The following is a 57,671-nucleotide window of genomic DNA, read 5'->3' on the forward strand; positions in this document are numbered from 1 at the left end:
GCGGCCAAAGCCGTCGCAGCGCGGCTCGGGCTGCGGACCGTGCGGGAGTTGTGGCAGATGCGCCGGTCTCTAGCAACTCCTGAGCTACCGGAATTGGCCGTGCCGGACGGCATCGTGCTGCGCACCTACGCCGGTCCCGCCGACGACGCGGAATTGCTGCGAGTGAACGGCGCCGCCTTCGCCTGGCACCCGGAACAGGGCGCGTGGACCCGGCGCGACATCGAGATCCGCCGTGACGAGTCGTGGTTCGACCCGGCGGGCCTGTTCCTGGCATTCGACACCGCGGCCCCTGATCGTCTGCTGGGATTCCACTGGACCAAGGTGCATCACGCGGAGCAACCGCCGCTCGGCGAGGTCTACGTGGTCGGCATCGATCCGGCGGCGCAAGGGCGCGGACTCGGCCGGCTGCTCACCTTGACCGGTCTGCATCACCTGCGGGAGCGCGGGCTGGCCGAAGTTCTGCTCTACACCGAGGCCGACAATGTCGCCGCGGTGCGCACTTATACCCGTCTCGGATTCGCTCCGGCACATGTCGACGTCGCCTACGCGGCGGCGGAGGTTGAATAACAGGCGGCAGAATGGATGCGCGCCAGTAAAACTGCGGCAAACGTCACATCTACCAGGCGCAATCGCGCCGGGCTGTTCACTCTCCGTTCACTCAGGTCGGTCCAACTGTCAACCACATGACCTTAGGTTGAGTGAGGGCAGCACACTGCTGCCTGGTGCGCAAGTTCCCCGCGAACAGCACCACAACACCCGTCCGGGCCGGTGAGGGACCGGACGAGTAGGACGCCATTCCGGAGGAATAGTGAATCTCAAGCGCAGCAGCGCCCTCGTTGGTGTGCTGGCCGTCGGCGCCATGGCGCTGGCCGCCTGTGGCAGCGACGACAACACCTCGGCCGATTCGGGCAACGTGGCCAAGGTCGACGTCGCCTGCGGCGGCAAGAAGGCCCTCAAGGCCAGCGGCTCTTCGGCGCAGAAGAACGCGATGGAGCGCTTCATCGCCGCGTACGAGAAGAACTGCGACGGCGCCACGCTCAACTACACCTCGAGCGGCTCGGGCGCCGGTGTGAGCGAGTTCCTCGGTGGCCAGACCGATTTCGGTGGTTCCGACTCCCCGCTGAGCGCGAAGAAGGACGAGCCGAAGAAGGCCGCCGACCGCTGCGCCTCGCCCGCGTGGAACCTGCCGACCGTGTTCGGCCCGGTCGCGATCACCTACAACATCGACGGCGTGACCGATCTCGCGCTGGACGGCCCGACCGCCGCCAAGATCTTCAACGGCACCGTCACCACCTGGGACGCGCCCGAGATCAAGGCGCTGAACCCGAACGCCAAGCTGCCGTCCGAGCCGATCGCCGTGATCTTCCGCAGCGACGAGTCGGGCACCACCGACAACTTCCAGCTCTACCTGGACTCCGCCTCCGACGGCGCCTGGGGCAAGGGCGCGGGCAAGGCCTTCAACGGCGGCGTCGGCGCGGGCTCGAAGGGCAACGAGGGCACCTCGGCCGCGGTGAAGAGCACCAAGAACTCGATCACCTACAACGAGTGGTCGTTCGCGAAGGCGCAGAACCTGTCGATCGCGCGCATCATCACCTCGGCGAGCAAGGACCCGGTGACGCTGAGCGTCGCCTCGGCGGGCAAGGCGATCGAGTCCGCGAAGGTCTCCGGCCAGGGCAACGACCTGGTCATCGACACCTCCTCGTTCTACAAGCCGTCGGTGGCGGGCGCGTACCCGATCGTGATGCCGACCTACGAGATCGTGTGCTCGAAGTACTCCGACGCCGACACGTCGAAGGCGGTCAAGGCCTTCCTCACCTCGGCGGTCACCAACGGCCAGCAGGGCTTGGACGAGGCCGGGTACATCCCGATCCCGGAACAGTTCAAGACCAAGCTGACCACCGCCATCAACGCCATCTCCTGATAGCAGTCCCACATGACCGTGCACGACGAGGTTGCCGCCGCTGGTCCGTCTGATTCGACCGACCAGCGAGCAGGCGGAGATACTGCGCTCATGCCGAGCAAGCCGAGCACCGAACCGACCGCGAAGAGCGGTCGCCAGCACAGCCCGCGGGCGGAGATCATCTTCCGCTCGCTGGCGACGACGGCCGGTGCGATCATCGTCGCGTCCATCGCGTTGATCGCGCTGTTCCTGCTCATCCGGGCGGTGCCGTCGGTGCTGGCGAACGAGGCGAACTTCTTCACCAGCACCGAGTTCAACACCTCGGACGCCAACCACTTAAGGTTCGGCATCCGGGATCTGTTCATGGTGACGGTGCTCAGTTCGGTCTTCGCCTTGGTGATCGCCGTTCCGATCGGCATCGGCATCGCGCTGTTTCTGACGCACTACGCGCCGAAGACGCTGGCACGGCCGTTCTCGGTGCTCGTCGATCTGCTCGCGGCGGTGCCCTCGATCGTGTTCGGTCTGTGGGGAATCCTGGTGCTCGCTCCGCAACTGGAGCCGATCCAGAACTTCTTGAACGACAACCTGGGATGGCTGTTCCTCTTCGATGACGGCAACATCCCGCTCGCCAGCGGCGGCACGATCTTCACCGCGGGCGTCGTGCTCGCGGTGATGATCCTGCCGATCATCACGTCGGTCAGCCGTGAGGTGTTCAACCTCACCCCCCGCGCGCACATCGAGGCGGCGCAGGCGCTCGGCGCGACGAAGTGGGAAGTCGTGCGGATGACGGTGCTGCCCTACGGGCGCAGCGGCATGATCGCCGGCGCCATGCTCGGCCTCGGCCGCGCGCTCGGTGAGACCATCGCCGTGTTGATCGTGCTGAAGACGGCCGCGCAGCCAGGACACTGGTCGGTGTTCGACGGCGGCTACACCTTCGCCTCCAAAATCGCCTCGGCCGCCGCGGAGTTCAGTGCCCCGCTGCCGACCGGCGCGTACATCGCGGCAGGCTTCGTGCTGTTCGCGCTGACCTTCGTCGTGAACGCGCTCGCTCGACTGGCCGCGGGCGGAAGGGTGAACGGGTGATGACCTCCTCGACTCTGGACCGGCCGATCAAGCCGCCCACCTTCCGCGATGTGAGCCTGGCGCGAAAGGTGCGCAACAACGTCGCGACCGGCTTGGTGTGGCTGGCCTTCGCGGTCGCGCTGGTACCGCTGGCCTGGGTCCTGATCATGGTGATCAGCAAGGGCTTCAGCGCAGTGGTCCGGGCGGACTGGTGGCAGAACTCGCTGAAGGGTGTGCTGCCCAACCAGATGGCCGGCGGCGTCTACCACGCCATCTACGGCACCCTCGTGCAGTCGCTGGTCGCGACGGTGATCGCGGTGCCGCTCGGCATCATGGCCGCGGTGTACCTGGTCGAGTACGGCCGCGGCTTGCTGGCCAAGGTCACCACCTTCATGGTCGACATCCTGGCCGGCGTCCCGTCGATCGTCGCGGCGCTGTTCATCTTCGCGCTGTGGATCGCCACGCTCGGATTCCCGCAGAGCTCGCTGGCGGTGTCGCTGGCGTTGGTGCTGCTGATGTTGCCCGTGGTCGTCCGCAGCACCGAGGAAATGCTGAAACTGGTGCCGGACGAACTGCGTGAAGCCTCCTACGCGCTGGGCATCCCGAAGTGGAAGACCATCGTGCGGATCGTGGTGCCCACCGCGCTGCCCGGCATGATCAGCGGCATCCTGCTGGCCATCGCCAGGGTGATGGGCGAGACCGCTCCCGTGCTGGTGCTGGTCGGCTACAGCAAGTCGATCAACACGAACATCTTCGACGGCAACATGGCGTCGCTGCCGCTGTTGATCTACCAGGAGCTGGCCAACCCTGAAGCTGCCGGACGCGAGCGGGTCTGGGGCGCGGCACTGACCCTGATCCTCATCATCGCCCTCCTCTACCTGGCGGCTGCGGTCCTCAACCGCCTGCTCACCCGGAACCGATAGAAGCGGAACGGATTACCGACAATGGCCAAGCGGATCGACGTCAAAGATCTGAACATCTACTACGGCAAGTTCCACGCCGTGTCCGATGTCTCGCTGACCGTGCTGCCGCGCAGCGTGACCGCCTTCATCGGTCCCTCCGGCTGTGGCAAGTCCACCGTGCTGCGTTCGCTCAACCGGATGCACGAGGTAACCCCGAATGCCAGGGTCGAGGGCGCGGTGTTGCTGGACGGCGAGGACATCTACGGCACGCAGGTCGACCCGGTGGGTGTGCGCCGCACGATCGGCATGGTCTTCCAGCGGCCCAACCCGTTCCCCACGATGTCCATCAAGGACAACGTGGTCGCGGGTCTGAAGCTGCAGGGCGTGCGCAACAAGAAGGAACTCGACGAGGTCGCCGAGCGCTCGCTGCGCGGCGCCAACCTGTGGAACGAGGTGAAGGACCGCCTGGACAAGCCGGGCGGCGGCCTCTCCGGCGGTCAGCAGCAGCGTCTGTGCATCGCGCGCGCCATCGCGGTTTCGCCCGACGTGCTGCTGATGGACGAGCCCTGTTCGGCGCTCGACCCGATCTCGACCCTGGCGATCGAGGATTTGATCACCGAGTTGAAGAAGGAATTCACCATCGTCATCGTCACCCACAACATGCAGCAGGCCGCGCGCGTGAGTGACCAGACCGGTTTCTTCAACCTGGAGGCCCAGGGCAAGCCGGGCAAGCTGATCGAGATCGACGACACCGAGAAGATCTTCTCCAACCCGTCGCAGAAGGCCACGGAGGACTACATCTCCGGTCGCTTCGGCTGATCTCGAGGCGGGTTCCGCATCCGCGGACACGCCGCATACGCAAAACGAAGGCCCTGGGCGGTGACCACCCCCAGGGCCTTCGGATATTCGGGCCTCGGCTATTCGTCGAGAGGCGGGGTCTCGAACAGCGGCGTCGGCGTGGATTGCACTCGGCGCGTGTGCTCCGAATCCGATTCACGATTCGCCGCTGATATTCCTCCGAGCAGTCCGGTGCTCGCGGGTGCGGTGGACGGGGAACCGGACGCGGACGCGGGAGCAGTGCTCGGACTGCCGGAGTCGGCATTGGTGTAGCTCGCCTGCCGGACGGACGCCGGTTGGTCCTGCTTGGTTTCCGCGTGTTGCGACGAATTCGGTTTATCCGTCTTGCTGTTCTCGGTGCCTGCCGGATGGTCGGTCTTCGAATCGGTGGACTTCGCGTTCGGATCGTCCGTCTTCGCGTTCGGATCGGTGGCTGCGGGTTGTCCGGTCGTGGGATCGGTGGCCGCCGGATTCTGCTTCGGGGTCCCGGTTCCGGCGGGGTCACCCGTGGACGGTGAGTCCGTGTGCGTGCCGTCCGTTTGGTGCGTTCCGGCGATCGTGTCGACGGCGTTCGCGAACTTCTCGGCGCTGGTACCGGCGGCCTCGATCAGACCCTTTCCGGCCTCCCCGCCCGCTTTGATGATGTCGTCGAGATCGTCGTCGAGTTTGCCGATGGATTCGATCAGCGTGGGCACATTGCCGGTGATCTGGCTGACCGAGCTGATCAGACTCGTCACATCCGACGGCTTCCACGAGTTCGGGTCACTGGCCGCACCGGTGGAGGCGGACTTGTCCTCGGACCCGTTGCCGGTGCCTTTGTCTTTGCCGTCCCCGGTGTCTTTGTTCTTTCCGTCGCCGGTGTCTTGCTTGTCTTTGCCGTCGCCCGTTTCTTTCTTGTCCTTACCATCGCCCGACTCGCCGCTGTCCTGTTTGTTCTCGGCGCCGGTCTGGTCGGCGGACTGCTGTTGGGCGGCGATCGGACTCGCCTGCGGTGTGCTCGCGGGGGCCGTCTGGTCGGACTGCTTGCTGTCGTCCGCCGGTGTGCCTGCGGCCTGGTCCGTGGCCGAGGCGTCGGACTGTTTGCTGTACAACGCGAGGGCCGGGTCCGTCTCGTCGGCGGACTTGTCGCTGTCGAGCGGGTCGCCGTCGCCGAGTTGAGCGGCTCGGGTGCTGACGTCGCCGCTCGCCTGCTCGATCTTCGCCGCGACGTCCGTCTGGGTGCCGAGCAGTTCGTTCATGGCGGTGGTGATGGCGGTCTGGTAGGTGAACTGCGCATCACCGTCCTCGTCCGAGGCGCCCGGCCCGGGAGTGACCTGCCAGTCCTCGGAGACGGTGAATCCGGCCGCCACGGCCTCATCGACCTTGTCCAGCAACGTTTGGCGGAATCCGACGAGGCTGGTACCACTGTCGATCAATGTCTGGGCGAGCGTCTCGGTATCCAACGCCACCTTGTTCGCCGTGTCGCGGTCGCCTGCGATGCGGTCGTACGCGGCGTAATAGGCGTCACCGCTCCAATGCGCGCCCGCAGCCCGGATCTGCGTCACCGTTTGATCGATCAGGGAAACGAATTCGCCGTTGCGCGTGCGTATTTCGGTACCGGCTTCGCTCAGTTTCCACGGCTGCCATTCCGACCGCACCTGGCTGAGGGTTGGCGTACTGCTCGTAGACCTCACAGCTGTGCGCCCATCGCGTCGAGACCCGCGCGAAACTCCTGGTCGGACACCTCGTAATTCGCGGCGCCGCCTTTCGCGATATTCGAAACTCTTTTGCAGCGCATGGCCATTCGCCGCCATGCGTCTTCGACGTGGGAACCCGCTGTGGAACACGCTTCACCCACCGTCGAACCGGGCAGCACGCCACCGAGCGCGTCGGTGGTGGCACGCACGGTCAATGCGCCGATCTCGCCGCCGATTTTGTCCATCGACGCGGCCAGCGCGCGCAGCTCCGCTGGATCGACGTTCATAACGCCCCCCTTCATGCCGGTTCCCCTCCGGCGTAACGCTATACCAGAGCAATCTCGCCCTGTGCGGCTCAATCTATCATTCGCCGCCTGCGAAACGTCAAGCGCAGCAAGCTTTTCGTTTACGACTCCGAGTCGGGGTCCGGCGGGAGCACTCCGGTGACCAAGAAGATGACACGGCGGCCGATTTCCACCGCGTGGTCGGCGAAGCGCTCGTAGTAGCGACCGAGCAGCGTGACATCGACGGCAGCCGCGACGCCGTACTTCCAGTCGCGGTCCATGAGCAGTGTGAACAGGTGACGGTGCAGATCGTCCATCGCCTCGTCGTCTTCGTTCAGCTGCGCGGCGCGCTCCGGGTCACGGGTCTCCAGCACCTCACGCGCACTGGCTCCCATGTTCACGGCGATGCGGCCCATCTCGGCGAAGTAGCCGTTGACGGACTCCGGTAGCGCGTGGTTCGGATGACGCCTGCGCGCGACCTTCGCCACGTGCAGCGCCAGCGCGCCCATCCGATTCACATCGGCGACGATCTGGATCGTGCTCACCACTTGCCGCAAATCACCGGCGACCGGAGCTTGCAGCGCGAGCAGAGCGAAGGCCTTCTCCTCGGCGTCCTGGATCAGCTCGGCGATCCGGTCGGACTCGCTGATCACCTGCTCCGCCAGGGCGAGGTCCGCCTGGAGCAGCGACTGGGTAGCCCGCTCCATGGCCGAGCCGGCCAACCCGGCCATCTCACCCAGCAGGTGGGCGAGCTCAGCCATTTGCTCGTTGTAGATGACACGCATGGAAACTGACACTAGTTCGCCGCGCTGACCAAGTCACGAACAGGGAGTGAATGACCGGTGTGCATCATTAGCGCGGGAGTTGCCGTTGATCATTCAACGACCGCGATCCGCACGCTCTCCGACCGCGAAACGGCCGCATCACGGCGATCTGTGATTTGCGTCGCATCTGTGCTGCCGTGTGCGCCGGTGCAACGTGCAGTCGTCGGCGGCGTTGATGTGCTCCAGATCGGAGGGCGGGTCCCGTTTCACCCCGAGAACTTCGATGGCGACCGAGCGCTCGCGCAGTCGCCGTCGGAGTTCGGCCCGAACTTAGCTGTAAATGCGATACCCCCAGGCGTCGCCGTCGCCGAACGAGCTGCCGTTGGGGACCAACTGGCACCCGCTTACGCGGCTTCCGTGATTTAAGGCGTCCTGTCGGGAGTGCTCACATTCCTGTGGCGTTTCGTACTGCCACCACCCGTCCGCTTGGGCGGGACCTGCGAACAATGCCAAGGCGGCCGCCGCCGCGGTTGCTCCGAAGATTAGTTTGCGTACCACTGAAACCCCCTCCATGTCGATGGTCACGTTCTCGACACTAGCAGCCACTGAACTGGAGTCCCAGCGAATATCGTTGCGGTAGTACGTGACTCGGTACGCACTCAAGGGGCGGGCGGAGCCAGGTGGGGCAGGGGTGCACCCGGTCGTCTACTTGCAGGCCTCGTCGGCCGCATTGACATGTTCCAGGTCGGAGGGCAGGACGGCGGGCGTCGAACTCGTCGAGGTGCTCGTCGTGACGTTGGTGATCTCGTCACTCACCGGCGTCGGCGCCTTCACGGTGACGCCGTTTTTCGAGTCGCCTCCGATGACAACCTCGACGATGCCGCCCAGATCGTCGGCTGCCTCGATGGTTGCGCCGGGAATCGAGGTGGCCACGGTGGCGGCCTCGGCTTCCAGGCCCGGGGCGTAGCGGACCTTCGTCGTCGTGGAGGTGCCGTTGGCGTAGTTTCCGGTGTTATAGATCATGAAGCCCTGGTTGCCGAGCTTGGTGGCCGCCGTGCGCGCCAGACCTTCGATTCCGGAGCCGTTGGACACCAGCAACGAGACCGTGGAGGGATCCACCGCCCTGTACTTGGTCGGTGTCGGCGCGGCCTGGGCCGGAGCGGGTGTGTTCGCCTGAACGGTCGGCTTCTCGCCCGGCAGAGGCTGGTCGTCGCGGATCGCCTTGAAGATCGCCTTGATGTCGGATTCGCGGGGAATCTCGTTGCCGTAGGAGGTGGTGCCCGCGGTCGGAACGGTGATGAAGGTGACTGCGCCCGCGTCGATCTTCTGTAGTGAACGTCCCAGCGTCAGCAGGTCGCTCGGTTCGACCTTCTGTACCCAGGTGTGCTGGCTGAACGCGCTGATGAAGCCGTTCAGCTTGCCCGGATTGAACAGCACCTTGCTGGACAGCGTGCCGCGAAGCAGCGAAGCGAGGAAGCGTTGCTGTCGGTTGATACGGTCGTAGTCGCTGCGCTCCTCGCCGTAGACATGCCTGGCGCGCACGTAGTTCAGCGCGGTTTGGCCGTCGATGCGCTGCTTGCCCGGGTGCTCGAGGATGGTGCCGAGCACGTCGTCGACGAGCGGCTTGGACGCGCAGACCTCGACGCCATCGATCTGGTTGACCATGGACTCGAAACCGGCGAAGTCGATGCCGATGAAATGATTGATCGACGCGCCGGTGAGGCGCTGGATCGTGGAGACGAGGCACATCGGGCCGCCGAGGTTGTAGACGGCGTTGAGCTTGTCGCCCATGGCAGACGGGAACTTCTCGTTGGTGTATCCGTTTTTCTCGTTGTCCCACCCGTTGCACTGGGGCCTGGTCACATCGAGGTCGCGCGGGAAGGAGACTACGACGACCCGATTCCGGGCCTTCGGGATGTGGACCAGCATGGTGGTGTCGGCGCGGGCGCCCTCGGCGTCATCCAAAGTGCCCGCGCCGAGCTGGCCGTTGGCCCCTGCACGGGTGTCGGTGCCGACGAGCAAGTAATTCTCGTCGCCGAGCTGGGCATCGGAATCGACAATGTCTTGCGAGTTCTCGTCGAGGGCGGAGACCTGGGTGAAGCCGTCCGTCGTCGACCGTAGGTAACTCCAGCCGCCGCCGGTGACCAGCAGAGCGAGCACAGCGCACACTGCACCCCCCGCCCTTCCCGCGGTGCGCAGACGCTTGTTGCGGCGCTCCTTGGAGGCCTGCAGACGGGTCTGGGCGGTGCCGACGGGCTTCGGCTTGGCGTCCTTGCCGTCCTTGGTCGGCCAACTCACGCCCTTGCGCTTGGCGCGCGTGGGCTCGTCGAGCGGAGGTAGGACGTCGGTGACCTCTTCGGCCTGTTCCGGTTCCGGGGGAGCGACGGGTGGTGCGGCGGATGCCGAGCGCTCGGCAGGGCGGCGGTTCGCGGGACGGGCGGCCGGTGTCGCGCCCGTGATGTCCTGGACCACCGGTGAGCTACCGGTCTGGCGTGGCGGTGGTGAGTCCGGTGCGCGCCGGGGACCGGCTGCCGCGCCACGGCCGTTGGCGGCGGCCGGGTCGGCGGGTCGGCGCGGAGCTTCTTGACGTGGCTCGGCGCGATTGATTCGTGTGGATGGTGGTCCTGCCTGCGGCGGTACCGGCTCAGGGCGGCGGCCTCGGTTTGTCGGAGAGCCGGCAACCGGTGGCGTGGGCTCGGCGCGGCGGCCTCGGATGGGCGCGGCGGCGGGGTCCGGTGGGCCGGGCTCGGGGCGGCGGCCTCGGGTGGGCGCGGCGGTCGGGTCCGGTGGTTTGGGTTCCGCGCGGCGGCCTCGGCTCGGCGGGGCGGTCGGGTCCGGTGGCGTGGGTTCCGCGCGGCGACCGCGGCGGCCGGTGCGTTCGTTGTCGACTCGCTGGACGAGATCCTGCACCGTCAGGGGCGCGGAACTCTGGTCAGGAGCGGCGTCGGTATGGCGGGAACGACGAGACGTGCGTGCGACGTCTCCTTCGGGGTTGTCCGCCGCGGGATACCGCTCCCACGGGGCGCGACCTCCGGGCCGTGGCGAACGCCCGTGCCGATCGTCACCCACCAACGAACCTCGCTTTTCGTCTTGCTTTCCGCCTGGGTCATACCGGACCGGCGGCACCGATCCCGCAATGATAACGATTCCGCCACGGCAGGCCACCCCACGGCAAAATCGAACAGGTCACAGCGGTTCGACGCCAGCGTTCGCTGTGCGATTGCCGATCACCCTCCGCTGTGCATCACATCTGCCGCGCGAGGCACCGCGGGATCGTCCGGGTCGTCGAGCCAGCCGTGTGGCAGCGCGACTTTGCCCGGCGAGCCCTGCCTGCCGCGCGGACCCTCCGCGTCCTCCGGGAACGGAACCGTCGGGTCGAGTTGGCCGACGAGGTCTTCCAGTTGTGCGAGGCTGCCCACGGTGGCGAACGCACGTCGCAGATCGGAGCCGACCGGGAAGCCCATCAGGTACCACGCCATGTGCTTGCGCAGATCGCGCATGGCCTTCTCCTCGCCGAGATGCTCGGAAAGCAGCGCGCCGTGCCGGTACAGCACCGCGCCGACCCGGCCCAGATCGGGCGCCTCCGGCAGCGGCTCACCGCGCAGCGCCGCCTGCAACTCGGCGAACAGCCACGGCCTGCCGAGGCAGCCGCGGCCGACGACCACACCGTCGCACCCGGTTTCGTCCATCATGCGGACGGCATCGGCGGCGGAGAAGATGTCACCGTTGCCGAGCACCGGGATGGAGGTGACCGCCTCCTTGAGCCGGGCGATCGCGGTCCAGTCGGCTTGGCCCGAGTACCGCTGCGCGGCCGTGCGCGCGTGCAACGCGACCGCTCGCGCGCCTTCGGCTTCGGCGATCCGGCCCGCGTCCAGATAGGTGAGGTGGTCGTCATCGATGCCGATGCGGAACTTCACGGTGACCGGGACCTCCGCCGGTTCCGCCGCGCTCACCATGGCGCGCACGATGCTCCGGAACAGCGTCCGCTTGTACGGCAGGGCGGCGCCGCCGCCGAGGCGGGTGACCTTGGGCACGGGGCAGCCCAGGTTGAGGTCGATGTGGTCGGCCCAGCCCTCGCCGACGATGATCCGCACCGCTTCGCCGAGCGTGGCCGGGTCGACGCCGTAGAGCTGCATCGAGCGAGGATGCTCGTCGGCGTCGAAGGACATCATGTGCAGCGTCTTCTCGTTACGCTCCACCACCGCCCGCGCGGTGATCATCTCGCACACGTAGATCGAGGTCGGGCTGCCGAATTCCCGGCACAACTTGCGGAACGCCAGATTCGTGATGCCCGCCATCGGCGCGAGCACGACCGGCGGATCGACCGGATATGGCCCGATCCGCAGCTTCGTCATCGCCTCGGTAGTCATCGTCACGCCGACCAGTGTCTCATTTGCGCACGTAAGTCGGCCGGAACGGGTCGTTCGCCCGGTGCGCATGTCGCGCGGCACCGGGCCGTGCACACCGGCGCCGCCCTCGGTCTCCCGGGGCGGCGCCCGCTGTTGTTCCTCGGGTTCTACACGGAGCTGCCGACCATCGCGCGGTCGCGCTTGGCGGCCTCGCGGGCGAGCATCCGGTCGCGCTGTTCCTCGAACTTGATGACGTCCTTGCCCAGCTTGTCCAGGAACAGGCCGAGGCGCTCACGGACCGCCTCGCCGCGGGCGGTGAAGTCGGTGCGGTCGAAGATGTTCCACTTCTTCAGCACCGGCTGGACCACTTCCTCCAGGTGCTGGCGCAGATCGTAGATGCCGTGCTTGGCCATCAGCACGCCGTTGCGGCGGAAGTTGGGCATACCCGCGCCCGGCATCTGGAAGTTCTCCAGGATCAGGGTGATCGCCTCGATCGCCTGGTCGGGAGACAGGTCGAGGGCGGCGCCGCACATGTTGCGGTAGAAGATCATGTGCAGGTTCTCGTCGGCGGCGACGCGCTGCAGCATGCGATCGGCGATCGGGTCGTCACAGACCTTGCCGGTGTTGCGGTGGCTGACCCGGGTGGCCAGTTCCTGGAAGGTGACGTACGCGACGGAATGCAGGAAGCCCGCGTCGGCTTCCGCAGGGGAGGCGAAGCCGTTGGTCATGTGGACCATTCGGGCTTCCTCGAGCGCGACCGGATCGACGCCGCGGGTCACGACCAGGTAGTCCCGCATCACGATGCCGTGGCGGTTCTCCTCGGCGGTCCAGCGGCCGACCCAGGTACCCCACGCGCCGTCCTGAGAGAAGTTCTCGGCGATCTCGCGGTGGTAGGACGGCAGGTTGTCCTCGGTCAGCAGGTTCGTGATCATGGCCGCCTTCGCGACCTCATTGAGGCGGGACTGCTCCGGATCCCAGTCCACGCCACCGAGTGCCGCGAAATTGCGGCCGTCGTCCCACGGGACGTAGTCGTGCGGGTGCCATTCCTTTGCCATGGAGAGGTGCCGGTTGACGTTTTCTTCGGCAACCGGCTCCAACTCCGTCAGCAGCTCGAGTTGAGTCAGATCCCTTGCCATGTATGAACCCTTCAGTGTGTGCTTCCGGTCGTGCAGGTCAATCCCAAGGTAGACCGATACCGATGCGGCCATACCTTACGGCACCGTAGGTGTGATGCGAAACGCATCCGTTAGGCGATCGATGCTCTGGTGATCCACCTCATACGACCTCTTCGCCGTTCGGTGATCTCCATGAGTGTATGGGCTCTACCCGCTGCAATGGGTCTATCGACGCGGTGATAGGAGCGTTAGCCGTACGTGGGCGAACACACAAGGGCGGCCCAGGGGGCCGATATGGGATCGAAACGCCCTGGTTCTGCGCGTGTCGGCGAACTGCGGCGAGCCCAGCTGCGATGTTCCTGTGAATTGGCGCCGACGACGCCCTCCGTGGAGAGCGGTCGAGAGGTCGGCACCCGCCAGGAAGTGAGTAGGTGTGATGGCGGGATCCGGCATGTGTCTCCCGGGCGCCACGCGCCTTGGTTTCATGACGTCGTGTGCGATCTAGCCGGCGATTCGCGATGGATCGCGGTGAAATCGGCGTCTCCGATCGCCATCCATCGCCTCCGAAGGCCAACACCTTCATGCCGCTCTTTCCAAGTCGCACGCTTGTCGGATCTTCGCAGGCTTTCATCCCCGATCGCCGACAGGCGGTCGACTGCGCATCGCAACTACGCCGACAACTATGTCCTTCTATACGTAATGCGCCGCCCGGCGGCGTATGCCACTGCCCTCGGCTGCTCGTCACCCTCGGGTCATGCCGCATGGATTGTTCATGAGGCGACGAAGCATCCGGGCCTCCAGCTGTGCCGTCGTGACCCGACAGTTGTCCTGCGCCGCGAATTGTCCATATGTATCTACTGCGCGAGCCGAGCTGTCATCGGCTTTTCCGCCGACCGGCGTACACCCGCGATCAAGGGGATATCACAACCGGCGCATGACTGACCGGTACGCGAGACGCGATCTCTCCAGTCGACGAATGCCCTATGCGAGGTAGCTGTGCTGTTCGTCACAATCCAACCGGTACACCACTCATGCCACTCCACCGTGGTGACTCCTATGGCCGTGCCGGGGGTGACCGGCGATGTCGCTCCGGCCGAGGTTCCTGTCTCCGCACCGCTCGCACCGTCTACGGCGCCGACTGTGCAAACCGTGACCGGTGATCGGGGAGCGGCGCAGCCCTTCTCGCCGCCGAGCGCGCTCCCTGGACGCCGCCTCCTGCGAAGCGTTGCGTGCGACACAGGTAATAGAGCCTCGCCGCGCCGCTTCCACTGCCGTATGGCCGGCGCCGCGCGGCGGAGAACTCCGGGAAAACAGGTCGGGCGCCCGGAGCAATCCGGACGCCCGACCTTTGTGCCCCCAGTAGGGCTCGAACCTACGACCTGCGGATTAAAAGTCCGTAGCTCTACCAACTGAGCTATAGGGGCGCGGAGCAACAGTGTAGTGCGGGCAGGGGCGTATGCCCCAATCGGGGGAGTTCGTGTCGGCGGGCGGGCTGGATGGGTGGGGCGGCGTGGCGGACCCGGTGGGGCGGGCGGACGCGGGGGGATGGGTAACGCGGCGTGCGCGGTGGGCGATGCAGGCGGTAAACACTTGGCACCCAGCTTTGTTCATCTTAGCTGGATCTGGATATCATTCAAACATGTTGGCTGGCAATCTCTTTGGATTTGCAGGGGTGAACGGCTGTGGCCGGGGAAGGCGTGGAGGACGGGTTGGCGGGCGAAACGTGGGCGGCGGCCGGTCGTCCGGGTTGTCGGTCGGCGCGCGTGAACAACCTTGAACCGCTGGCGAATTCGCGCACCCTCCGGATGGGTAGATCAGGTTGCCGAACATTTGCCGTAACAGAAAACCGAATCGGATGGCTACCTGACTCCTCGGTTTGCCGCGTGTCGGATCGGGATTCCGGGTACGGTGACGCCTTGGTGAATTCCGAAAGAATCGTCGACTCGGTCGGCGTCACGGAATTCGGATTGTCGTTGCTGTGTCCGAAGGTGCCGCGGTCGGCCCGGCCGGCCACGGCTCGACGGAACTCGATGCCGCAGGAGGAGGCACGTTCGAAACGAAGAAATGCCCGGATGCGCACCCCCTGCGGCGCACCCGGGCAGGCAAACTATACCAGCTGGTGTGTTTCAGGTTTTTAGGGCGTTTTCGTACCGAAAGTCTGCAATCGGTCGAAAACCGGGTTCCACGTATTGATAAAACTCATGAATTCGCGCCGAGGGTCCGTTCCTTCGGGGGTGGCTGATTGGCGGCGAGTAAGGCTTCGGAGGCGTTTCGAGCATGGCACGGCAGCAAGAGCGGGCGCGCCGGACACGGGCGGCGATTATCAGGTCCGCCGCCGTTGAGTTCGGGAAGAGCGGCTATGCCGCTGCATCGCTCAACCGCATATTGGAAGGATCGCGTGCCACCAAGGGCGCCATGTACTTCCATTTCGATTCGAAGGAAGACCTGGCACGCGCGGTGCTGGAGACCGCGGTGGAACGCTATCGCGCCTCCGCCGAGCGCTGGCTGGCGCGAACCGATCTCAGCCCGCTGGACATCCTGCACGGGGTGGTCGACGAGATCGCGCTGCGACTCGAGCACGACATCATCGTGCAGGCCGAGTACCGCCTGATCATCGAACCGGACTTCTATCGGGACGTGCAAGCCGGTGGCGGCCGCATCCTGGGCCGCACCACCAGGGTGCTCACCGTCCGCGCCATCGACCACGGGCAGCTGCGCGCGGACGCCGATCCCGACCGGTTCACCCGCACGCTCGCCGCGGCGCTGGCCGGTCAGCGCTACATGGTGGATCTGCTAGGCGGGCAGGTCGATCTGCGGGCGCGGTTCGAGGAGGCGCTCGAGGTCGTGATGGAGGCGATGGCCACCCCGGAATGGCTGGAGAAGTTCCGTAGCGACGGGTGGCGTGCCCACGCGCGCTTGGAAGAGCTCGGTTTGAGCCTCTGACCAGCCGGTTTGGGATTCGAGTCCGGTCTGTCATAAGCTATCCCAGCTCCCAACGGACAGCCGTTGAAAGCCGGTCCGGAGAAATCCGGGACGAGCCCCCTTCGTCTAGCGGCCTAGGACGCCGCCCTTTCAAGGCGGTAGCGCGGGTTCGAATCCCGTAGGGGGTACGATCCATGGATCGTTGGTAGCAGAGCATGGCCCTGTGGCGCAGTTGGTTAGCGCGCCGCCCTGTCACGGCGGAGGTCGCGGGTTCGAGTCCCGTCAGGGTCGCAAGCAAGCGCCGGAGATATCCGGCGTTTCGCGTATGGCATTCACTTCGGGTGCCTGCGGCCAGGTAGCTCAGTTGGTACGAGCGTCCGCCTGAAAAGCGGAAGGTCGCCGGTTCGATCCCGGCCCTGGCCACCTTCACTTGTTGGCGAGCCCTGTTCACGGAGAGCGTGAGCCGGGCTCGTTTCGTTATGCGCTCAATTCCTGTTCTGCGGGTCTGCGTCGCCCGACTTTCTCGCTTGGTGGTTTCCTTCGTCCGCGCGAGCGGACGGCTGATCGTCGTCCGGTGTGGCGTTGCTCTCTGCTCGCTGACCGCTCGATTCGATATGGCGAATCGAGCGGTCGCGCATCGGGTTCGGGACTACGCGGTTGCTTGTAGGGCGCGGGTAGGCTGGCGCGGCCATGTGGATCCTTCTCCTCGCGCTCGCTGGGTTCGCCTTCCTCGACTCGCTCGACCTGCTGCTGATCGGCGTCACCACGGCGGTGGTCTACGACAGCAGATTGAGCCGTCGCTCGCCGCTGGTGAGCGGTTTGAGCTTGCTGGCGGGCGTCTTCGCCGTCACCACCGCCTTCGGCATCTGCACGATCCTGGGGATCGGTTTTCTGACCGATCTGTTCGACTTCGAGGTCACGCCGACGGTGCGGTATTGGGCAGAACTCCTCGCGGGGGTGGTGCTGATCGCTCTCGCGTGTATTCGAATGGCCGGTACGGCGACCCCGGAACGGGCGAGCGCGCTACGACGGCAACCGTGGGTGCTCGCCGGCCTCGGCGTGGCGATCGGCATCGCACAGGCGCCGACCGCGGTTCCCTATCTGGCCGGACTCGCGATGATCTCCGCACGGAATCCGCTACCGACGTTGTGGCCGCTGATCGTGGTCGCGTATTGCGCGTTGGCATTGCTGCCGCCGCTGGTGATACTCGGCCTCGCGATGCGGCGTACGACCGGCGCGCGGCGGATGTATCGGAAAATCGTTCGCATTATCAGCTCGTACGGACCTGCTTCGGTGCGCGTACTCTTCGCGATCTTCGGTGTGGTCGTCCTGTGCCACGCGCTCATCCATTACCGAAGCCTTTGGCCGTGAATTGCCGAGTCCGGGCAACGGATGGCGAACGGAAAAGCGATTGAGCGGTGGTGTTCGGTGGGATGCTGGAGGTATGGCTGAGCGCTGGTATTACTGCTTGAAGCACAATCGGGCCGAGCAAGGGCGGCAGTGCTGGTTCCGCGACCGGATGGGGCCGTACCCGGACAAAGCGACGGCCGAGCGCGCGCTGGAGATCGCGCACGCGCGCAACGAGCGGGAAGATGCCCGGGATCGGGCCTGGCGGGACGGGGAGTGACGCGCCCCGGGTGTTCCCCCGGGCGGTGAAGTTGATCTTGGGCCGCAGGTCGAGGGCTCGGACCGCGTCACACCGGGTGCGGCCGCTCAGGTCGCGATCAGGTGTATCGAGTACGGTTCTCCAGAACTCGACGAATGCTCGGAGGTCCTGGCGTGGGCTGCGAGCGGAAACCAGGATCAGCAGGGAGGGCGACCCTTGAGGGTTACCGTTGTTGTGCCGACCTACAACGAGCGGGAAAATCTGCCGGTTGCGGTGGAGCGGCTGACCGCGCTGCCGGTGCCCGACCTGCACGTACTCGTGGTGGACGACAGCTCGCCGGACGGCACCGGCGAGGTGGCCGACAAGCTCGCCGCCGAACTGCCGAACGTGGTCGGTGTGCTGCACCGTACCGAGAAGGACGGACTCGGCCGGGCATACGTCGCGGGCATCACTCGGGCGCTGGACGAGGGCGCGGACGTCGTGATCCAGATGGACGCCGACCTGTCGCACCCCGCCGAAGTCATCCCGGCCATGCTGGAGAAGCTCTCCGACACGGACGCCGGCGTCGTGCTGGGTTCGCGTTACGTTCCCGGCGGCTCGACCGCCGCGGAATGGAAGTGGTACCGCAAGGCGCTCTCGGCCTGGGCCAATTTCTACGTGAACCTCATCCTGCGCTTGGGCGTCAAGGACGCCACCGCGGGCTTCAAGGCGTGGAAGGCCGACACCCTGCGCGCCATCGACGTGGCCTCCATCCGCAGCAACGGGTATTCGTTCCAGGTCGAGATGAACTACCGGACCATCAAGAAGGGGATCGCGATCGCCGAGGTCCCCATCCGATTCGAGGAGCGGACGCTCGGCGCGTCCAAGATGAGCCTGAAGGTGCAGCTCGAGTCGGCGCTCATGCCGTGGAAGCTGCTGTTCGGCCGCGCGGTCTGAATTGCCCAACGGGTCCCGTTCGTCGGCGGCTCAGGCGGTCAACGGCTGACCGAGCGGCTGTGCATCGCCTCCAGCCCGGTCACGAGCACCGACCGCACGGGCGAGGGGAGACGCACAGACCAGGTCGAGGTCCGGCGTGATGGCCGCCGCAGGCTGCGTCGCACCGATTACCCCCGCCGCTCACAGCACGACGGTCCGCAGCTAGGGACAGCATCGCGGCCGAAGCGGGGCGACCACACGACCGGCGGCCGTCGACGCGACGCCGTGCCGATCAGTGCGGCCAATTCAGTAGCGTGTCTACGAACAGCTGGCGGACCCGCGCCACGTTGTCGTCCAAATCACCCGGCTCCCACGCGCTGACGTCGATGGGGTCGAGTATCGCCACGTCGACTGTTCCCGGCCGGGCGACCATCGCGTTGCGCCAGCAGATCTCGCCCGCGTTCCGGATGACGACCGGGATCACCGGCACGCCCGCCTGCATGGCGATGTGGAATGCGCCCTTCTTGAACGGCCCGACTTCGGGGGTGTAGGAACGGGTGCCTTCCGGAGCCACCGCGACCGACAAGCCACCGCGCAGGGTCTCCACCACCGGCCGCAGCGCCGCCTTGGCCTGAGCGGTATTCGCCCGGTCGATGAACGTCACGCCGACGAAGCGCATGAGCGGCCCGAAGACCGGATTCTTGGTCAGTTCCTTCTTGCCGATCGCGGTCACCCCACCGCCGAGCACTTCGGGCACGATGATGATGTCGAACTGGCTCTGATGGTTGAACAGGAAGACCGCGGGGCGCGGCGATCTCGCGTGCTCGCCGCCGGTGACCCGCACGCGCACGCCCGCGATGCGCAGCGTGTTGCGCGCCGCGTGCGCCATCAGCGCGTCGGCCATCCGCTGCCGGTCCTGGGTGGGCGCTTTCGACGCGACGCCGAACAGCGCGCCCCCGAGCAGCCCGGCGAATCCCGCGGCGGTGCGTACGTAATCGCTCGCACGCGGCGCGCGGCGCGGCCGGAACGTCAACGTGGCCCAGTGCTGCCGGTCGGCGGCGGCGCTGAGCGCGTCGTCGGCGTTCACCGCCACCGGATGTCCCACCAGCGACAGCATGGGCAGGTCGGCGATCGAGTCGGCGTAGGCGTAGCTGTGCTCGAGATCCACTCGGTGCGCGGCGGCGAACGTAGCCACAGCCTCGGCTTTGCCGTTGTGCCACAGCGTCTTCCCATCGGGATGGCCGGTGAGCACACCGCCGCTGGTGGCCATCGGCGTGTACAGCACGTGCTCGATGCCCAATTGTGCCGCCGCCGGCGCCACCTGGAATCGGGTCAGTGAGCTGACCAGCACGATGGTGTGCCCGGCTGCTCGGTGGGTGCGGATCAGTTCCCAAGCTTCGGGATACAGGTACCCGTAGACGGTGCGCTGGAACAGGCGTCTGCCCACGTCGTCCAGCTCCTGTTCGGAGCGTCCGGCCAGCGCCACCGACAACTCGCGCAGGAACCGGCTGTATTCGCCGTCGGTCATGTGATCGCGGATGCCGCCGAGCAGCACATCGGCGGGCTTGCGGCGTAGCCGGCGCGATTTCGGGGCGTCGACGACCGTACCGCCGAAATCGAAGATCGCGGCGACCGCGCCGCCTTGCGGACCGGAGCGGATGGCGGCGAGCGCGGCGTCGAGGCCGGCGCGCGCGTCGGTCACCACGCCTCCCGATTGGATGGATCCAGCGTGGCGGCCTGCGCGATGCGGGCGCCGATGGTGCGCAGGCGCTCGGCGAATTCGTTCCTTCGCCCGACCAACTCGGCGCGGCGCTCCTCCGGCTCGTCGTCGGACACCGTCTCCAGTAGGCCGTAGTTGTCGGCGAGCTTCAGCGCGCTGGTGAAGAGCTCGGTCGAGACCGACTCCGGGCTGTGCAACCGCTGCTGCAGCATCATCTGCTTGCCGACCGCCACGCATTCGGTGATGAACTCCTTGCGGTCGATCTCGTCGCCCGCATCCCGGGCGGCCAGCCGTTCGGCCACCACCAACTGCGCGTCGACGAACGAGCGCAGGACGCGGTGGGCCATGGTGAACCCGGAGGCGGTGAGCTTCGCCAGGATGTCCGAGCTGAGGGTGTCGCTGCGGGTATGGCTGTACCAGTCCGGATCGACCAGCAGCATTTCCGCGACCATCTGATCGGCGAACTCGCCGCGATCGGGGAAGAAGAACTCGAACTTCAAGAGGTCGCGCAGCCGGAATGCCTCGTCCCACCCTGTCTTCAGGGCGTCGGCGTCACCGTTGTCGACCCCGGCCAGGATGGACAGCTCGAGGATGGCGCGGTTGACGAACCAGTGCACGGCGCTGTTGCGGTAGAAGGCGGCCTCGAGATGCGCGCCGGGCTCGATCGAGTACACCGGCTCGACCCCGCCGCGATACACCGTGACCACCTTGGCCAGCGAAAGCTGTTCCAGCACGACGGCCAGGCCCTGTGCGTCGCGCAGCGCGTCGAGTTCGCCGCCCGGCAGCTCACGCTTGTCGATATAGCCGAGCACCGGGTTGAGCACCGTGCGCACCTCGCCGAGGGTGAGGGCGCGCCCGTCCACGCCAAGCAGAGCCAGGGTGACCAGCGCGCTGACGGTGATCGGGGTGACCGCGTTGATGCCGACCGCGACTTCGAACGCCAGCCGCTGCACGGCCTTTCGTTCCAGTTCGGCGATTTCCGGCGGCTCGCTGTCGACGACCCCGGCTTCCGTGCGCGGCGTCGGAATCGGCTCGGTATGGTGCAGGGGGATGGTCAGCGGCGGCGCGGTGAGCGGGTCGCCATGTGCGGCAAGACGATCGCGGGCCGACAGCGGCTCCCCGAAGCGGACGTACACGTGCCCGGCGGAGTGCTGCTGGCTGCGGATGTAGCGCGCCAGCCAGGTGAGGCCCTCCGGTTTCTTCTTGCCGCCCTCCTGCTCGGTGGCGATGGCGCCGAGCTCGTTGAGCCGCTCGTAGGTGATCGAGACCGGAACCAGCATGACGTCGTCGATGCGGTTGGAACGGACCGCCGCGGCGAGGTAGTTCAGCAAGCCGTAGCGCGGGGGCCGCAGCTTGCCGGTGCGGGTGCGGCCGCCCTCGAAGTACCACTCCAGGTTGAAGCGCTTGGCCAGCAGGTAGGCGAAGTACTCCTCGACGACGGCCTTGTAGACCTCGTCGTCGCCGAAACTGCGCCGGATGAACACCGTTCCGGTGCGCCGGGCGATCGGGCCCATCGGCCAGAAGCTGAGGTTCGCGCCGCCGATCACGTGGTTCGGCGGGAAGTCGTTGCGGGCCAGCACGTCTCCCAGGACGAACGCGTCGACGTACGAGCGGTGCGAAGGCAGGAACACCAGCGGAAAGCGGCGGTTCAGGTCGCGCAAGCCGGTCAGGCCGGACTCGTCGAAGTCCACATTCCAGGTCGAAGCGTGCACCGGGCGCATGGCCTGGGTGAACAGGTCGGAAACCAGCCTGCTCTGGGCGGCGACGAGTTCGTTGAGCGCTTTCTCCGCGCGCCGGTACACCTCGTGCGGGCTCGCCCCGATCTGATCGGCGATGAGTTCCAGCCTGCGCAGGAAGTCGGGTGAGTCGAGGATCTCCTCCGCGACCAGCTTGGGCACCTTGTACCGGTCGCCGATGATGGTGCGCTCGGCGCGTTCCAGCGCAACCACCGCCGCGCGCACGACGGCGCGGGCGAACGGTTCGGCGGTGCCCTTGTCGTAGAGCGCCGAAGCCTCCGGATTGTTGACGCGCAACTCGCTGAGCCGGGCCGGAGCGCCGGTCAGCACGACGTGCCGGTCCGGTGACTTGGACACCAGCTTGCGCTGTGCCAGCCGGTTGGGCTTGCGCGGGTTGGTCAGCAGGGCGAGATCGGCGAAGGTGACGCGGCGGACGCCGTCACGTTCCGGCGGCAGCCACAGCACGCGGATCGGCACCACCAGCGGATCGTCGCGCCTGCCGACCAGCCGTGCGGCGACGGCGCTCGCATCCAGGTCCAGCTGGGTGACCGGGGCGTCGGTACCGAACTCGGCGCTGATCCCGCCGTCGGCGAGCCACTTGCCGACGAGTTCGCGTTCCACCCCGGAGGCGGCGTCGATCAGGGCCACCACCGATCGCGGTGTGGTCCCGGGCCGGACTGTCGCGGGTGAATCGCCGCGGTGATCGATCATCGATGTTCTTCCCTCCGCAGGTGACGCTTCCCACTATTCAATCTCGGCGGGTCTGTTCCGCGCAGGCAGTCGGCGCGGCGAGTTCGTGCGCGGGCGCCGACGACGCGAACGGCGCAAGCCCGGACGAAAGAACTCGGCAGGCGCGAACCATCCAGCTCGCAGCGATTTCTCGGGTCCGCGTTGTGGCCGCGAGCACACCGGCGCAGTGAAGGAGGTAATGCTAACCTTACCTCCACAAGTTAGGCCAGGGTTACCTTTGGAGGATCGTTGTCGACCACGGAACGCCTGCGGGTTGAGTATGTAACCGATCCGGCGGCAGCGATGTCCCGGCTGGCGGGGGCGGATCGGTTCGGCGAGTACGTGGTGTACGAGCGTCCGGGGGAATGGGTGTTCGCCGCCGATCCGTTCGGCAGCGTCGAACTGGATGTGCGAGAGCTGCGCGTCACCTGGCAAGGGGAGACTTCGACCAGCCGGTGGGAAGGCAATCCTGCGGCGGTGATCGACCGCGCGCTCGGCGCGCTGCCCCTCGACGGGCGGAATGCCTACGGCTGGATCGGATTCGAGTTCTGCGCTTGGGCGCTCGACGCCACGGAGCACCTCGATCCGCGCACCACATTGGCGCACCTGATGGTTCCCCGCATCGAGGTCAGGGTGGGCGAATTCGGCGTCCGGGTATCGGGTGCGACGCCGTCGGAGATCGCGGACATTCACGAGCTGATCGCGCGGTCGCAGAACACCGAACTGCCGCAGGCGCATCCGGCCGACATCCGCATCGACCCCACCGGCTACCGGGACCGGGTGGCCGAGGCGGTCGGCGAGATCCGGGCCGGGCGTTATCAGAAGGTCATCCTGTCCAGGAAAGTCGATCTGCCGTTCGCCGTGGATGTTCCGGCGACCTATCGGCTCGGGCGCGCGCACAACACTCCGGCACGGTCGTTCCTGCTGCGGCTCGGCGGCCTGGAAGCGGCGGGCTTCAGTCCGGAACTGGTCGCGTCGGTGGACGACGATCGGGTGGTGACCACCGAGCCGCTGGCGGGCACCCGCGCGTTCGGCCGCGGCGCCGCGGCCGATCTCGCCGCCAGGGCCGAACTGGTCACCGATCCGAAAGAGATCGTGGAACACGCCATTTCGGTGCAAACCTCGTTCGCGGAGATCACGGCGGTCGCCGATCCCGGCACCCCCGCGGTGTCGGACTTCATGGCCGTGCGTGAGCGTGGCAGCGTGCAGCATCTGGCGTCCACAGTGCGCGGGCGGCTGGCCGCGCACCGGTCCAGCTGGGACGCGCTGGAGGTGCTGTTCCCGTCGGTGACCGCCTCGGGAATCCCCAAGCGGGAGGGCGTCGACTCGGTGTTCCGGCTCGATCACGACCCGCGCGGGCTGTACTCCGGCGCGGTGGTGACCGTTGCGCCGACCGGTGCGCTGGAGGCGACCCTGGTGCTGCGCGCGGTGTACCAGAACGCGGAGGGAGCCTGGTTGCGCGCGGGCGCGGGCATCGTCGGTCAGTCCCGGCCGGAGCGTGAGTTCGAGGAGACCTGCGAGAAGCTCGGCAGCATCGCGCCTTACGTCGTCAAGGCGTAAGGCGGTACGGGCAGCGCGCCGGTGGTGCGCTGCCCGTCGATCTAGGACTCGGCGCGCAGCGCCTTCTTGTCGATCTTGCCGACCGCGGTGATCGGCAGTTTGTCGCTGCGGCGCAGCACGTCCGGCAGTTTGTAGGTGGCCAGCCCGCGCGCGGTGAGGAAGGACTTGATCTCGGCCAGCGTGGGCATCTCACCATCGACGACCAAGACGGCGCAAACCTTTTCGCCCAGCACCGCGTCGGGCAGCCCGACGGCGGCGGCATGCCGGACCGCGGGATGGGCGAGCAGATGTTCCTCGAGTTCGTCGCAGGACACGTTCTCGCCGCCGCGATTGATCACGTCCTTGATCCGGCCGGACACCACCAGATGCCCGCTGGGCAGGCGGCGGACCAGATCTCCGCTGCGATAGAAGCCGTCCGGTGTGAACGCGCGTGCGTTGTGCTCGGCCGCTCGGTAGTAGCCGCGGATCGTGTACGGCCCCCTGGTCAGCAGCTCGCCCTCCGCGCCGGGCGCCACATCGTTGCCGTCGCCGTCCACCACGCGGATCTCGTCGGCGGGTGAGAGCGGACGACCCTGGGTGGCGTGCAGCAGTTCGGCCGGATCGTCCAGCCGGGTGTAGTTGATCAGGCCCTCGGCCATGCCGAACACCTGTTGCAGGGTCGCGCCGAGCGCCGGGGTCACTTCCTTGGCGTTGACCTCGGCCAGTCGTGCGCCGCCCACCTGGAGCAGGCGCAGCGAACTCAGGTCGGCCTCTTCCCATTCGGTGGCCGCGCACCAGAGTTGGGCCAGCGGCGGCACGACGGCGGTCACCGTGACCCGGTGCCGCTCGATCGCGGCGAACGCGCTTTCCGGACTGGGATCGCCGACGAAGGCGACCGCGCCGCCCACCCCGACGGTGCCGAAGATGCCGGGGCAGGCCAGCGGAAAGTTGTGCGCGGCGGGCAGTGTCGCGAGATAGACGTCCTGCTCGGTCAACGCGCACACCTCGGCGCTCGCGGTGGCGTTGTAGACGTAGTCGTCGTGCGTGCGTGCGATGAGCTTCGGCAGGCCGGTGGTTCCGCCGGAGACCAGCATCAGGGCGATATCGCCCGGATCGATCTCGGGCAGTTCGCCGCCGTCGCGCGGTACCGAGGCGAGGTCGGTGAACGGCACCGGCTCGCCGAGCACCAGGACGTGGCGCAGCGACGGCACCGCGTCCCGCACGGTCGAGGCCAGTTCGCGATAGTCGAAATCGCCTGCCCGGTCGGCGACGATGTAGCCGACCGCGTCGGAAAGCCGCGCCAGATGCTCGATTTCGGCTCGACGATGCGCTGGCAGGCTCAAGACGGGGATGATTCCGGCGCGCAGCAGGCCGAACAACACGGTCATGAACTCGGGCACATTGGGTAGCTGGACGACCACGCGGTCGCCGGGAGCGATGCCGAGCGCGAGCAGCCCGTGGGCCATCCGGTCCGCGGCGGCGTCGATGTCGGCGTAACTGTGCGAGACCTCCGCGTCGAGGAGCGCGGGGCGCTGGGGATGCCGGTGTGCGCTCGCGCGCAGCAGATCGCCGAGCGGGCGCCCGGCCCAGAAGCCCGCGGCTCGGTACTGCACGGCCGCGTCGGCGGGGAAAGGTACGTAGCCGTCGCGATGCGCGGACCCGGTCGGTGTGGAAGTCACGTCTGCCTCACAAATCAAGCAAAGGTTCCCTTATATAGGTTAGGCAACCCTACTTCACGCCCGGGTTTGTGCCGTCACGATCATCGATTCCAGCCAGGGGTGGCACCGTCGCCGCGACGCTTCCGGCGTCGAGTGAATGCGGTCGCCCGGGCGTGTTCGAACCTGCCGCCGGGTGCCGCCGCGCACTAGACTTTCCGGCATGACCAGGTGGGACACCTCGAACATCCCCAGCCAGAGCGGCCGGAAGTTCATCGTGACAGGGGCCAACAGTGGCCTGGGGGCCGAGACGGCGCGCGCGCTGGCCGCGGCGGGCGGCGAGGTGGTGCTCGCCTGCCGGAACGTGGCCAAAGGCGAGCGGGTGGCCGCCGGACTCGGCGACCGGGCGCAGGTTCGCGAACTCGATCTGGCTGATCTCGATTCGGTCCGCGCGTTCGCCCAGAGCGTCGACGGGGTCGATGTGCTCATCAACAACGCGGGCGTGATGGCTGTGCCCGAAGGCCGCACCGCCGACGGATTCGAGAAACAGGTCGGCACAAACCATCTCGGTCACTTCGCGCTCACCGGCCTCCTGCTGGACAAGATCTCCGACCGGATCGTCACCGTCTCCAGCGGTGCGCACCAGGTCGGCAAGATCGACTTGGACGATCTCAACTGGGAGCGGCGCAAGTATCAGCGGTGGGCCGCCTACGGGCAGGCCAAGCTGGCCAACCTGATGTTCGCTCGCGAGCTGCAGCGCAGGTTGACGGCGGCGGGCTCCGCGAAACTCTCGGTCGCCGCGCATCCCGGCTATGCCTCCACCGAATTGCAGTCGCACACCGAGTCTTTCCTCGACCGGGTGATGTGGGTCGGCAACCGGTTGCTCGCGCAGAGCGCCGCGATGGGCGCGCTGCCGACGCTGTTCGCCGCGACCACCGACGTCCAGCCGGGCGGCTACTACGGACCCACCGGCCTGGGTGGCATGCGCGGGTACCCGGGGCCGTCCGGGTCGTCGAAAGCGTCCAGGGACGAGAAGGTCGCCGCCGACTTGTGGGAGTTGTCCGAGAAACTGACCGGGGTCACCTACGACTTCACGAAATGACCGCAGCCCTTCCCGCGGACGCGGTGTGACCTACGTCTCTTACGCCCTTGTCACACTCCGTCTTCCCGCGTCGTCCTCCTTGTGAACCCACAGGGAACGACAAAGGACGGACATCATGGAACAGCGCTTCGAACTCTTCGCCAACCCGGTCGGCGCCAGCTTCATCAAGCGGCTCACCATGGCCTCCAAGGTGATCGACGATTCCACCCTGGACGCCGCGACCTACGAGTTGGTGAAGATTCGCGCCAGCCAGATCAACGGCTGCGGTTACTGCACCGACATGCACACCAAGGACGCCGCGCACGCGGGCGAAACCTCCGTGCGGCTCAACCTGATCGCCGCCTGGCACGAGGCCACCGTCTTCACCGAGGCCGAGCGCGCCGCGCTGGCGCTGACTGAGGAGGCCACCCGGATCGGCGACGGACGCGTGGTCAGCGACGCGGTGTGGCAGGAGGTGCGCAAGCACTACGACGACGACCAGATCGCCGCCCTCATCGCCGCCATCGCGATGATCAACGCCTGGAACCGGATGAACGTCATCGCCCGCACCCCGGCCGGTGATTACGTGCCCGGGCAGTGGGGATGAGCCGGATCGTCCGGCATCGCCCGCGCCGTTCGAGGCCCCTTGTCCCGTGGGCCGCGAACGGCGCTTGTAGGTCCGCCTCCCCGTCGAAACACACCGTGGCAGATAACACAGTTCACCGATCGGATGCGGGCTGGTACTGTCCCTGACGTGCAGCGCGTGTATTTCTGGTTTAGCAAGCCGGCCCTGGGTGGGCTGGTCTGCGGCAACCGCGTGCGCTGACGAACTTCCACCCCGAGCCGGACGATGGACCGGCTCGACGGGATTCTCATCCGTGGGTCGGCCCCGAGAAAAGGAACCCACGACATGACAACCGCAGCCGACGTCGACGCACGGCATTCGGATCTGGACGATCAACGCACCCTCAACGTGAGCCCGCTGCGCTCGCCCGCGGAGGTGCGTCGGGTGCACCCGATCACCGATGCCCTCGCCGACACCGTCCGTGCGGGACGCAAAGCCACCGTCGACGTGCTGAACAGCGTGGATGATCGCTTGATGGTGATCGTCGGCCCGTGCTCCGTGCACGACCCCGCCGCCGCACTGGATTACGCGCGCCGTCTGGCGGCCAAGGCCGCGGAGCTGGACGATCGACTGCACGTGGTGATGCGGGTCTACTTCGAGAAGCCGCGCACCAGCTTGGGCTGGAAGGGCCTGATCAACGACCCGCACTTGGACGGATCGTTCGACGTGAACACCGGTTTGGGCTTCGGCCGCAAGCTGCTGGTCGACATCACCGCTCTCGGTCTTCCGGTGGCTTGTGAGTTCCTGGACCCGATCACGCCGCAGTACATCGCGGATCTGGTGTCCTACGGCGCGATCGGCGCGCGCACCGCGGCCAGCCAGGTGCACCGCCAGCTCAGCAGCGCGCTGTCGATGCCGGTCGGCATCAAGAACGGCACCGACGGCGACGTCCAGGTGGCGGTGGACGGCGTGCGCGCCGCGGCGGCCAGCCATGTGTTCCCCGGTACCGACCTCGACGGACGCTCCGCGCTCATCCGCACCACCGGCAATCCGGACTGCCACGTGATCCTGCGCGGCGGCAGCACCGGGCCGAACTACGACGCGGCTTCGGTCGCCGAGGCGTGCCTGCGGCTGGAGAAGGCGTCGCTACCGCAGCGGATCGTGGTGGACGCCAGCCACGGCAACAGCAACAAGGACCACAACAAGCAGGCCGACGTGGTCACCGACATCGCACGGCGGCTGGCGGCGGGCGAGTCGAGCGTGGTGGGCGTGATGCTGGAGAGCTTCCTGATCGCAGGACGCCAGGACCTCACTCTCGGCCACGCCGATGAGCTCACCTACGGCCAGTCGATCACCGACGCCTGCTTGGACTGGGAGACCACCGCCGTGCAGCTGGACCGCCTCGCGGACGCGGTCCGGCAGCGCCGCGAGCGCTGACCAGCGCGTTTTCGGCGCGGCTCGTGCCCGAGTGGACGAAGCGCGAGTTTCGTCCGCTCGCGCACGAGCCGGGAAGCCGACGGCGCGCAAGTCAGCTGGGCCGGCCCGAACGCCGGGCCCGCTTCGGCTACGGCACCCCCGGCCCTTGCGTCCTCGGCGTCCGGGCGGCGATGAACTCGGCGGGCCAGTCGTCCGACGGTCCGGGCGGATCGGTGCGCAGTCGGGCGGCGAGCCAGTGATCCCGGCGTCGTCCGCGTTGGAGGCTGCCGAGCCTCGACATGCCTTCGTACCGGAACCCGGCGCGCCGGACCACCGCCGCCGAGGCGTAGTTGCCCACGAACGCGCGCCAGGAGATCCGCTCCAGCGCCAGTGCGTCGGCGTGGAACCCGAATTCGCACACCAGCTCGACCGCCTGTGTCATCAGGCCGCGCGACCGTTGCGCCGGAGCGAGCCAGAAACCGATCTCGGCCGCGCTCTCGTCCTGTTCGCCCAAGCCGATCATGCCGACGACCGGTGCGCCCGCATGTGGCCGGATCGCCCAGGTCGGGCTGCGCGCCGCCCACCCTGGAACGACCATCTCCTCGAGGAAGGTCACGGCGCTGTCCCGGACGTAGGGCACCGGGATGGTCACCCACTCCGCGATGGCCGGGTCCTGGCAGCACTCGGTGATGGCGTCGACATCGTCCGCCGTCGGAGCCGACAGCCAGATCGTTCCGTTCGACAGCACGCGGTGTTCCATCGCGCCATGCTGTCACGGAAGCGGCCGGTGGATCATCCGGTTTGTCCGGCGCAGTCCGCCGATGCCGGGATGATGCGAATCGGACCGTAGACTTCCCGTCGATGGTTGCCGCGCTGCTTTCCGACCTGTTCGAGTCACATCGAGCGCATCTGCTCTCGGTCGCCTATCGACTGACGGGCAGCGTCGGCGATGCCGAGGACGCGGTGCAGGAGAGCTGGTTGCGCTTGGCGGGCGCGCACCAGTCCGAGATCGATGATCTGCGAGCTTGGCTGACCACTGTGGTGAGCCGGATCTGCCTGGATCGTCTGCGGAGCGCCGCGGCGCGGCGGGAGAGTTATGTGGGCCAGTGGCTGCCGGAACCCGTGGTCACCGCTCGCACACCGTCGAGCGCTCCCGACCCGTTGGAAGCCGTGGTGCGCAAGCAGGAGTGCCGGTTCGCCGCGCTGATCGTGCTGGACACCCTGACGCCGCCGCAGCGGGTGGCCTTCGTGCTGCACGACGGGTTGGCGGTGCCGTTCGACGAGATCGCCGACATCCTCGGCATCTCCGCCGACGCGGCGCGGCAGCTGGCGGTGCGTGCCCGCAAGGCGGTGGCGCAGACGCCGCAACCGGCGCCCGACGCCGAGCACGAGGCCGCCGTGCAGCGTTTCCTCGTCGCGCTGAGCACGGGTGACGTGGCCGCCGTCGCCGCGGCGCTGCATCCGGACGCGATGATGATCGGCGATGCCAACGGCACCACCGCCACCGCGATCAACGTCCTGCACGGCGCGGATCGCATCGCCCGTTTCTATCTGGGCCTGGTGCGCAAGTACGGGCTCGAGGACGCCTCGCAGGTGTACGCGTTCGTCTCGGTGAACGGGCAATTGGGTATCAGCGTCGCGGCGCGTCCGGAGACCGAGGGCAGGGGCGGTTATCCCGCGCGAGTCGTCGGCTTCACGGTTCGGGACGGATTGGTCTGGGGCACCTACGACGTGGCGAATCCGGCCAAGCTGGGTGGCGTCCGGCTGGGTTGAGCCCGGTTGTGAGGTGGACCGCTGGACTAGTCTCCGGATATGCCCTCGCGACATCCGACCGTTGCCCGTCTGCGCCCTTTCGCGTCCACCATCTTCGCCGAGATGACCGAACTCGCCGTTCGGCACGACGCGGTCAACCTGGGCCAGGGGTTCCCGGACACCGACGGGCCCGCGAGCATGCTGGAAGTGGCGCGCCGCGCCATCGCCGACGGACTCAACCAGTACCCGCCGGGACGCGGTATGCCGGTGCTGCGCCGAGCCGTCGCCGACGACCGGGCCCGGCGCTACGGAACCTCCTACGATCCCGATTCGCAAGTACTGGTGACCGTGGGTGCGACCGAGGCGATCAGCGCGGCGGTGCTCGGCTTGGTCGAGCCGGGCGAGGAGGTAGTGCTGATCGAGCCGTACTACGACTCGTACGCCGCGGCCGTGGCACTGGCAGGCGCCCGACGGCGCACGGCGCGTCTCGTGGCCGACGGAGATCGGTTCGTCCTGGACTTGGACAGTCTGCGCGCGGCCATCACCCCGGCCACCCGGATGCTCATCGTCAACTCGCCCCATAATCCGACCGGCACGGTCCTCGGACGCGCGGACCTGCTCGCCATCGCCGAGATCGCCTGCGAGCATGACATTCTGGTGCTCACCGACGAGGTCTACGAGCACCTGGTCTACGACGGCTTCGAGCACATCAGCCTGGCCACCTTGCCTGGCATGGCCGAGCGGACGGTCGTGGTTTCCAGCGCGGCGAAGACCTTCAGCGTCACCGGGTGGAAGACCGGATGGGCGTGCGGGCCCGCCGACCTGATCGATGGGGTGCTCGCCGCCAAACAGTTCCTCACCTTCGTGGCGGGCGGGCCGTTCCAACCCGCCGTCGCGCACGCGATCAACCACGAGTTGGAATGGGTCGGCAAGCTGCGGGACTCCTTGTCGGAGAAACGGCTCCGCCTCTCCGCGGCGCTCGCCGATACCGGTCTGCGGGTGTACCCGAGCGCGGGCGGTTACTTCGTCGTCGCCGATATCACGCCGCTCGGCGCCGCCGACGGCCTGACCTTCTGCCGTGAGTTGCCCAAGCGGCTCGGCGTGGCGGCGGTGCCGGTCAGCGCGTTCGCCGACGACACGGCCGCCTGGAGTCATCTGGTGCGGTTCACCTTCTGCAAGCGCGACGAAACGCTCGACGAAGGGGTCCGCCGGTTGCGTCACGGTTGATCCCGAACCATGACGTGAACTGTCATGTTTCGCTGGCAACGTGCACGGCATGGCAACTCAGTACTACACGGCAACCAGTCTCGACGGATATCTCGCCGACACGGAGAACTCGCTCACCTGGCTTTTCGAGGTGGACGGAGCGGGCGAGGCGCAGGCGGGCATGGCGGGCTTCCTCGCGCAGGTAGGCGCCATGTGCATGGGCGCGACCACCTACGAATGGGTCGTGGCGAACGAACCACCGGAGAACTGGAGTAAGTACTACGGCGACCTCCCGTGCTGGGTCTTCACCCACCGGGATCTTCCCGCGATACCGGACGCGAATCTGCGGTTCGTCGCAGGGTCGGTCGAGTCGGTGCACCGGGAGATGGCCGCGGCGGCCGGCGCCCGCAATATCTGGATCGTCGGAGGCGGGGACCTGGCCGGGCAATTCGCCGACGCCGGTCTGCTCGACGACGTCATGGTGAGCGTCGCTCCGGTGACGCTGGGCGCGGGCGCCCCGCTGCTGCCGCGGCGCATCCTTTCCAGCCGGATGCGGCTCACCGCGGTGCAGCAGGCCGGTCAGTTCGTGGAACTGCGCTACCGGTTGGCGAATCCGGCCGATCAGCGCTGAGTCGAGGCCGTCCGGCTCAGGCCGGGATGGGGCGGGCGCGGTCGGTGGCGAGCAAGGCGGCGATGGCGCCGAGCATCGTGCCGGTGAGGTATCGCTGGGTGCGCAGCCACAGGGGGCGGGCGGCGAGGAACGTCGCCAGACCGCCCGCCCCGAGGACGATCAAGCCGTTCACGGTGAGCGCCACCGCGATCTGCACCGTGCCAAGGCACAGGCTCTGCAACCACACTTTCCCGTGCTCCGGCGTGACGAACTGCGGGATCAGCGCCATGTACATGATCGCGATCTTCGGATTCAGCAGGTTGGTGACCAGCCCCATCGTGAACAACCGCCGGATGGGGTCCGCGGACAGCGCCGCGGGCGCGAAGACCGAGACGCCGCCCGGTCGCAGCGCCTGCCAGGCCAGCCAACCCAAGTACACGGCTCCGGCCAGCTTCACCGCCAGGTACAGGCCGGGGACCACCGCGAACACCGCCGTGATCCCCACCGTCGCGGCCGCCAGATACACCCCGAACCCCGCCGCTACCCCCGCCAACGACACCAACCCGGCCCGTCGCCCCTGCGACACCGTCCGCGACACCAGATACATCATGTTCGGCCCCGGCGTGAGCACCATCCCCAACGCCGCCACCGCGACCCCGGCCACCGCCGCCATCTCGATCATGCCCCGATCCTCGCCCGCCCCACCGCTCCTTGTCGCGGTCCACTCGACACATGCTGGACGTGAGGCGACGCGTACCGTGCTTCCGATCAGCCCTGCGTCAATTCCAGATACGGCTTCTGCAGCTGGGCCGGCGGCTGAACCGACTGGAAGCGGGACTCCGGTCCGAGTACGTCACCGCTACCCACGCCCCGGAAGAGCTCGGAGCCCTGTGCGGCGCGAATTACTTGTGTGGGAGTGGAGCCCGTGATGAAGACGTAGAAATTATCGATGGGCCGGTCGAACCCGGAGTCCGGGAGGTTGGACCAGCAGTATCCGGGAAGATTCGCTGCCGAGTTCAGCTTCTCCGCTGGAAGCCCGGAAGACGCTATGACGACGCGATCCCAATGATCATCCCACCCTGCGGCTTCGGTCAGCGTCCGCAGCGAATAGGTTCCCGGCTGCGCAGCCCGCTCTCTGATGGAGCGCCGCAATTCGGTCGCGGAACCCAGCGGTTCGGCGCGCGACTCCAGATCGAAGTTGGCCGAGCACTGCGAAGCGGTCGCACCGCGGTCCTCCGACGTGGAGCATGCGGCACCGGCCAGCAGGCACAGAATTACAGCCGTGATCCGGAGCAGATTAACCATGGATCACCGACCTGCCGGAAGCGGGATGTCAGCACGCGCCGGGTGCCCGTTCTTGCCCACTTCGACCTGGTTGCTCCATGCGACCTGGCCGCTGGGGTCGAGCACGATCGCGCCACCCTCCTTGATTCGCTGATATACCAATCGCTGTAGTTCCTCGGGTGAGGCATTCGGATTGTCGATGGCGATCTGCCGGCCGATCGCGTTGTTGTGTAGATCCATCGCTTCTCGCGTGGGAGGGTTCGCACCGAGTCCTTCATGCGCGGCACCATAGTTTTCGGTCCACTCCGCGCCGTAGCGCTGTGTCATGAGCGCATTCCAGTACATGTGCCGGAATGCGTCGCCGTGGCCGTCGTTGAGCGCGTTCTGGTCCGGGTTGGTGTAGGTCTTCTTGGCAGCGTCCTCAGCCTGCGCTTTTATCTCGAAGAAATCCGTGATTTCACCTATTCCAGTGGTTCCCGGCCGGGCGACTCGTGACGAGAGCAGCGCTATCTCTTCAGGCGTCATCAGGATGGGTTGGAAGTCCGGGCGGACGGCACGGATGCGATCGAGGACCAAACCGGAGGGCCACAGCGTGGCGGGAGCACTCGACGGTGCGGTCTGGAATTTGGTAAGGACCTCGACCAGGCTCGGGTCCTCGGGCATAGCGGTGACTCCGCGCCGGGTCTCCGGTGAGAGATCCTCTAGTAGTCGCTTGATTTTCTCCGCGCCCTCCAGGTCGGTTTGCTGGATCGCAGTCAGCGCTGCACGGATCTGTGTGGTCAGGAAGAATTCGAGCCCCTCCTTCTCCACGAGGCCCGATGCCCCGAATTTCATCAGGACCTCGGTATTGGACATCCTGGAGTCCACGCCACCGTCGTCTCTGACGAAGAAATCGAACTTGGCGGACTCGGCTTCGGCCTTCTTGTCTTTGATCACGTCGATGTAGCCGACGATCGCATCGATCTGAAGGTAGACCTGCTGCTGGATATCGATGAGAACCTGCTTCGTTCGCCGGGCATGGTCTCGGTCCTGAGCCGCTCTGTCGCGGGCGGAATCAGCGACCGATCCCTTGAAGTAGGTGTACGACATGTCGATCCGGGATGCCGCCTGGTGCGTCTGCTCCTCGATCCGCAGCGCGGCGTCTTTGAACGCGTTGGCAACGGTGACCGTGGCACGTGGATCCCAGGACAGCACCGCCGACACCGTAAGAGGCGTCGTGTAGCTTCCGCCGCTCATCGCTGGCCCGCCTCCCGGAGCGCGGTAGCCCAGGCCTGATCTCGGCTGACGAACTCCACCACCGCAGCGTCCGTGATGTCCGCGAATCCGATCAATCGCTGCGCGTGGTAGCTCACCACTCGGTCGAGCGCCGTCGCGATCTGATCCACGGCGTCTGCTACCTGGGAGTCGCGCATGGTTTCGACAGCGACGACATCCCTCGCCAGGGGCACCGACTGCCGTATCGCGTCGGCGTGGCCACGTACTGCCCCCGCCATCTCTCGCGTCTGGACCGGATCAAGTTCGAGCTCGCTCACCGTGCCCCCCTCGAGGTCGTATTCCGGACAAGCGTACCGGCCGCAGGAGGGCATCGCGGCAGCGCCGGGAGACCTGGTGTCGTCTGTTCATGTAGGCGTCGACAAATCGGACGATCGGATCGAAAAGTGTTGCCTTACCGCAAGCTCGGGATTGTGCCGGTGTGGCGTGCTATGAGTTGGATGGAATAGGCGCAGTGCGCGGACACCCCGGCCGAGGCGCATGCCCGGCGGCGAGTCGGCGGGACTTGTCCGGCCGGACCGATGACAATGCTGCGCATGGCGGCCACGGTCAGCGGGTTGGGAAATCGGCGGGCGGAGCTGATCGACGGAGTGTCGCCGGGGGCGGCATTTCGGGGGGACATCGAAGGAATGCGGGCGGTCGCGGTACTGGCCGTGGTGCTTTTTCATGCCGGTGTGCCGGGGGTCGGTGGGGGATTTGCCGGTGTGGACGTATTTTTCGTGATTTCCGGTTTTCTCATCACGGGAATGCTGTATCGGGAATCGGCGGCCGACGGCACTGTCGGGCTCGTCCGGTTCTATGGCGCGCGGGCGCGCAGGCTGCTGCCTGCCGCAGGGGTCGTGCTGGTCGCCACGGCGATCGGCGCGGCCGTGCTGCTGCCGCCGCTGCAGGGCCGCCAAGCGCTCGGCGACGGGATCGCGAGCGCGCTGTACGCCGGGAACTATCGCTTCGCCCTGCAGGGCACCGACTACCTCGCCGCGGACGCGCCGCCTTCACCGTTTCAGCACTTTTGGTCTCTCGGTGTGGAGGAGCAGTTCTACCTGATCTGGCCCGCGCTGGTGATCACGACGGCTCGGCTCGTGCGACGGCGCCGCAGCGGTTCGGCCACCGCGCTGCCGTACCTGATTGTTCTCGTCGTCGTCGCCGCGCTCTCTTTCGCGGTCGCGCTGACCTGGACCCGCACCATGCCACCGTGGGCGTTTTTCGCGCTGCCGACTCGGGCCTGGGAGTTGGCCGCGGGCGGCATGGTGGCGCTGTCGGCCGTGCTCTGGTCGCGGTTGCCGAAGTCGGTGGCCACCTGCGCGGGGTGGGCGGGAGCCGGTTTGATCGTCGTGGCCTGCGTTCGGCTCGACGAGAAGACCCCGTATCCGGGCATCGCGGCGCTGCTGCCCGTGCTCGGCGCGGTCCTGGTCATCGGGAGCGGCTGTGTGGCACCGCGATTCGGCGTCGGTCGCGTCCTGGCGGTACCCGAGATGCAGGCCGTCGGCAGGCTGTCCTACTCCTGGTATCTCTGGCACTGGCCGGTGCTGGTGCTGGCCCCGCATGCGCTCGGCCGCCCGCTCGGGCTGGTCGGCGCACTTGGCGCGGTCGCCATGGCCGGTGGGCTCGCCGTGCTCACTCAGCGGTTGATCGAGAATCCGGTCCGCTTCGCGGCCCGCCTGCGCGGTTCGGGCCGGCTCAGCCTCGCCTGCGGTGGCGTGAGCACCGCGCTGGCCATCGGTGTGGCGGCCGCGCTACTCGTGCTCGTACCCACTCCGGTCGGACACGGTACGGCGGCGCGGAGTCTCACACTGACGACACCGGCCGCACCGGCCACTCCCACCGCCGACCCCTACGATGCCGCGATCGAGCAGCTGACCGCGCAGACCCAAGCGGCGGTCGCCGCCTCGGCGGAGGTCCGCGACGTCCCGTCGAATCTCACGCCGGCACTGTCGAACGCGCGCGGCGACCGGGCGGAGGTGTTCGACAACGGTTGCTTCCGTTCCTGGACTGACGTGGGCCAAGGGGAGTGCGCCTCCGGTGATCCCGCCTCGTCCACCACGGTCGCGTTGGTCGGCGATTCCCACGCGGCGATGTGGCAACCGGCGTTCGAGAACATGTCGGTAGCGCACCATTGGCGGCTGGAGACCATGGCGAAGGTCACCTGCCCGCTGCTCGATCTGCCCATCACCAGCCCCTACCTGGGGCGGACGTATACCGAATGCGAACAGTGGCGCGGGCAGATCATGACCCGGTTGCGGCACGAACGGCCCCGGCTGATCGTGGTCGGCATGTCCCGCCGCTACGGCGGCGACTTCGGCTTCGTGACCTACGACCCGGCGTGGATCGACGGCGTGCGTCGCCTGGTCGCCCAGCTGCGCGAGTCGGGCGCGGCCGTCCTCGTGCTCGGCGGCGTCCCCGATCCACACGCCACCGTGCCGGCGTGCGTGGCCGAGCACATCGACGACGCCTCCGCATGCGCCCCCGCCCGAGCGGTGGCGGTCGACGACGCGGGCATCGCCGCCGAGCGCGCGGCCGCTACCGCGGGCGGCGGCCAGTACGCCGATCTGACCGCGCTGTTCTGCACCCCCGCCCGCTGTCCCGTCATCGTCGGGAACACCCTCGTCTACCGTGATGACAATCACCTGACGAGCGGTTACGCCACGACGCTCGCCCCGGTCGTCGGCGCGCTCACCGAACGGGCGCTCGCGCGCGGCTGAGCCGTCCCGGTGCGGTCCGCGGGAAGACATCGCGCCCTTCCGGCGTTGCATCCGGTCGCTGCCGCACCCGCGCCCTGCGGGAAGGGCCGGTAACCTGCGGGTTGTCGGTGGGGTCGGGGAGAATGGCGGGGAATCTAGCTGAGGAGGGACTGTGAACGACGGTCCGCTGATCGTGCAGAGTGACAAAACGCTGCTGCTGGAGGTCGACCACGAGTTGGCCGATGCCGCGCGGCAGGCGATCGCACCGTTCGCCGAGCTGGAGCGGGCGCCCGAGCACGTGCACACCTATCGGGTGACGCCGCTGGCGCTGTGGAACGCGCGCGCGGCCGGGCACGACGCCGAACAGGTGGTGGACGCGCTGGTCAGCTTCTCCCGGTACGCGGTGCCGCAGCCGTTGCTGGTCGACGTGGTGGACACCATGGCGCGCTACGGCAGGTTGCAGCTGGTGAAGCATCCAGCCCACGGGTTGACGCTGGTCAGCCTGGATCGCGCGGTGCTGGAGGAGGTGCTCAGGCACAAGAAGATCGCGCCCATGCTCGGCGCGCGCATCGATGACGACACGGTGGTGGTGCACCCGTCCGAGCGCGGCCGGATCAAGCAGACGCTGCTGAAGATCGGCTGGCCCGCCGAGGACCTCGCGGGTTACGTCGACGGCGAGGCGCACCCGATCGACCTCGACTACGCGACCGACGGCTGGCATCTGCGCGATTACCAGCAGATGGCCGCCGACTCGTTCTGGGCGGGCGGCTCCGGGGTGGTGGTGCTGCCCTGCGGCGCGGGCAAGACGATGGTCGGCGCCGCCGCGATGGCCAAGGCGAAGGCCACCACGCTGATCCTGGTCACCAACACGGTGGCGGGCAGGCAGTGGCGGCGTGAACTGCTCGCCCGCACCTCGCTCACCGAGGACGAGATCGGCGAGTACTCCGGGGAGCGCAAGGAGATCCGCCCGGTCACCATCGCCACGTACCAGGTGATCACTCGGCGCACCAAGGGCGAGTACAAGCACCTGGAACTGTTCGACAGCCGCGACTGGGGGCTGGTCATCTACGACGAGGTGCACCTGCTGCCCGCGCCGGTCTTCCGGATGACCGCGGATCTCCAGTCCCGCCGCAGGCTCGGCCTGACGGCCACCCTGGTGCGCGAGGACGGCCGCGAGGGCGACGTGTTCTCGCTGATCGGCCCGAAGCGCTACGACGCGCCGTGGAAGGACATCGAGGCCCAGGGCTGGATCGCGCCGGCCGACTGCATCGAGGTCAGGGTCACGCTGACCGACGCCGAGCGGATGGCCTACGCGACCGCCGAGCCGGAGGAGCGCTACAAGCTGTGCTCCACCGCACACACCAAGATCGCCGTGGTCGAGTCGATCCTGGCTCAGCACCAGGATGCGCCGAGCCTGGTCATCGGCGCGTACCTGGACCAACTGGACGAACTCGGGGTCGCGCTCGACGCACCCGTGATCCAGGGGTCGACGAAGACCAAGGAGCGGGAGGAACTCTTCGACGCGTTCCGGCGCGGCGAGATTCCGGTGCTCGTGGTGAGCAAAGTGGCGAACTTCTCCATCGATCTGCCGGAAGCGTCCGTGGCCGTCCAGGTTTCGGGTACCTTCGGCTCGCGACAGGAGGAGGCGCAACGTCTCGGGCGGCTGTTGCGTCCGAAACATGATGGCGGACAGGCGCATTTCTACTCGGTCGTCGCGCGCGACACCCTGGACGCCGAATACGCCGCGCATCGCCAGCGTTTTCTCGCCGAACAGGGGTACGCCTACCGCATCACGGATGCCGACGACTTGCTCGGACCCGCCATCGGATAAGCGGAGGCCTCCCCTCCACAAACTGTGCTAGGAATAAGGGCGTGCGACACTTCGAATTCGCGGTGGACCGCAAGCACGCCCACGCGGTGAACGAAGTCTTCGCCGACCTTCGCCGCCTGCGCCTGCTGGCGATCGCCGCCACGGTGGTCGCGGCGGCGGGCACGGCGTTGCTGATCTGGCTGGACCATCCGTGGGCGTATCTGCTCGCGGTCGCCTTCGCGCTCGGCACGGTGACGGCGCTGTGGGTGGCCCTGTGGACACCGTGGCATTCCAGCATCGACAAGCTCTACGCGGACGGTGAGCTGGTACCCGCGGTGGTCTCGGAGGCGCGCCCGTCGGGTGTCGTGCTGCTCGCTTTGGTCGACGTGTCCGCGCCGGATACGCGCGATCCGCGCTACGCCTTGGTGACCAGGAAGGTCCGCGACCTGCCCGGTCACCAGGCCAGGGCCGGGGAGCGCGTGCCGTCGGTCGCGGTGCGCACCGACCGCGCGCCGCGCCAGGTGGGTCAGCGCTGGCAGTCGGTGAGCGCCATGCCGATCGCTTGGGGCACGACCGACGACGCGGTCATCGCCCGCGCCCGCGCCGCGATCAGCGAGACCGAGTGGCGGCTGCTCACCGACAATCTCGCGCTCGCGGAGAAGGTGCGGCGCACCACCACGAAACGTCTGCTGCTCGATCCGCACCAGCTACCGGGCGAACTCGGCTCCTGAATCCGGCTGTGTCCGCGGGGTTTATCGGTTGCGCTGTCGCCTAGACTCGAAGGATGGTTCCAGCGTCCAATCTGCTGGCATTCGTCGCCGCCGCGGTCGTCATCATCGTCGTGCCCGGTCCCGGCGTACTCTTCACGGTCGGTCGCGCGCTCACGCTCGGCCGGCGCGCGGCCCTGCTGTCGGTGCTCGGGCATGCCATGGGCGTCTACGCCGCCCTGGTCCTGGTCGCGATCGGGCTCGGCGCCTTACTGACCGCGTCGGCGTTGGCGCTCACCGTGGTCAAGTTCGCGGGTGCGCTGTATCTGATGTATCTCGGCATCCAAGCGATCCGTCAGCGTTCGGCGTTGCGCGAGGCGCTGGGCGCCGCGGTCGAACCGGCCCCGAACACGCGCGTGCTGCGGCAGAGCGCTGTCGTCGGGCTCACCAATCCCAAGGCGATCGTCTTCTTCTCCGCGGTGCTGCCGCACTTCGCCGACCCGGCCTCAGGGTCGCTGTCGTGGCAGTTCCTGCTGCTCGGCACGGTCTTCCTGGCCATCGCGCTGGTCTCCGACAGCGCGTGGGCACTGCTGGCCGCCTCGGCGAGGTCCTGGTTCGCCAAGTCGCCGCGCAGGTTGGAGGCGATCGGCGGCGCGGGCGGGGTGATGATCTTCGGTGTCGGCGCGTCGGTGGCGCTGACCGGAAGCGGCGACTGAAGCCGCTACCATCCAGCGAAGTCGGTGCGCCGGTACCGGCAAGAGGCGGGGTGGAAAGGGGTGGTTGTCCGTATGCGGTTGTCCGGCCGGATGTGCGCCGCGGTCGCGTGTGTGTTCGCCGCGGTGTCTCAGGTGCCCGCGCACGCGGAGCCGCCCCCGGACCCACTGGTCGGCGCGCCGGGCTTGGGCGATCCGTACTATCCGCTCGACGGCAACGGCGGCTACGACGTCCAGCACTACGACGTCGGCATCGACTACGACCCGCCCAGCCGGAAACTGGCAGGCACCACAACGATCACCGCGCACGCCACCCAGCCCCTGCGCGTGTTCAACCTCGATTACGCGGGGCCCGATGTGCGCGAGGTGGCGGTGAACGGGCTGCCCGCCGACTTCGACCGCAACGGCGAGCACGAGTTGACCGTCACGCCGACGTTGCCGCTGCTGCCAGGCCTGCCGTTCACCGTCACGGTCGACTACGCGGGCCCCGCGGTGAACGCCGAAGGGGAGGGGTGGACCTTCGCACCCAGCGGCGGCGCGTTCGTCGCCGGTGAGCCGCACTCGGCGACGACTTGGTACCCGCTCAACGACACTCCGCTGGACAAGGCCACGTTCAGCCTGAACGCCACCGTTCCCGCGGAGTGGGAGGTGATTTCCAACGGCGTACGCATCGAGGACGTGGTGCGCGGCGACAAGCGGACGGTCCGCTGGTTCAACGCCAAGCCGGTGGTCGGCTATCTGACCACGGCCGCGATCGACAAGTTCGACTACCTCGAGCAGCGCAGGGCCAACGGCATTCCGCTGATCAGCGCGTTCGCCCCGAATGTGGAGCAGGACCAGCGCGAGCTGGAGCAGCGCCTGCCGGAGATCCTCGACTTCGCCGAAAAGATCTACGGCCCTTACCCGTTCGAGGCCGCAGGCGGCATCCACGTGGACGCGGGCATCACGTTCTCGCTGGAGACCCAGACCCGCCCGCTCTACGCGCCGTCGATCGATCTGCAGACTGTCGTGCACGAGATCGCGCACCAGTGGTGGGGCGACTGGGTGTCGATACGCCGGTGGTCGGATATCTGCCTGAACGAATGCTTCGCCAGCTATACCGCCGACTACCTGTGGCCGGAGCGGATGGACGGCAAGAACGTCGACGACCAGTACCGCGAGACCATCCGCAAGTACCGCGACAGTGAGAAGTACTGGAACATCCCGTTGGAGGACCCCGGTGTGGGAAAGGAGTTCACCTCCGTCTACTACCGTGGCCCGCTGTTCCTGCACGCGCTGCGCAAGCAGATCGGCGACGAGGTGTTCTTCGCGGCTGTTCGGGACTTCCTCGCCGCGCATGCCTACGGCAACGCCTCGATGCCGGAATTCCGCGCTTTCGTGCAGTCGCGCTCACCCATGGACCTGACCGGGTTCTTCCACGCGTGGCTGAACACCACCGCGCCGCCGCCGGAGGAGTACCTGTTTCCGGGCGTCCTGCGCAGCTGACCCGTCAGTCGTCCCCGGCGTGCTGCCTGGCCTTCGCCAGCCTGCGTTCGGCTCGCTCCACCTGACGGCGCGCCGCGTGCAACTCGTCCTTCGCCGACCGCTCGGCCGACTTGCAGAACTGCCGCTGCTGTTCGGCGTGCTCGAGCTCGTCGCGCAGCGCGGCGACGCGTTCCTCGGCCGAGGACAGTTCTCCGGTCGCTTCTTCGAACGCGGCCCCTGCCGAATCCTCCTCGGCACGGGCGGTTTCGAGCGCCTCCGCGGCCTCCCGCAGTTCTCGGCGCGCGCTGTCGTCGGGCTGCCGCGCGGCCGCTCGTCCGGGCCGAGCGGCCGGTTCGGGCACCGCGAGCAGACCCGGTCCACTCGGTCCGAAGCCTTCGTAGCTCGCCGCCGTAGCGAGTGTTCCGGCGCGCAGCCGATCGGCCACCTCCGGATCGGCGAGTGCGGCGGTCAAGGTCTGGCCGATCTCCCGGACGACGTTCTCGCCGACCGGATGCCCGTGTTCGGCGGCGAGCGCCCCCGCCTTCTTGGCGAGGGCGTTGACGAGTTGCTGGCGCTGCGCGGTCAGGTCGCGCAGCTGTTCGGCCGAGAGTTCTCGCTGCGCGGCGGCCAGCGCGGCGGCCAGCCGCAGCAGGGCGGCCACGTCCTCGGGCGCCGCCCTGGACAGCAGGTTCGCCGCCCACGCGGTCAGGGTGGGTTTACGCAGCTTGCCGATGGCGGCCGCCAGTTGCTTGTCACCCGACTGCTTCGCGGCGGCCGCCCGGTCGGCGCGCGCCGCGACGAAATCCGCGGGCGCCAACCCGTACAGGTCGCGTGCGACGTCCTCGACCGTCATACTGCCCAAGCGTAACGACTCGGTCTCGGGCGACGACACACTCCGCATACCGGACAAGAGTCCAGTTGCATGAAATACGCGAAAGGCGTTGCTAGTGAATTACTCTGCGTTCTTCTTGCTCGGCCGTCTGCTCCCCAGCATCCTCGGTTACGCGCTCATGGGGCTGTACGGCACGCACAGCATCTAGGCCGCCCCCGTTCCAGGTCGCCCGCGGGCTGATGCGGCCGCTCAGGTCGTGCGGGTATCCTCACCGCGTTCACGAGCACGTGAACGTTTCGGTGAGAGAGGTTTTCAGGTGAAGTTTCCAGGAACGAGGTTGCTGGCACGGATCGTGCTCGCCCTCGTCGCGGTGGCCGCGGTGGTGGTCACGGTGGCCGGCTGTTCGTTGATCGAGGACGCGGGTAAGTCGGACACCGCCAAGGCCAAGGCCGGCGACTGCATCAACGTCATCGAGGGCTCGGCGGTCGACTCCAAGACCGAACCGGTCGACTGCTCGTCGGACAAAGCCGTGTACAAGGTCGCGCAGTCCTACGACAAGAAGACCGACTGCGCCGCCGACTACACCTCCTACGAGGAGACCCTGGCCGGCGGTACCACCGCCTTCCTGTGCCTGGCCCCGAACTTCAAGGAAGGCAGCTGCTACAACGAGAGCAGCACGACCGGATACAAGCACGTCGACTGCGCTGCCTCGGACGCCACCTTCAAGGTGCTGAAGCGGATCGACGGCAAGGCCGACGAATTGCTGTGCGACCAGGATGCCGACGGCTTCCGCCTCATCGAAACGGACCCGAAGGTCACGTTCTGCACCGCCAAGCCCAAGGGCTGATCATTCCAGCAGGGCAACCGACGCGATCCGGTGCAGCGTGAAGTGCCGGACCGCGCCGGTGACCGGGTCCAGCGCGTCCAGCTGCCCGTTGCCCACCTTCAACGGCTCCACCACCCGTTGGGAGGCGACGCCTTGGGCGTCGACGTAGCCGATGTTCACCGACCGCCGCACCCGTGCCGCGAGCTGCAACAGAGCGAGGGTGGCGGCGGTATTGGTCCGCGTGCCGTCCGTGCGTACCGCTTGACCGGACCGGGCACTGGCGGCGCGTTCGCCCGCGCGTAATTCCGTGACGAGCAGTTCGAGTTGTTCGGTGCTGGGCGGTGTCGGCCGATACGGCTGCCGTGCGACGGGCCGCACCGAGATCCGCGCGCCCCGCGGCCGCAGATCGACGATCGCGCCGCTCGAGTCCTCACCCGCGGGCGCGAAACCGGCCGCGCGCAGCTGCTCGAGCAGTTCGCCGAGCGGCGCTTGGGCGATGGCGACGGTCGGGGCGATGGATCGCAGCGCCAGCGCGCTCGCCACCGGCGCGGACAGCACTTGGGCCAGTAGCGCCGGGTCGTCACTGCGGATGAACGACTGGGCCATACCCGCGCGCAACTGGCCGTGACGCCGGGCCACGTCATCGATCAGATAGGTCAGTGCCTGCGGGATCGGCGTCCGGGAATGCGCGGCGAACAGCGCGTGCAGCTCCGCCGCCGTCAGCCCGGCGTCCAGCGCGCGCCGCACCGAGGACTCTCCGATCCGGTATACCGTTGCGGCGCCCGCGGATTCGACGTCGGCGACGAGGGCGACGCGACGCTGGAGATCGGTGGTCAACGGGCCGGGTGCGATCACCGTGAGATCGGCTTGCACCAGCACGTGGTCCACCGGCTCCGGCAGCGCCGCCTCCATCTCCGCCTCGGCGTCGGCCACGCTGGTCGGGGCCGCGTGCAGCAGCGCCCGCGCCGCCGAGCCGAGCGCGCCGCGGCCGATCAACCCGAGCGCCGCCGCCTCGGCAAGCGTCTGTTCGACCACCTCCGGCCGGAAATTCCTGCGCCTGCGCGGCTGCCGCCAGGCCAGCACCCGGCCGATTTCCGTTGGGGCCAGCGCGGTGCCGGACGGGTATTCCGCCAGCAGGGCGAGGATCGCGTGCCGGTCGCGCGGCGCGGTCGGGGTGCGCAGTTCCAGCGACAGCGCGGCCAGCGGTTTGTCGTTGGCGTCGCGCATGCCGATCATCCACGGCATCCGATCCAATTCGAGCCAGGTCAGTCCGAGGGCGGCCCAGCGCCGGGCGGGCGGCGCTTCCAGCCAGGCGTCCACCAGTGGCGTCGGCGCCCAGAAGTCGTCGGTCGTCTCGAAGTCCGGTGGCGGGTCCGGCAAACCCTTCTCGATCAATTTCGCGGCCGCCAGCAGCTCGACCAGCAAACCCGCCCTCGGCTCGTCGACACCGACCTGCTTGGCGATGCGGCGCAGCTCGCGCACGCCCAGGCCGCCCGCGCGCAAGGCGGGAGCCGGGGCATGGCCGAGCACCTCGAGCACGGCCGCGCAGTGCCGCAGCAGCTCGCCGACCTCGCCCGCCGCGACCGCGTTCACATCGGCGGGCGGGTATTTCGCCGGCTCCGGTCGCGGCGGCGTCAGGGCATGCGGGTGGGTGACCGGTTCCCCTCGCAGCACCTGGCCGACGGTGACCGGGAGTTCGACGGTCTCGTCATCGATCCAGTGCAGCAGCCTGCGCGCCAGCAGCCGCTGGATCGGCCGCTCGGCCGGAGTGCCCGGTGCGGCGTCCTTGGTGCGGCCACGAGGCCCTGTCGCGGCCAACTTGTCCAGCAGGGACCGTTCGGCGGGCGGCAACTCGGGCAGCGCCGCGACCACCTCGGGTTCGGTGAGCGCGTCGGGGATCTCGGTCGCGGTGCCGATCGGCCACGGCAACGCCTCGGCGGCCGCCGGAATCAGGTGCAGTCCCTGCTCGGCGTCGATCCAGACCAGCGCGCGAGCGGTCAGCCGCTCCAGCGCCTCATCGATCGCGTCGGCCGGCACCCGTTCGCTCAATTGCACATGCAACTCGGCGCGGCGCAGCGGGCCGCCGTCGGTGCGCGTCACCCCGTGCATCGCAAGGGTTTCCACGATGGCGAATTCGAGGGTGTTCAAGTCCTCCGTGGCGCGCAGCACCGACGCGCGCTGTTCGACGCGGGCGGCGAGCACCGCCATGGCGGAGGGCAGCGGGACGGCCAGGTCGGGCCGAAGCTGCAGCAGCGTCACGAGCTGGGCATCACTGCGGGCACCGAGCCATCCGGCAAGGGAGTCGGTCACGGTCATCCGATCCAGCCTACGATGCTGGGCGATCGCCCGCCGACGTCCGGAGCTACGGGCTGCGGCGCATCCTGGTTGAGCGGCCGGGCTAGCATGGGGCCGTGGTGAACAAATCGAAGAAATCCTACGTCGACAACGGCTGGCCGAAGGTCGCCGACGGTGACCACGCGGTCACCGAGCTCTCTTCGGCCCGATCCGGTGGTCTCTCGCCCTACGGCGAGGACACCGAGTTCCCGGTCCCGGCTGAGCAGTTGCCTTACATGCACCCGAACACGGTGATCAACCGCTGAGCGCGCGACCGGAACGTTCTCGGCTACGGAGAAGGGCCCCGCATCCACGTTGATGCGGGGCCCTTCTTGCTGAAGCCTTCGGGTCAGGAGGGGAGCAGACCCTTGTTCGCCTCGTAGAAGTTCACGATCGCGGGGTCGAGGGTGACTCCGCTGGACTTGGCGGCGTTGAAGAAGTCGAGAGCTTCCTTGGGCACCTGGACGCCCTGGCTCTGCACGACCTCGAGAGCGCGGTCGACGGCCGAGAAGATCTGCTGCGTGTCGGCAGGCGCGGCAGGCGCGGACTGAGCGAGCTGCGGCGCGGGGTTCCAGCGCGGGGTCTCGGCGGTGGCGGGCGCGGAGCGCGGGCTCGGCGCGCTGCTCAGGCCCAGCTTCGAGGAGCAGGAGGGCCAAGCGCCCCAACCCTGCGAGGCGAGCACCTTCTCGGCGACCGCGATCTGCTGTTCACGGCTGGCCTGGTTGGCGCTGGCGGCGTATTCCTGACCGCCGTGGGCGCGCCACGTGCTGGGCGAGAACTGCAGCCCGCCTTGGAAACCGTTGCCGGTGTTGATGCCCCAGTTGCCGCCGGCCTCGCACTGAGCGAGTCGATCCCAGTCGGAGTCGGGTGCCGCGCTGGCGTTGCCTGCGAAGGCCACACCGGCGGTGCCGATGATGGCCCCGGTCACGGCAACCTTGGCTACCGTGCGTCCGGTCGAGCTTGGCTTGCGATGGCGTCCACTCATATCGGGTTCGTCTTCCTCTCGACGCACCTGCGACATCTTCGGTTCTGGTTCGGACTGAGAGGTCGTCCGTTCCGCCCTCGCCCCTACGTTTCCGTCGGGGATCCGGTACCCGCGGGGCGAGGCTCGGTGCGGCGGGCCGGTGGTCGCCGGGGGTGCCCCGGCTGGATAAGACCGTACGACGAACCGCGGGAAAAATCACTATTTGGTAACCGGCGTGTACCAACGGGTCTCGACCCGATATCGGACCGGGGAGAAGGCTTCATGCAGCTAGAGGCGCCGCGGTCGCGCCCCCGACCGGTCGTCACCGCTTCGTGATCTACTCGTAATGTGATGAGGATCACACACTGGAGTGGGTAACGATCGCATCGGGTAACCGGTTCGGTGTCGGATCGGAGATGATCACTCCGCTTCAGCGCGACCGGCGGCCCGAGCGCAGCGCGAAGACGAGCGCGAGCACGAACCCCAGCGGCGCGAGCATCGCCCCGAAGTAGAGCCACAGCCCCGGCTCGCCGTCGGTCAGCAAGGGGATCGCGAAAATCGCGACGATAGCCAGCAATCCCAGCGCGAACACGGAGAGCGCGAGTTGCAGCAACCAGTCGCCGCGCCGCCGTGGGGCGCCGCCGGGCGGGGTCGGAGCGGAAGGGTTCGTCACGGTTCGACGGTAAAACTGATGTGCTTGCGTTATTCGCACCGGGGTAGACTCGATAGCAATCGCGTCCTGCAATCCTGCTGGGCGCGTTCTTTTCGCACAGGAAAAGGGCCGGTCGCGCGACCGGCCCGGTAGACGGATGTGCTCGGGCCGTAGGGGTCCGAGTTTTCGATGATGAACGGGTGAGCGCAGTGCCGACCGGCAGGGTGAAGTGGTACGACGTCGAAAAGGGCTTCGGCTTCCTTTCCCAGGACGAGGGTGAGGACGTCTACGTGCGCTCGTCCGCGCTGCCCCAGGGCGTCGAGGGCCTCAAGCCCGGCCAGCGCGTCGAATTCGGCATGGCCGCAGGCCGTCGCGGCCCCCAGGCGCTGAGCCTCAAGCTGCTCGAGGCGCCGCCGTCGGTCCGGCAGGGCCAGGAACGCAACGCGCGCAAGGAGCCTGCCGCGCGCAGGCACACGCCGGACGAGCTGCACGGCATGGTCGAGGACATGATCACCTTGCTCGAGGCGAAGGTGCAGCCGGACCTGCGTAAGGGCAAGTACCCGGATCGCAAGACAGCGCAGCGCATCTCGGAGGTCGTCCGCGCGGTGGCGCGCGAACTGGACCACTGATTCCGCTCGATCTCGCTTCATCCGGGCGGCCGTCGGGCCGAATTCACTCGAGGTAGGCGTTCGGGGCCGCGGAGGTCAAGGGAAGCTCGGGTGCCGGACTTCTGACGCCGATCGTTCGTGGCCGTCCATCGGTGGATTCATCCGGCCCGCAGCGGGTTTCGGGCGAGTCCTGCCCTGCCACCGTGCAGGCGCCGTGCGCTCGGACGCGCACCGGCGTCTGCGGAGTCGGCGAAAGACGTTGCGTCCGATACTCGCTACGCCGTGCTGATCGACCAGGTGGCGTGCGGCACGTAGAACTCCCGGCCCGTTTCGTCGCGGGCGAGGATCGGCAGCTGGAACTCCACGCCGATGAGGCGCAGGTCCGGCTCCGGTTTGGAATCGATGGTGAGGGCGAAGGCCCGGTCCGGGTAGTCGTTGCGGCTGATCACCTGGTCGACTTTCTCGCCGTTCGGCAAGAGGTAGACCAGTTGTGCGAGCCAAGGCGCGTCGGCGACCTTCTTCGGAAGCGACAGCTGCAGTGGGTAACCGGCGGGCACTTCCAGATCGACGGTGCGGCCACGGTGGCAATCCGGCGTGTCGGGCCCGCAATTCAGCGTCGTGAACACCGTGCCGGGGACATTGTCCTCGGGCAGGATGCTGCAGTCCTGCATGGTCACCGAGCAGTAGCTGAACGGCCGCACGGTGACCGTCTTGCCGTGTGCGTAGGCGGTGAGGGTGACGTCGGGCTTCTCGGCGTCGTGGACCAGCACCGCCAGCACGCCCACGAAGGCGACGGTGAGCACGAGCAGTGCGACCGCGGCCAGCGCGGCGATCGTGCGTGCGTTGAGCTTGCTCACCAGATGGGGTCTCCTTGCCCTCGTCGAAAGCGTTCGGCGTCACCGCCGCGCGGCGCCGGGTCCTCCGCCCGAGGCGCGCTCGCCGGATATCCGTGCGGCCGGGTCGTCGGCACCTCTTGCTCCGCGTGCTGGGGACGGTTGCCGCCGAGGCCGGGCAGTAGCGAGTGGCCTCGGAAGCTGAGGAAAGTCTGCACCAAGCCGAGGACGAGTATCACGGTGACCACCGCGAAGCCCTTCCAGTAGTCGGTCGGCAGCAGCACACCGGCCGCACCGCCGACGACCCAGCTCAGTTGCAGCACGGTCTCCGACCGCCCGAAGCCGGAGGCGATCGACTCCGGCGGCAGGTCGTCCTGGATCGAGGCGTCCAGCGACACCTTGGCCAGCGCGCTCGTCCCCGCCGCCACCAGGGCCGCGGTCGCCGCGCCGAGGAGGTTGTCGGCGAACGTCGCGAACAGCGCCACCAGCGCGCACGCCGCCGTGCAGCCGAGCACGACCAGCGAGGGCTTGCCGAGTTTCAGCCGGGCGCCCGTCGCATTGCCCGCGAAATTGCCGATGGCCGCGGCCGCGCCGACCGCACCGAGCATGAGGGCCTGCTGCGCGGGCCGGTGTTCTGTCGCCTTGGCGACGAACGCGACGTAGAAGGTGAGGAACCCGGTCAGGACACGAATGGCGCTGTTACCCCAGAGCCCGGTCACCACGGCGCGGCCGAGCGGTTGCCTGCGCTTGCGCGGCGGGATCGACGACTCCGCGCCGGACGAGAGCACCTCGGTGCGCGCGTCGGCGCCGTGATAGCTCAACGTCGCGGGCACCTCGCCCTCGGTCACCTCCACCCAGGAGGGGATGCGCAGACTCAGATACGTCCCCCCGCAAGCGATCAGCGCCGCGAAGACCAGTGCGCCGTTGGAGCCCGCGATCGCCGCGGCCAACCCGGCCAGCGCTCCGGCGCCCATGGTGCCGCCGACCAGCCCGAACACCGTGAGGCGGGAGTTGGTGCGGACCAGATCTATGTCCGGCGGCAGCACCCGGGGGGTGACCGCGCTCTTGAGCACGGAGAACGATTTGCTGCCGATCATCATGCACAGCGCGAGCGGATACAGCGCCCAGGTGTCGAACTGGAAGACCAGCACCACCGCGACCACCGCGCGCACCGCGAACGACGTCGCCAGCGCGAGGCGGCGACCGCGCTGCAGGCGATCGAGCAGCGGTCCGATCAGCGGGGCGATCACCGCGAACGGCGCGATCGTGATCAGCAGGTACAGCGCGACTTTCGTCTTGCTCTCCGCGGTGGCGCTGGCGAAGAACAAGGTGTTGGCCAGCGCCACCGCGATGGCGGCGTCCAGGGCGAAGTTCGCCATGGTGGCGTAGGTGAGCGCCGTGAGGCCGGACTTGTCCGCGCCGTCGGCCTTGGCCGCGCGCTGGAAGGTCGCGATGCCTTTCTCGGTGAGTTCCCTGCCGCGCATGGCTGCCACGCGGGTGACCGTGAGTTTGCGCGGCATCCGCCGCGCGCCGGCGGCATCGGGGCTCTCGGGTTGCCGGCCCTGATCCTGCGCGGCGGTCTCGGGATGGTCGCCTTCGGCGGGGGCCGGTGTTTCGCTGTACCGGGGCGGCTCCGGACGGTGCGGGAAGACGTGCCGAGCCGCGCGGTCGGAGGCCTTCGGCTGCTCGGCGTCGGGCCCGACCGGGAGCGGCTTGGTGGGCGGAGGCTGCGCGGGCCGTGGCGGGTCGCGTCGCGGGCTCGGCGGCGGTCCCGGCTGGTCATGACGCTCGGCGGCGCGTCCGGATCCCGGTCCGAGCGGTGGTAGCGGCCTGCGGCGCCGCGGCCCGTTGGGTGGCGGATATCGGTCGAAACCGGGATGCCGATCGAACGGCGGGACCTCCTCGCCTTCCCGCCGATCACGGTCGGGACCGGAAGGTTCGCGGGGAGTAGTCACGACTCCAATTCTGGCGCACTCTCGGGCCGGGTGTTCACGCGCGCTCCGGGGTGGCGGCGGAAAGTGATCGTCGTCGCGACCCGCGATCACGCTCAGGCGGGGGCGAAGCGGACCTCGAACATGGTCGGCCAGTTCTTGCCCGTGATCAGAAACCGGTCGGTGCCGGGCAGTTGGGCGATGCCGTTGAGGGCGTCGGCGCCTGCCCGTGCGGTCGCGGGGAGCAGACCGGCGGCGTCGGCGGTCGCCAGCACGGCGCCGGAGTCCGGGTCGATGCGCAGGATCGTGTCGGTGGGCCAGTCGTTGGCGTAGACCGACCCGTCCGCCGCGCATTCGAGCTCGTTGAGGCGTGCGCCGTGGTGACTGTCGAGCTCGACCGAGCCGGTAGGGGCGAAGGTGACCGGATCACGGAAGGTGAGGCGGTCGGTGCCGTCGCTCATCACCAGCCGTCCGTTTGCGGCGCACAGACCCCAGCCCTCGCCGTCGTAGCCCACCCGGCCGCGTTCGGCGAGCGTCGCAGGGTCACGGGCGATGGCCACGCCGTCGTGCCAGGTCAGCTGCCAGAGCGTGGCGCCGGCGAGGGTGATGCCCTCGCCGAAGTACGGGGCGGGCAACTCGGTTCTGGCCAACTCCTCCCCGGTCGTGAGCCGGGACGCGCGCACGCCGGACGCGCCGACCAGCCCGGTGCCCTCGTAGAGCACGTCGCCGTCGACCTCCAGGCCCTGGGTGAACGCCTTCGTATCGTGCGGCCGGGTGGCGATCACCTCGATGTTCATGCTGGGTGCCTGGTCCGCTACGCCGCCGCATCCACCCACGATGAGCAGACCGACCAGCACACTGATGGCCAACGCACGCCGATTGCGTTCCATACGGCAAAATGTAGGCCGTGAGCGCAGTTTCTGTTTCGGAGTCCGGCGTGCGGCCGATTCTGGCCGATGCCGTCGATTTGGCCCGCCGTGCGCTCCTGGAGTTGGAACCGTCGGCCGTCGGCGCGCACCTCGGCGTGATCGCCGAGGACGAGAGTGCGGCGACCCACCGATTCGAGGCCACGCTCCCCGGTTACCGCGGGTGGCAGTGGGCGGTCGTGGTGGCCGCCCCACCCGACGCCGACCACGCGACGGTCAGCGAGTCCGCGTTGCTGCCCGGGCCCGATGCCTTGGTCGCGCCCGAGTTCGTGCCCTGGGAGCAGCGCGTCCGCCCCGGGGATCTCGCGCCAGGGGACCTGCTCGCCCCGCCCGCCGACGACCCGCGGCTGGTGCCGGGCTACGTCGCCACCGGCGATCCGGTGGTGGACGAGGTGGCCTACGAGGTCGGTCTCGGCCGTACCAAGGTGATGAGCAGGGAAGGCCGCGAAGAGGCCGCCGAGCGGTGGTACACCGAACACGGACCCGACTCGGAGATGGCCAAGGCCGCGCCCGCCACCTGCGGGACCTGCGGCTTCTATCTGCCACTCGCCGGGTCGCTGCGCGCCGCGTTCGGTGTCTGCGGTAATGCCATGGGCGCGGACGGGCGCGTTGTCCACGTCGCCTACGGCTGCGGCGCGCACTCGGATACCGAGGTTCCAGCCGGTAACGGGTCGCCGCTGTTCGAGGCGTACGACGACGCGGCCATAGAGGTGATCTCGCTCGAAACCGCCGACTCTCGCGTGGCCCCGCAGGGCGCCGACGAAGCGCCGACAACCGAGGACATTGATCCGCACGGTGCGGCCGCCGAGAATGTCGCGGTGGCCGCCGACCCGGGAGTCGCCGAAGACGCAGCCGTGGCCGGGGATGCCGCCGTGGCCGCTGCGCCTGCTGGAGACGTCTCGACCGGCGAGGGTGCCGCGGTCGTCGAGAAGGCTGTGGACGTGCGGGCTCCTGCGGTTTCCGGGGAAGCTGCCATCGCGCCGGAGGACCGCTCCGAGACCACTGCCACGACCGGCGAGCCCGCGTTCCGCCAGGATGCCGCACTCGGTGAGCGCGCCGCGGTGGTCGAGGAAGCCGCGGCGATCGGGCACGAAGAGGTCGCCGAGAACGCTGCGGTGGCCGAGGATCCAGTCGTCGCGCGAGATGCGGTTTTCGCCCGAGACGACGCCGCCGCGATCGCCGCCGGCGGCGAGCATTCCGGCATCGCGGAAGCACTCGCGGCTGTCGAAGGTGACGAGGCGAAGGAGGACACCGCCGCCTCGGAGGAAAGCACCACCGTCGAGGACTCGGGCGCGACCGCCGGGCCCGCGGGCAGCACGGCGGCTACGCACCGCGATGTGGTCGAGTTCGTCGAGGTCAGCGCCGCCGAGGTCGGCGAAATCGACGCCGCCGCCGCGTTCACCGAATCGAGCATCCCGCCGGCCGTGCGCGCGACGCCGAGCGTGGACGATGCCGCCGAAGCATCGACCGGCCAGGAGCCCGCCTCTGCCGACACGGTTGCCGGGACGGTCGCGGATGAGCCGAGCGTGGCGACGGACGACGCAGCCACCGGTCCGGCTCTCGGAACGGACGAAGCGGCGGACGCCGGTGAAAGCGGTTCGGATGCCGCACCGGTCGATACGGAAAACGCCGATGCCGTCACGCGTCCCGCGGTGGCGACCGATCGCGAGGCCGGTGCGGCGGAGTCCGAGTCGGCCGAGGCTGGCACGACGGGATCACTTGCACCCGGGGTAACGAGCGGTGATGCGTCGCCGGGTTCTGACGATCGGTATGCCGTCGACCCACGCGCGACCGAACCGGACGCTGTCGAGTCGAGCGAAGCAGCCGGATCGAGTGACGCGACGACGGACGCCGTCGAGTCGACCCCGGTGCAATCCGTCGCAGCCGATCCGGATGTGGCCGAGGCTTCCGACGCCGTGTCGCAGGCGCACGAGCCCGCATCGTCGTCCCAGGCGGACACGCCTGGCGCACCGGAACCCACCGCTACGCCGGTCGCCGATGACGCCGAGGCGCGATCCGAGTCGGGTATCGCCGACGCTCCGGGTTCCGAGGCACGGCCGGAGTTCTGGTCATCGCCGCGGAACTGAGCGACGCCGCCGACCCGTTCGGCACTTCGGCGCTGCGAGCGGCGGTGCTCGCCGCATGGCGTGATTCGCCGACGCGGTTGCGTGAGGACGCCGCTACCGAGAACGACCTGGTGCGCGCGGGCTATCGGGACCGCTTGCTGACCGAGTTGGCGCAGAATGCCGCCGACGCCGCGCGCAAGGCGGGCGTGGACGGCGCCGTCGTGGTCTGGCTGGACGGTCGTGACCTGCACGTCGGGAATACCGGTGCGCCGCTGGACGTCTCCGGTGTGCACGCGCTCACCGCATTGCGCGCGTCGGGGAAGTCCGACGGCGGGACCGTCGGTCGATTCGGTGTCGGTTTCACCGCGGTGCTCGCGGTGAGCGACGACATCGAGCTGCGGTCGGCCTCCGGGTCGCTGTGGTTCTCGCGTGCCGAGACTCGGAATGCTCTGCACCGCAACGAGATCCGTTTACCTGCGGTCGATGCGGGCGAATTCGCCCCACCGGTGCTGCGGTTGGCCTGGCCGATCGAGGCGCGACCAGCGGACGGTCTCGACACCGAGGTCGTGCTGCGGCTGCGCGCGGACGTGGACGCCGACGCACTGCTGGCCGCGATGCGCGCCGAAGCCGTCGATCTGCTGCTGGAACTGCCCGCCCTGCACCGCATCCGGATCGGCACGGACGAATTCGTCAGCAGTGCCGAGGACATGGGCGACGGTATGCACGAGGTCTATGTCGACGGCCCCGGCAGCGAACAGCGCACCTGGTGGCAGTACCGCGCGCCGCGCGCCCGCTGGTTGCTGCCGGTGCGTGACGGCAGGCCGGTGGCCGCCGCCCCCGATGTGCTGCGCGCGCCGACCAGATCGGACGAGGAACTGTCCCTGCCCGCCTTGCTCATCGCCGACATCCCGATGCAGCCGGATCGGCGCAGGTTGCTGCCCGGCGCGCGGCTCGGCGAACTGGCCCGCGGCTACGCGGATTTCGCTCGTGCTCTTCCGCCACGCGACCGGCTCGTGCTGGTACCAACGCCCGGGTTCGCTCGCAGCGAGGCCGATGGCCTGCTGCGCGAAGCGCTGCTGCGCGAATTGCAGACGCGTTCTTGGCTGCCGGTAGTCGCCACCCACCGGCACGCCTACCCGGAAGGCCTAGGCGACCCCGAGCCCTTGACCGCGGACCACCTCGGGTCGGGCACTCCCGCTTTTCCCGGCGCGGACGACGAACTGCGGGGCCGAGAATCCGGTGCCGTCGCCGACGTCGAAGCGGGGAACATCGCCGTCCCCACCCGCGCGTACGTCTTGACCGGTCTGACCGCGGAATTGGCCGAGCTGCTCGATGAAGTGGTCGGTCCCCTGGTGATCCCGGACCTCTCCGGACGGGCACACACCGAGGCCATGGGCGCGCTGGACGTGCACCGGCTCGGATTGGCTCGGCTGGCGGAGTTGTCCGGGGGCTTGGAGCGGCCGCCGAGTTGGTGGCGATCGTTCTACGCGGCGCTCGAACCGTTCGTGGTGGATCCGCTCGCGGCGGAGGAGTTGGGCGCGCTGGCGGTGCCGTTGGCCGACGGCAGACTCGTCACGGGGCCGCGCACCGTGGTGCTGGACGATCAGCTCGAGGTCGCGATCCCGCTGCACTGGGCCAGGCTGGCGCATCCGGAGGCCGCGCATCCCCTGCTGGCTCGGCTCGGCGCGCGGTCGGCCACCGCCGAGGATCTCCTGACCGACCCGGGCTTGCGCGCCGATCTGGAGGACCATCCGGGCGACCCGGACACCGCTGATGCCATCCTGCGTCTAGCCGCGCATGCCGACCGGGAGGCCCTGTCTTCCTGGCTGGGGCTGCTGGAATTGCCCGACACCGAAGGTGACTCGCGGCCCGCCGACGAACTGCTGCTGCCCGGCGCGCCGCTGCGCGAGCTGCTGGTGCCTGATGCGCCGTTCGGCACCGTCGACCCAGAACTGGTCGAACGCTACGGCGCGGACGCGCTGCGCGCCGTCGGCGTCGGCTGGGATTTCGGTGTGATCGTCGAAGCCGATCCGACTGGTCCTGACCACGATCTGGACGACGAAGAGCACTGGTGGTCCACGCTGCCGGACGATCCGCCCGAGCTGGTCGCCGTCCGTGACCTGGACCTGATCGATGACGCCGCCTGGCCGGAAGCGTTGCGGCAGTTGGCCGGGTCGCCGCGCACCCGCCGCCTGCTCACCGACACCGACGGCTACACCGCGTGGTGGTTGCGCCGATACGCGCGGGTCGACGGCACTCCGCTGGGACTTCTGCGCCATCCCGCCGACACCGACTTCGACGGTCTGTTACCGGCGTTCGCCGTCGCCGGTGTCGACCCGGACGCTTGTCGCGCGATTCTCGCCGACCCCGCGACGATCACCGACGAGTTGGCCGCCGCTTTGTTGGAGGCGCTCGCCGACACGTCGAGAACTCCCTCGCCGGAGGTCGTCTCCCGCACTCATGCCCGCTTGGCCGCCGCTGTCGCCGCCGGCCTGCTCGACCTCGCCGACCTGCGGCCACCCGATCGCGTGCGCGCGCTCACCGGCGCCGTGGTCGATCCGGAAGACGCGTTCGTCCTCGATCGACCGTGGTTCGGCCTGGCGGTGCCGCCGGATCGATTGGTTGTCGGCGACGCCGGAACGGCCTCGTCTCTGGCGGCTCTGCTCGATCTGCGGCTGGTGTCGGAGGCCGTCACCGGCGAGGTGGTGAGCGTCGGACGTCGCACGACCTGGGCAGCGGAGCCGCTGGGAGTCGTGCTGCGGCAGCTGTTCGCTCTGCCGCCGCAAGCGGGCGAGCTGGTCGTACACCACGACCTGACGGTGCGGTTGAGCGGCGCGATTGAGGCCACGGTCGCGGTGCCCTGGTGGCAGACCGGCTCGGCCGTGCACGTCCGCGCTCCGAGGCCGGGTGGCTGAGCTCGGCTAATGCGCCGCGTACCCCGTGAGCATCTCGCTCAGCAGATCGAGCTGCCCGCGCACGCTCTCGCTGTCGTTGTCCACCAACCAGCGCAGCACCACACCGTCGATGACGTTGAGCGTGAACCGGCTCAGTGTCTGCACCGGGACCGACCAGGTGTTGCCGGTCGCGTCGCGCGCGTGCTCCAGGATGTCGGCGACCGTTGAGTCGTTGAAGTTGTACTGCTCGCGCGCGATCGCGAGTTTCGCCGGGGTTTGTTCGCCCTCGCGCAACGCGTAAGTGGTCGTTTCGTAAGTGAGCAGTTGTCGTTCCGGAGTGGCTTCGATGTTCAGCCACATCAGTTCCAGACCCGCGCGGATCAATTTTTGAAGGGCTTCTTTTCCACTTCCGACGTCCTGCCAAACCGTTTCGTTCGCGTCGACGGAATCGCGCAATTCCATCGACAACGCTTTGACCAGCTCGGTCATCAGCGCGTCCTTGTTTTCGAAACAGTAATGCACCACACCGAGCGAGA

Annotated in this window: 47 protein-coding genes, 4 tRNA genes and 1 pseudogene (2 of these 52 cut by a window edge); 29 read left to right on the forward strand and 23 right to left on the reverse strand. The window is 68.1% G+C overall.

Annotated features, from left to right (window positions below; genetic code table 11):
• The 5 genes from mshD to pstB form a co-directional block, all read left to right on the forward strand.
• On the forward strand, positions 1–567 hold the 3' portion of the coding sequence (gene mshD, locus ACFV2O_RS05700; RefSeq protein WP_379250439.1) for a mycothiol synthase. It extends 354 nt beyond the left edge of the window; only the last 567 of its 921 coding nucleotides appear in the window; its start codon lies beyond the left edge, outside the window; the stop codon is at positions 565–567.
• Positions 568–808: 241 nt separating this feature from the next.
• Positions 809–1,921, forward strand: a complete 1,113-nt coding sequence (gene pstS / locus ACFV2O_RS05705; protein WP_355076989.1) for a phosphate ABC transporter substrate-binding protein PstS — start codon at positions 809–811, stop codon at positions 1,919–1,921.
• Positions 1,922–2,011: 90 nt separating this feature from the next.
• Positions 2,012–2,983, forward strand: coding sequence for a phosphate ABC transporter permease subunit PstC (gene pstC, locus ACFV2O_RS05710; protein ID WP_379250441.1), 972 nt, complete (start codon positions 2,012–2,014; stop codon positions 2,981–2,983).
• The gene (pstA, locus tag ACFV2O_RS05715) at positions 2,983–3,885 is read left to right on the forward strand and encodes a phosphate ABC transporter permease PstA (protein WP_379250443.1); all 903 of its coding nucleotides are present in this window, start codon (positions 2,983–2,985) and stop codon (positions 3,883–3,885) included. The genes pstC and pstA overlap by 1 nt, the downstream gene beginning before the upstream one ends.
• Positions 3,886–3,906: 21 nt before the next feature.
• Entirely contained in the window at positions 3,907–4,683 is a 777-nt protein-coding gene (gene pstB, locus ACFV2O_RS05720) for a phosphate ABC transporter ATP-binding protein PstB (protein WP_039795034.1), read from the forward strand.
• Positions 4,684–4,781: 98 nt separating this feature from the next.
• Here the strand turns inward: pstB and ACFV2O_RS05725 are convergent, their stop codons facing one another.
• The 7 genes from ACFV2O_RS05725 to ACFV2O_RS05755 form a co-directional block, all read right to left on the reverse strand.
• Positions 4,782–6,338 carry a hypothetical protein gene (locus tag ACFV2O_RS05725; protein ID WP_379250445.1) on the reverse strand — a complete coding sequence of 519 codons (1,557 nt, stop codon included), beginning with the start codon at positions 6,336–6,338 and terminating at the stop codon, positions 4,782–4,784.
• A 32-nt stretch (positions 6,339–6,370) separates the two neighbouring features.
• On the reverse strand, positions 6,371–6,664 hold the full coding sequence (locus ACFV2O_RS05730; RefSeq protein ID WP_379250447.1) for a hypothetical protein: 294 nt from the start codon (positions 6,662–6,664) through the stop codon (positions 6,371–6,373).
• 119 nt (positions 6,665–6,783) lie between these two features.
• Complete coding sequence (gene phoU / locus ACFV2O_RS05735; RefSeq protein WP_355076998.1) at positions 6,784–7,446, reverse strand: phosphate signaling complex protein PhoU; 663 nt, start codon at positions 7,444–7,446, stop codon at positions 6,784–6,786.
• Positions 7,447–8,130: 684 nt separating this feature from the next.
• Positions 8,131–9,897, reverse strand: a complete 1,767-nt coding sequence (locus ACFV2O_RS05740; protein WP_379250449.1) for an LCP family protein — start codon at positions 9,895–9,897, stop codon at positions 8,131–8,133.
• A 755-nt stretch (positions 9,898–10,652) separates the two neighbouring features.
• Positions 10,653–11,780: a tRNA dihydrouridine synthase DusB gene (gene dusB, locus ACFV2O_RS05745; RefSeq protein ID WP_379250845.1), complete on the reverse strand. Its 1,128-nt coding sequence runs from the start codon at positions 11,778–11,780 to the stop codon at positions 10,653–10,655.
• A gap of 161 nt (positions 11,781–11,941) precedes the next feature.
• On the reverse strand, positions 11,942–12,910 hold the full coding sequence (locus ACFV2O_RS05750; RefSeq protein WP_355077002.1) for an acyl-ACP desaturase: 969 nt from the start codon (positions 12,908–12,910) through the stop codon (positions 11,942–11,944).
• Between the two features lie 1,330 nt (positions 12,911–14,240).
• Positions 14,241–14,313: transfer RNA gene (locus ACFV2O_RS05755), tRNA-Lys, on the reverse strand.
• Positions 14,314–15,166: 853 nt separating this feature from the next.
• Between ACFV2O_RS05755 and ACFV2O_RS05760 the strand changes: the two genes are divergently transcribed.
• From ACFV2O_RS05760 to ACFV2O_RS05790, 7 genes are all read left to right on the forward strand, one after another.
• Positions 15,167–15,832 (forward strand): TetR family transcriptional regulator, encoded by a 666-nt coding sequence (locus tag ACFV2O_RS05760; protein WP_355077042.1) that lies wholly within the window; start codon positions 15,167–15,169, stop codon positions 15,830–15,832.
• Positions 15,833–15,926: 94 nt separating this feature from the next.
• A tRNA-Glu gene (locus ACFV2O_RS05765) sits at positions 15,927–15,999 on the forward strand.
• Between the two features lie 29 nt (positions 16,000–16,028).
• Positions 16,029–16,102, forward strand: a tRNA-Asp gene (locus tag ACFV2O_RS05770).
• 58 nt (positions 16,103–16,160) lie between these two features.
• Positions 16,161–16,234: transfer RNA gene (locus ACFV2O_RS05775), tRNA-Phe, on the forward strand.
• A 267-nt stretch (positions 16,235–16,501) separates the two neighbouring features.
• Positions 16,502–17,182, forward strand: a complete 681-nt coding sequence (locus ACFV2O_RS05780; RefSeq protein WP_379250451.1) for a GAP family protein — start codon at positions 16,502–16,504, stop codon at positions 17,180–17,182.
• A gap of 73 nt (positions 17,183–17,255) precedes the next feature.
• Positions 17,256–17,438, forward strand: coding sequence for a hypothetical protein (locus ACFV2O_RS05785; RefSeq protein WP_355075016.1), 183 nt, complete (start codon positions 17,256–17,258; stop codon positions 17,436–17,438).
• Between the two features lie 195 nt (positions 17,439–17,633).
• Positions 17,634–18,353: a polyprenol monophosphomannose synthase gene (locus ACFV2O_RS05790; protein ID WP_379250453.1), complete on the forward strand. Its 720-nt coding sequence runs from the start codon at positions 17,634–17,636 to the stop codon at positions 18,351–18,353.
• 271 nt (positions 18,354–18,624) lie between these two features.
• On the opposite strand, the gene ACFV2O_RS05795 is transcribed toward ACFV2O_RS05790, so the two are convergent.
• Both ACFV2O_RS05795 and ACFV2O_RS05800 read right to left on the reverse strand, forming a co-directional pair.
• Entirely contained in the window at positions 18,625–20,034 is a 1,410-nt protein-coding gene (locus ACFV2O_RS05795) for an HAD-IB family hydrolase (RefSeq protein WP_379250455.1), read from the reverse strand.
• Positions 20,031–22,499 carry a glycerol-3-phosphate 1-O-acyltransferase gene (locus ACFV2O_RS05800; protein ID WP_379250457.1) on the reverse strand — a complete coding sequence of 823 codons (2,469 nt, stop codon included), beginning with the start codon at positions 22,497–22,499 and terminating at the stop codon, positions 20,031–20,033. Before ACFV2O_RS05800 ends, ACFV2O_RS05795 begins: the two co-directional genes overlap by 4 nt.
• 267 nt (positions 22,500–22,766) lie before the next feature.
• Between ACFV2O_RS05800 and nbtS the strand changes: the two genes are divergently transcribed.
• On the forward strand, positions 22,767–24,077 hold the full coding sequence (gene nbtS / locus ACFV2O_RS05805; protein ID WP_379250459.1) for a nocobactin biosynthesis salicylate synthase NbtS: 1,311 nt from the start codon (positions 22,767–22,769) through the stop codon (positions 24,075–24,077).
• Between the two features lie 41 nt (positions 24,078–24,118).
• Here the strand turns inward: nbtS and ACFV2O_RS05810 are convergent, their stop codons facing one another.
• Positions 24,119–25,735 carry a (2,3-dihydroxybenzoyl)adenylate synthase gene (locus ACFV2O_RS05810; RefSeq protein WP_379250461.1) on the reverse strand — a complete coding sequence of 539 codons (1,617 nt, stop codon included), beginning with the start codon at positions 25,733–25,735 and terminating at the stop codon, positions 24,119–24,121.
• Between the two features lie 199 nt (positions 25,736–25,934).
• Here ACFV2O_RS05810 and ACFV2O_RS05815 point away from each other — a divergent pair, with 199 nt between their 5' ends.
• The 3 genes from ACFV2O_RS05815 (at position 25,935) to ACFV2O_RS05825 (ending at position 28,794) form a co-directional block, all read left to right on the forward strand.
• A complete protein-coding gene (locus tag ACFV2O_RS05815; RefSeq protein ID WP_379250463.1) occupies positions 25,935–26,813 on the forward strand; it encodes an oxidoreductase in 879 nt (292 codons plus the stop codon).
• 115 nt (positions 26,814–26,928) lie between these two features.
• The gene (locus ACFV2O_RS05820) at positions 26,929–27,399 is read left to right on the forward strand and encodes a carboxymuconolactone decarboxylase family protein (protein ID WP_355075004.1); all 471 of its coding nucleotides are present in this window, start codon (positions 26,929–26,931) and stop codon (positions 27,397–27,399) included.
• A gap of 303 nt (positions 27,400–27,702) precedes the next feature.
• Positions 27,703–28,794 carry a 3-deoxy-7-phosphoheptulonate synthase gene (locus ACFV2O_RS05825; RefSeq protein WP_379250465.1) on the forward strand — a complete coding sequence of 364 codons (1,092 nt, stop codon included), beginning with the start codon at positions 27,703–27,705 and terminating at the stop codon, positions 28,792–28,794.
• Positions 28,795–28,921: 127 nt separating this feature from the next.
• On the opposite strand, the gene ACFV2O_RS05830 is transcribed toward ACFV2O_RS05825, so the two are convergent.
• Complete coding sequence (locus tag ACFV2O_RS05830) at positions 28,922–29,533, reverse strand: GNAT family N-acetyltransferase (RefSeq protein ID WP_379250467.1); 612 nt, start codon at positions 29,531–29,533, stop codon at positions 28,922–28,924.
• A 101-nt stretch (positions 29,534–29,634) separates the two neighbouring features.
• Between ACFV2O_RS05830 and ACFV2O_RS05835 the strand changes: the two genes are divergently transcribed.
• From ACFV2O_RS05835 to ACFV2O_RS05845, 3 genes are read left to right on the forward strand one after another with little or no spacing between them, the layout of a single operon-like run.
• Positions 29,635–30,546, forward strand: a complete 912-nt coding sequence (locus ACFV2O_RS05835; RefSeq protein ID WP_379250469.1) for a sigma-70 family RNA polymerase sigma factor — start codon at positions 29,635–29,637, stop codon at positions 30,544–30,546.
• A 39-nt stretch (positions 30,547–30,585) separates the two neighbouring features.
• Positions 30,586–31,752 (forward strand): pyridoxal phosphate-dependent aminotransferase, encoded by a 1,167-nt coding sequence (locus ACFV2O_RS05840; RefSeq protein WP_379250471.1) that lies wholly within the window; start codon positions 30,586–30,588, stop codon positions 31,750–31,752.
• Between the two features lie 49 nt (positions 31,753–31,801).
• Positions 31,802–32,362 (forward strand): dihydrofolate reductase family protein, encoded by a 561-nt coding sequence (locus ACFV2O_RS05845; RefSeq protein WP_379250473.1) that lies wholly within the window; start codon positions 31,802–31,804, stop codon positions 32,360–32,362.
• Positions 32,363–32,378: 16 nt separating this feature from the next.
• Here ACFV2O_RS05845 and ACFV2O_RS05850 read toward each other — a convergent pair whose 3' ends face one another.
• The 4 genes from ACFV2O_RS05850 to ACFV2O_RS05865 form a co-directional block, all read right to left on the reverse strand.
• The gene (locus tag ACFV2O_RS05850) at positions 32,379–33,023 is read right to left on the reverse strand and encodes a LysE family translocator (protein ID WP_379250475.1); all 645 of its coding nucleotides are present in this window, start codon (positions 33,021–33,023) and stop codon (positions 32,379–32,381) included.
• 86 nt (positions 33,024–33,109) lie between these two features.
• Positions 33,110–33,646 carry a hypothetical protein gene (locus ACFV2O_RS05855; RefSeq protein ID WP_379250477.1) on the reverse strand — a complete coding sequence of 179 codons (537 nt, stop codon included), beginning with the start codon at positions 33,644–33,646 and terminating at the stop codon, positions 33,110–33,112.
• Positions 33,647–33,649: 3 nt separating this feature from the next.
• Complete coding sequence (locus ACFV2O_RS05860; protein WP_379250479.1) at positions 33,650–34,861, reverse strand: DUF6973 domain-containing protein; 1,212 nt, start codon at positions 34,859–34,861, stop codon at positions 33,650–33,652.
• Entirely contained in the window at positions 34,858–35,157 is a 300-nt protein-coding gene (locus tag ACFV2O_RS05865; RefSeq protein ID WP_379250481.1) for a hypothetical protein, read from the reverse strand. Before ACFV2O_RS05865 ends, ACFV2O_RS05860 begins: the two co-directional genes overlap by 4 nt.
• A gap of 276 nt (positions 35,158–35,433) precedes the next feature.
• On the opposite strand from ACFV2O_RS05865, the gene ACFV2O_RS05870 reads away from it, so the two are divergent.
• From ACFV2O_RS05870 to ACFV2O_RS05890, 5 genes are all read left to right on the forward strand, one after another.
• The gene (locus ACFV2O_RS05870; protein WP_379250483.1) at positions 35,434–37,596 is read left to right on the forward strand and encodes an acyltransferase family protein; all 2,163 of its coding nucleotides are present in this window, start codon (positions 35,434–35,436) and stop codon (positions 37,594–37,596) included.
• A gap of 151 nt (positions 37,597–37,747) precedes the next feature.
• Positions 37,748–39,406: a DNA repair helicase XPB gene (locus ACFV2O_RS05875; RefSeq protein WP_355074985.1), complete on the forward strand. Its 1,659-nt coding sequence runs from the start codon at positions 37,748–37,750 to the stop codon at positions 39,404–39,406.
• Positions 39,407–39,447: 41 nt separating this feature from the next.
• The gene (locus ACFV2O_RS05880) at positions 39,448–40,116 is read left to right on the forward strand and encodes a DUF3239 domain-containing protein (RefSeq protein WP_356963695.1); all 669 of its coding nucleotides are present in this window, start codon (positions 39,448–39,450) and stop codon (positions 40,114–40,116) included.
• A 53-nt stretch (positions 40,117–40,169) separates the two neighbouring features.
• Positions 40,170–40,808 (forward strand): LysE family translocator, encoded by a 639-nt coding sequence (locus tag ACFV2O_RS05885; RefSeq protein WP_355074981.1) that lies wholly within the window; start codon positions 40,170–40,172, stop codon positions 40,806–40,808.
• 60 nt (positions 40,809–40,868) lie between these two features.
• Positions 40,869–42,290 (forward strand): M1 family metallopeptidase, encoded by a 1,422-nt coding sequence (locus tag ACFV2O_RS05890; RefSeq protein ID WP_379250486.1) that lies wholly within the window; start codon positions 40,869–40,871, stop codon positions 42,288–42,290.
• A gap of 4 nt (positions 42,291–42,294) precedes the next feature.
• Here ACFV2O_RS05890 and ACFV2O_RS05895 read toward each other — a convergent pair whose 3' ends face one another.
• Positions 42,295–43,122: a hypothetical protein gene (locus ACFV2O_RS05895; protein WP_379250488.1), complete on the reverse strand. Its 828-nt coding sequence runs from the start codon at positions 43,120–43,122 to the stop codon at positions 42,295–42,297.
• Between the two features lie 295 nt (positions 43,123–43,417).
• Between ACFV2O_RS05895 and ACFV2O_RS05900 the strand changes: the two genes are divergently transcribed.
• A complete protein-coding gene (locus ACFV2O_RS05900) occupies positions 43,418–43,948 on the forward strand; it encodes a hypothetical protein (RefSeq protein ID WP_356963698.1) in 531 nt (176 codons plus the stop codon).
• Here ACFV2O_RS05900 and ACFV2O_RS05905 read toward each other — a convergent pair whose 3' ends face one another.
• Positions 43,949–46,243 carry a helicase-associated domain-containing protein gene (locus ACFV2O_RS05905; RefSeq protein WP_379250490.1) on the reverse strand — a complete coding sequence of 765 codons (2,295 nt, stop codon included), beginning with the start codon at positions 46,241–46,243 and terminating at the stop codon, positions 43,949–43,951.
• Positions 46,244–46,338: 95 nt separating this feature from the next.
• Here ACFV2O_RS05905 and ACFV2O_RS05910 point away from each other — a divergent pair, with 95 nt between their 5' ends.
• Positions 46,339–46,527, forward strand: coding sequence for a hypothetical protein (locus ACFV2O_RS05910; RefSeq protein WP_039795086.1), 189 nt, complete (start codon positions 46,339–46,341; stop codon positions 46,525–46,527).
• An 83-nt stretch (positions 46,528–46,610) separates the two neighbouring features.
• Here the strand turns inward: ACFV2O_RS05910 and ACFV2O_RS05915 are convergent, their stop codons facing one another.
• The gene (locus ACFV2O_RS05915) at positions 46,611–47,246 is read right to left on the reverse strand and encodes a resuscitation-promoting factor Rpf1 domain-containing protein (RefSeq protein WP_355074971.1); all 636 of its coding nucleotides are present in this window, start codon (positions 47,244–47,246) and stop codon (positions 46,611–46,613) included.
• A gap of 409 nt (positions 47,247–47,655) precedes the next feature.
• Complete coding sequence (locus tag ACFV2O_RS05920) at positions 47,656–47,898, reverse strand: hypothetical protein (protein ID WP_355074969.1); 243 nt, start codon at positions 47,896–47,898, stop codon at positions 47,656–47,658.
• A gap of 188 nt (positions 47,899–48,086) precedes the next feature.
• Here ACFV2O_RS05920 and ACFV2O_RS05925 point away from each other — a divergent pair, with 188 nt between their 5' ends.
• The gene (locus tag ACFV2O_RS05925; protein WP_039795090.1) at positions 48,087–48,506 is read left to right on the forward strand and encodes a cold-shock protein; all 420 of its coding nucleotides are present in this window, start codon (positions 48,087–48,089) and stop codon (positions 48,504–48,506) included.
• Between the two features lie 254 nt (positions 48,507–48,760).
• Here the strand turns inward: ACFV2O_RS05925 and ACFV2O_RS05930 are convergent, their stop codons facing one another.
• The 3 genes from ACFV2O_RS05930 to ACFV2O_RS05940 form a co-directional block, all read right to left on the reverse strand.
• Positions 48,761–49,342 (reverse strand): DUF2771 domain-containing protein, encoded by a 582-nt coding sequence (locus ACFV2O_RS05930; RefSeq protein WP_355074967.1) that lies wholly within the window; start codon positions 49,340–49,342, stop codon positions 48,761–48,763.
• The gene (locus ACFV2O_RS05935; RefSeq protein WP_379250493.1) at positions 49,339–51,273 is read right to left on the reverse strand and encodes an MFS transporter; all 1,935 of its coding nucleotides are present in this window, start codon (positions 51,271–51,273) and stop codon (positions 49,339–49,341) included. The genes ACFV2O_RS05930 and ACFV2O_RS05935 overlap by 4 nt, the downstream gene beginning before the upstream one ends.
• 92 nt (positions 51,274–51,365) lie before the next feature.
• Positions 51,366–52,139, reverse strand: a complete 774-nt coding sequence (locus ACFV2O_RS05940; protein WP_379250495.1) for a glutaminyl-peptide cyclotransferase — start codon at positions 52,137–52,139, stop codon at positions 51,366–51,368.
• Between the two features lie 47 nt (positions 52,140–52,186).
• On the opposite strand from ACFV2O_RS05940, the pseudogene ACFV2O_RS05945 reads away from it, so the two are divergent.
• Together ACFV2O_RS05945 and ACFV2O_RS05950 are read left to right on the forward strand one after the other, a co-directional pair.
• A pseudogene (locus tag ACFV2O_RS05945) lies at positions 52,187–52,889 on the forward strand (DUF3027 domain-containing protein); the annotation flags it as partial.
• A 1,417-nt stretch (positions 52,890–54,306) separates the two neighbouring features.
• Positions 54,307–57,156 (forward strand): sacsin N-terminal ATP-binding-like domain-containing protein, encoded by a 2,850-nt coding sequence (locus tag ACFV2O_RS05950; RefSeq protein ID WP_379250497.1) that lies wholly within the window; start codon positions 54,307–54,309, stop codon positions 57,154–57,156.
• Positions 57,157–57,162: 6 nt separating this feature from the next.
• Here ACFV2O_RS05950 and ACFV2O_RS05955 read toward each other — a convergent pair whose 3' ends face one another.
• Positions 57,163–57,671, reverse strand: the 3' portion of a protein-coding gene (locus ACFV2O_RS05955) for a TetR/AcrR family transcriptional regulator (protein ID WP_379250499.1). It continues 109 nt past the right edge of the window; 509 of the gene's 618 nt are visible here — the last part of the coding sequence; its start codon lies off the right edge, out of view; its stop codon occupies positions 57,163–57,165.

Source organism: Nocardia sp. NPDC059691 (genome assembly GCF_042733915.1).
Lineage (GTDB): Bacteria > Actinomycetota > Actinomycetes > Mycobacteriales > Mycobacteriaceae > Nocardia > Nocardia sichangensis.

What these genes read in the sequence shown, in the direction of transcription:
- pstC (WP_379250441.1), top strand. Translation starts at nt 2,012, where the DNA reads ATGCCGAGCAAGCCGAGCACCGAACCGACCGCGAAGAGCGGTCGCCAG.
- pstA (WP_379250443.1), top strand. Translation starts at nt 2,983, where the DNA reads ATGACCTCCTCGACTCTGGACCGGCCGATCAAGCCGCCCACCTTCCGC.
- pstB (WP_039795034.1), top strand. Translation starts at nt 3,907, where the DNA reads ATGGCCAAGCGGATCGACGTCAAAGATCTGAACATCTACTACGGCAAG.
- ACFV2O_RS05730 (WP_379250447.1), bottom strand. Translation starts at nt 6,664, where the DNA reads ATGAACGTCGATCCAGCGGAGCTGCGCGCGCTGGCCGCGTCGATGGAC.
- phoU (WP_355076998.1), bottom strand. Translation starts at nt 7,446, where the DNA reads ATGCGTGTCATCTACAACGAGCAAATGGCTGAGCTCGCCCACCTGCTG.
- dusB (WP_379250845.1), bottom strand. Translation starts at nt 11,780, where the DNA reads ATGACGAAGCTGCGGATCGGGCCATATCCGGTCGATCCGCCGGTCGTG.
- ACFV2O_RS05750 (WP_355077002.1), bottom strand. Translation starts at nt 12,910, where the DNA reads ATGGCAAGGGATCTGACTCAACTCGAGCTGCTGACGGAGTTGGAGCCG.
- ACFV2O_RS05760 (WP_355077042.1), top strand. Translation starts at nt 15,167, where the DNA reads ATGGCACGGCAGCAAGAGCGGGCGCGCCGGACACGGGCGGCGATTATC.
- ACFV2O_RS05780 (WP_379250451.1), top strand. Translation starts at nt 16,502, where the DNA reads ATGTGGATCCTTCTCCTCGCGCTCGCTGGGTTCGCCTTCCTCGACTCG.
- ACFV2O_RS05785 (WP_355075016.1), top strand. Translation starts at nt 17,256, where the DNA reads ATGGCTGAGCGCTGGTATTACTGCTTGAAGCACAATCGGGCCGAGCAA.
- ACFV2O_RS05800 (WP_379250457.1), bottom strand. Translation starts at nt 22,499, where the DNA reads ATGATCGATCACCGCGGCGATTCACCCGCGACAGTCCGGCCCGGGACC.
- ACFV2O_RS05815 (WP_379250463.1), top strand. Translation starts at nt 25,935, where the DNA reads ATGACCAGGTGGGACACCTCGAACATCCCCAGCCAGAGCGGCCGGAAG.
- ACFV2O_RS05820 (WP_355075004.1), top strand. Translation starts at nt 26,929, where the DNA reads ATGGAACAGCGCTTCGAACTCTTCGCCAACCCGGTCGGCGCCAGCTTC.
- ACFV2O_RS05825 (WP_379250465.1), top strand. Translation starts at nt 27,703, where the DNA reads ATGACAACCGCAGCCGACGTCGACGCACGGCATTCGGATCTGGACGAT.
- ACFV2O_RS05830 (WP_379250467.1), bottom strand. Translation starts at nt 29,533, where the DNA reads ATGGAACACCGCGTGCTGTCGAACGGAACGATCTGGCTGTCGGCTCCG.
- ACFV2O_RS05835 (WP_379250469.1), top strand. Translation starts at nt 29,635, where the DNA reads ATGGTTGCCGCGCTGCTTTCCGACCTGTTCGAGTCACATCGAGCGCAT.
- ACFV2O_RS05840 (WP_379250471.1), top strand. Translation starts at nt 30,586, where the DNA reads ATGCCCTCGCGACATCCGACCGTTGCCCGTCTGCGCCCTTTCGCGTCC.
- ACFV2O_RS05845 (WP_379250473.1), top strand. Translation starts at nt 31,802, where the DNA reads ATGGCAACTCAGTACTACACGGCAACCAGTCTCGACGGATATCTCGCC.
- ACFV2O_RS05850 (WP_379250475.1), bottom strand. Translation starts at nt 33,023, where the DNA reads ATGATCGAGATGGCGGCGGTGGCCGGGGTCGCGGTGGCGGCGTTGGGG.
- ACFV2O_RS05855 (WP_379250477.1), bottom strand. Translation starts at nt 33,646, where the DNA reads ATGGTTAATCTGCTCCGGATCACGGCTGTAATTCTGTGCCTGCTGGCC.
- ACFV2O_RS05860 (WP_379250479.1), bottom strand. Translation starts at nt 34,861, where the DNA reads ATGAGCGGCGGAAGCTACACGACGCCTCTTACGGTGTCGGCGGTGCTG.
- ACFV2O_RS05870 (WP_379250483.1), top strand. Translation starts at nt 35,434, where the DNA reads ATGGCGGCCACGGTCAGCGGGTTGGGAAATCGGCGGGCGGAGCTGATC.
- ACFV2O_RS05885 (WP_355074981.1), top strand. Translation starts at nt 40,170, where the DNA reads ATGGTTCCAGCGTCCAATCTGCTGGCATTCGTCGCCGCCGCGGTCGTC.
- ACFV2O_RS05895 (WP_379250488.1), bottom strand. Translation starts at nt 43,122, where the DNA reads ATGACGGTCGAGGACGTCGCACGCGACCTGTACGGGTTGGCGCCCGCG.
- ACFV2O_RS05905 (WP_379250490.1), bottom strand. Translation starts at nt 46,243, where the DNA reads ATGACCGTGACCGACTCCCTTGCCGGATGGCTCGGTGCCCGCAGTGAT.
- ACFV2O_RS05915 (WP_355074971.1), bottom strand. Translation starts at nt 47,246, where the DNA reads ATGAGTGGACGCCATCGCAAGCCAAGCTCGACCGGACGCACGGTAGCC.
- ACFV2O_RS05940 (WP_379250495.1), bottom strand. Translation starts at nt 52,139, where the DNA reads ATGGAACGCAATCGGCGTGCGTTGGCCATCAGTGTGCTGGTCGGTCTG.